This window comes from Streptomyces sp. NPDC042102 (assembly GCF_055582305.1).
The window spans coordinates 296,500-353,046 of the sequence record NZ_JBVJDL010000004.1; the positions used below are offsets into that span (position 1 = coordinate 296,500).

Sequence of the window (56,547 nt, forward strand, 5' to 3'; positions counted from 1 at the left end):
GACTTCTCCACCTGGCTGCGCGACGAGAGCAGCCGGCGGGGCTGAGCCGGACGTCCGCCTCGTCCGGGGTGGCCGAATCGGGCCGAACGCCGCCCAAGTGGCCCGTACACCCCTTAGGGTTCCCCTCGCACGTACGAGTGATCACCAGTGAAGTGGACCGTCGGCACGGGGGGCTCGACCAGCATGTACCTCGCGGACCGCTCCGCGCCCGGGGGCGCGCAGGCCGCACCGGACGGGGCGTCGGCACGGGCGCCCGCGGTCGCCTCGGCCGTCGTCGCCCTCGGCACGGTCAGCCTGATCACGGACGTCTCCTCGGAGATGGTCACCGCCGTCCTGCCGCTGTACCTGGTGGCCGGACTGGGCCTGAGCCCGCTCGGGTTCGGCGCCCTCGACGGGGTCTACAACGGCGTCAGCGCGCTCGTGCAGCTGACCGGCGGTCATCTCGCCGACCGGGTCCGCAACCACAAGCTGGTCGCGGGCCTCGGCTACGGCCTGTCGGCGCTGTGCAAGCCGTTGCTGCTGCTGGCGCACAGCCTCACCACCGTGGGCGTGGTCCTCGCCCTGGACCGCACGGGCAAGGGCCTGCGCACCGCCCCGCGCGACGCGCTCATCTCGCTCTCCACGCCCCTCGAGTTACAGGGGCGGGCCTTCGGCGTGCACCGGGCCATGGACACCACCGGGGCGCTGCTCGGACCGCTGGCCGCCTTCCTGATCCTGAACCTGACGGTCGACGGCTACGACGCGGTCTTCGGCGTCAGCGCGTGCGTGGCCGCGCTCGGCGTCGTGGTGCTGATGCTGTTCGTCCCCGCCGGGCCCGTCACCCCCGGACCCACACGCTCCGCCCCCGTCCCCGCCGGGCCCGTCACCCCCGGCGCGGAGCCCGGCGTATCCGGGACGCCGGAGCCCGGGCGGGAGCCGGCCGCCGCGAAGGCGGGCGGCGGGGTGAGCGTGCGGGAGGGGCTGGCGCTGCTGCGGCTGCCCCGGCTGCGCGCCCTGGCGGCCTGCGCCGCCCTGCTGGGCCTGACCACCGTCAGCGACGCGTTCCTCTACCTGCTGCTCCAGGAGCGGACCGGCATCGGCGAGCGGTGGTTCCCGCTGCTCCCGCTGGGCACCGCCGCCGTGTTCCTGCTGCTGGCGGTGCCGGCCGGCGCCCTCGCCGACCGGATCGGTCGCCGCACCGTCTTCCTCACCGGGCACGCGCTGCTGCTCGCCGGGTACGGGCTGCTGCTGTGGGCCCCCGGCTTCCCCGCCCTGCCCTATGTGGTCCTCGCCCTGCACGGCATGTTCTACGCCGCCACCGACGGCGTCCTGCCCGCCGCCGTCGCCGCGACCGTCCCCGCGAGGCTGCGGGCCACCGGCATCGCCGTCGTCGGCACCGGCCAGGCGCTGGCCCGCTTCGGCTGCTCGCTCGCCTTCGGCGGCGCGTGGACGCTGTGGGGTTCCGGCCCGGCGCTCGCGGCCGCCGCGGCCGGTCTGTGCTGCTGCGCGGCCGTCGCCGGCTTCGTCCTGCGCCCGTCCGCCCCGGACGGCGACGCCCCCGGCCCCCACGGCGACCGGGCCACCCCCGCACCCCGAGCCCCCGGAGGACCCCGATGACGCGTTCGCGCCGGCTGCTCGTCCTCACCCTGGCCGTGCTGGTCCTCGGCGGCATCGGCGCCACGCTGGTCCTGCGCTCCGCCGCCCGCGCCGAACGGACCCGGGAGGGCGATCCGACGGTCGCCCGGGGCCCGGTCGCACTCGACCGCAAGGACGGGCTGGCCTTCCTCAACGGCGCCCCGGGCCCGCACCGCGGCGCCGTGGTCTCCGTCCCGGACCGCGATCCCCGGGCCGACCGCAGCGCCTCGGCGCTGACCTGCCAGCGGTTCCACGCGGCCGCCGGCACCGGCGTGTGCCTGAACTCCTCGCCGGGCGCGCTCGCCCAGGACAACAAGGCCCTGATCGTGGACTCCGAACTGCGCACCGTGCGCAGCTTCCCGCTCGCGGGCACCCCCTCGAGGGCCCGGGTCTCCCCCAGCGGCCGATTCGCCGCCTGGACGGTCTTCGTGGCCGGGGAGTCGTACGGCACCGCGTTCTTCTCCACCCGTACCGCGATCGTGGACACCCGGACCTGGGCGCTGGAGCCGGACCTGGAGAAGTTCGCCGTCGTGCTGGACGGGCGGCCCTACAGCGCGGGGGACGTGAACTTCTGGGGCGTCACCTTCGCCGGGGACGACGACACCTTCTACGCCACGCTGGGCACCGCCGGCCAGACCTACCTGGTGAAGGGGTCGGTCGCGGGGCGCAGCGTCACCACGCTCGCCAGGAACGTCGAGTGTCCGTCCCTGTCGCCGGACGGGACCCGGATCGCGTACAAGAAGCGCGTCCAGCGCGGCGCGCAGCTGTGGCGCGAGCACGTCATGGACCTGGCGACCCTGCGGGAGCAGCCGCTGGCGGAGAAGCGCAGCGTCGACGACCAGGCGCTGTGGCTCGACGACCGCACCCTCGTCTACGCCCTGCCCGCCGAGGGTGCGGTGGACACCACCGACCTCTGGACGGTCCCGGCGGACGGCACGGGTACCCCCAGGGTCCTGACGCCGGGCGCCTCGTCCCCGACCCGGCTGGGCTGACGGCGAACGGCGAACGGCGAACGGCCCACCGTGCGGGGTGCGCACGGTGGGCCGGGCGGGGTGGCCGGGGTGGCCGGGGCGCTCGGTTACGGGGCCATCTCGTACGCGCCGGACAGCGCCTCGACGCGCTGCCAGACGCGCGCGGAACGGGCCTCGTCCACGACCGGGCGGCGGACCGCGCCCATCGCCCAGTCCTGCTGCTGCGCGGTGGCCGAGTCCTTGCCGTACAGCTCGACGGCGTGCGCGGAGAAGTCGCGGACGAGGACGGCGAACAGCTCGTCGAGCACGTCCTGGTCGAGGCCGGTCAGGCGGGCCTGCTCCAGGATCAGCTGGCCGTGGACGACGAGCGCGAAGAGCTGGCCGACGGCGAGGAGGAGGTCGAGGTCGCGGCTCTGCTCCTCGTCGGGCGCGGCGGTCGTGACGAACGCGCAGAGCGCATCGGCCTGTTCGCGGAAGCGGGCGACGTTGGCCACCTCGGCGTACGCGTCGAAGGCGGGGCGCCAGTCGTGGAAGCGGACGGCGCCCAGGCCCCGGGCCGGGCCCTGCCGGAAGAGGAACGCGTCGTCGGCCGCGTCGAGCCGGGTCGGGACGGCCTCGTAACCGGCCGGGTCCAGCAGGTGGTTGCGCATGAACTTGAGGATCAGCGCGAGGTTGACGTGGACCGTGCCCTCCAGCTTGGGCAGGCCGCGGATCTCGACGGCCGCCTGGGCGAAGTAGTTGTCCTTCTCGAAGCCCTTGGCGGCGATGACGTCCCACATGAGGTCGATGACCTTCTCGCCCTCCGTGGTCACCTTCATCTTCGTCATCGGGTTGAAGAGCAGGTAGCGGCGGTCGTCGGGGCCGGCGGTGCGGAAGTAGTCGACGGCGCGGTCGCTGAAGAGCTTCATGCCGACGAGGCGGACGTACGCGTCGGTCAGCTCGCGGCGGACGTGCGGGAAGGCGGTGACGGGGCGGCCGTAGAGGATGCGGTTGCTCGCGTGGGTGACGGCCTCGTACATCGCGTGCTCGCAGATGCCGATGGAGGCGGTGCAGAGGTTGAACTTGCCGACGTTGACGGTGTTGAGGGCGGCGTCGAAGGCGGCACGGCCGGTGTGCAGGACGTCCTCGGGGGCGACGGGGTAGCCCTCCAGGCGGAACTCGCTGACGTACTTGGAGGAGTCGACGACGTTCTTCACCAGGTGGTAGTCCGGGTGGCGGCTGTCGGCGGCGAAGAAGACGTACGCGTCCGGGCCCTCGATGTCGGTACGGCGGCCGAAGACGGAGACGAGGCCGGCGGCGTTGCCGTTGCCGATGTAGTACTTGGAACCGGTGGCCCGGAAGCCGCCGTTGCCGTCCGGCTCCAGCAGCATGTCGGTGGAGTAGATGTCCGCGCCGTGCGTCTTCTCGGACAGGCCGAAGGCGAACACCTCGCCCTGGGCGAGGAGTTCGGCGGCGCGGGCGCGGGCGGCGGCGTTGTCGCTCTGCCAGACCGGGCCGAGGCCGAGGATGGTCACCTGCCAGGCGTACCAGTAGTCGAGGCCGTAGAACCCGAAGATCTCGTTCAGGGCGGCGATCCGGGCGGTGTCCCAGCGCTTGTCCGCGTGCCCGTCGGCGGCGGCCGAGGGGGTCAGGAAGGTCGCGAACAGGCCTTCCTTGGCGGAGAAGGCGAGGAAGTCGCCCAGCCAGGCACGGGAGCGGTAGTCCTCGATCAGCTTGCGCTTGCCGCGCTCCTCGAACCAGTCGACGGTGGCGCGCAGCAGCCGGCGCGTCTCGGGGTCGAAGTGCGCGGGGTCGTAGGTGCGCGGGTTGAAGAGCAGGGAGTCGGCCATGGAGGTGTGCCTTCCGAGGGGTCGTGGGATGGGATGGGTCAGCTGAGGGGCGCGGAGCCGGAGGATCCGCCGATGCGGTGGAGCGTGGCGAGGACGTCGTCGAGCCAGGCGATCGTCATGCGCTCGTAGGCGATGCCGCCGCGCAGGACCACGTGCTGCAGTTCCTGGCCGGCGTCGAGCGGGGCGGGGGCCTCGGGCCCGGTGAAGTCGCGGTGCTCCCCGGCCAGGTAGTGGGCGAGGCGGTCGCCGTGCGCCCGACGGTGCCGTTCGACCTCGCGGACCAGGGCGGCCGGGTCGTCGAAGGCCGCCCCGCGGATCTTCACGGCGAGGTCGTGCCGCAGACTCTCGGGTTCGATCGGCTCGTGCAGCCACCGCGCGAGGGCGGCGCGGCCGGGGGCGGCGACGGAGTACTCCTTCTTGTCCGGCCGGCCCTGCTGCGCCACATCGCGGACGGCGAGCAGGCCGTCGCCCTCCATGCGCTTGAGGACGCGGTAGATCTGCTGGTGGGTGGCGGTCCAGAAGTAGCCGATGGACCGCTCGAAGCGCCGGGCCAGCTCATAGCCGGAGCCCGGCTTCTCCAGCAGCGAGACGAGGATCGCGTGTTCGAGCGCCATACCACCGAATCCTTCTATGCAACTCGTTGCATAGACAAGCGGCAGCGTCCGGGTGAGACGCGGCTCACCCGGTGGGACAATGAGCCGGGAGCACACCGCTCCCCACCGGGCCGGTCACGGAGGCCCCATGAGCGCAGGCGGCGCCTATCCCCCGATCGCGGACCACGGCCTGGTGGGCGATCTCCAGACGGCGGCACTGGTCTCCGGCGACGGGACCGTCGACTGGTGGTGCACGCCGCGGTTCGACTCGCCCAGCGTCTTCGGCTCCCTGCTGGACCACGCCCGGGGCGGCCACTGCCGCCTGACGGTCGACCGCGACCGGGTCACCGACGTGACCGTCAAGCAGCTCTACCTGGCGGACACGGCCCTGCTGGTGACCCGTTTCATGGCCCCGGACGGGGTCGGCGAGGTCGGGGACTTCATGATCCCCGAGGAGTCCGGCGAGCCCTCGGACCGGCACCGGCTGCACCGGACGGTACGGGTGGTGCGCGGCCGCCTGCCCTTCGTCCTGGAGTGCCGGCCGCGCTTCGACTACGGCCGGGCCCCGCACACGCTCACGCTGCTCGACGACCGGTCCGCCCTGCTGCGCGGCGGCGGGACGGACCTCTTCGTACGGGCGAGCGCCCCCCTCACCCTCGTCGCGGACGGGGCCGATGCCGTGGCGCGCTTCACGCTCTCGGCGGGCGAGATCGCCACCGTCGTCCTGACCTGCGACGCGAGCGGCGGCCCGGCCCCCGATCCGCCGAGCTGGGAGAGCGCCCGCGCCGCCTTCGACGACTGCCGGTCCTTCTGGGGCCGCTGGCTGCGCTCCTGCACCTACCGGGGCCGGTGGCAGCAGATGGTCAACCGCTCCGCGATCACGCTGAAGCTGCTGACGTACGCCCCCACCGGGGCGCCGGTCGCCGCGGCGACGGCGGGGCTGCCCGAGCTCGTCGGCGGGGAGCGCAACTGGGACTACCGCTACACCTGGATCAGGGACGCCTCCCTCTCGGTGCGCGCGCTGCTCACCCTCGGCTTCGTCCCCGAGGCGCTGGCGTTCCGCCACTGGGTCCGCGGCCGCTTCGAGGAGGGTGACTTCGCCTCCGGCCGGCCGCTGCAGATCATGTACCGGGTGGACGGCGACCCCCACCTGCCCGAGGAGATCCTCGGCCACTGGGAGGGCTACCGGGGGTCCGCGCCCGTCCGGATCGGCAACGCGGCAGCCGACCAGCTCCAGCTGGACATCTACGGCGAGGCGGTCTACGCCTTCGCCGCGGGCGGCGGCGGGGGCGCGCTGCGCGGCTGGCAGGCGTTCGCCGGCGTGCTGGACTGGTTCACCGAGCACTGGGACGAGCCGGACGAGGGGATCTGGGAGACCCGCGGCGGCCGCCAGGACTTCACCTTCAGCCGCCTGATGTCGTGGGTCGCCTTCGACCGGGGCATCCGGATGGCGCGGACCCACTCCCGCCCCGCCGACCTCGCGCGCTGGACGGCGGCCCGCGACGCGGTCTTCACGCAGATCGTGGAGCGCGGCTGGAGCCCGCGGCGCCAGGCCTTCGTCCAGCGCTACGGGTCCGACGTGCTGGACGCCTCGCTGCTGCTCATGCCGAAGGTGGGGTTCCTGGCGCCGACCGACCCGGCGTGGCTGTCCACGCTCGACGCGATGGACCGGGAACTGGTCAGCGACAGCCTCGTCCACCGCTACGACCCCGCGGCCTCGCCGGACGGCCTGCGAGGCCGCGAGGGCACCTTCAACCTGTGCAGCTTCCTGTACGTCGAGGCGCTGGCCCGCGCCGGGCGGCTGGAGCAGGCGCGCTACGCCTTCGACAAGATGCTGACGTACGCCAACCACGTCGGCCTCTTCGCCGAGGAGATCGGCCCCTCGGGCGAGCAGCTGGGCAATTTCCCGCAGGCGTTCACGCACCTGGCCCTCATCGACGCCGCCCTGGCCCTCGACGAGGAACTGGACCGCCGCCCCGGCTGAGCCGCCGCCGGGCAGGCAGCCGGGAACGGCGCGCTACCGGCAGGCCGGGCACAGCCCCCGGTAGGTGACCTCGGCCTTCGCCACCGTGAAGCCGAAGCGCTCCGCCGCCGGGAGGTCGGCCAGCGGGTCGCCGGCCGGGCGGACGTCCCGGATGGTGCCGCAGCCGGAGCAGACGAGGTGATGGTGCGGCCGGTGCCCGTTGGGGTCGTAGCGCTTGGCGCGGCCGTCGGTGGACAGCTCCACGACCTCGCCGAGCAGCACCAGCTCGCCCAGGGCGTTGTAGACGGTCGCCCGCGAGATCTCCGGCAGCCGCTGCGCGGCCCGGGCGTGCACCTCGTCGGCCGTGAGGTGCACGTGGTCGCCGTCGAGCACCTCCGCCACGACGCGCCGCTGGGAGGTCATACGCCAGCCACGCGCCCTCAGCCGCTCCAGCAGGTCACTCATATCGGTCCACCTAGTCTGGCGTTCTTCTTGACTTGGACTCTGTCCATCGTAGGATCGGTTCTGCTGGTAGCCAAGGACCAAGGAAGACTTCAGCCAGCGCGGTACCGCCGGAGCGGCGGCGCAGGAGGCTGAAGACGTGACGGACAGGACTCCCAATGTCTGAGAACCATGACGCACACGTCGTAGACGCGAAGGCGGAGGGTGGGGGCGGTTGCCCCGTCGCGCACGGGCGCGCCGCACACCCGACGCAGGGCGGCGGAAACCGCCAGTGGTGGCCGGAGCGGCTCAACCTCAAGATCCTCGCCAAGAACCCCGCCGTGGCCAATCCCCTCGGCGAGGAGTTCGACTACGCCGAGGCCTTCCAGGGCCTCGACCTCGCGGCGGTGAAGCGGGACATAGCCGAGGTGCTGACCACCTCGCAGGACTGGTGGCCGGCCGACTTCGGCAACTACGGCCCGCTGATGGTCCGCATGGCCTGGCACAGCGCCGGCACGTACCGCATCAGCGACGGCCGCGGTGGCGCGGGCGCCGGTCAGCAGCGCTTCGCCCCGCTGAACAGCTGGCCGGACAACGGCAACCTGGACAAGGCCCGCCGTCTGCTGTGGCCGGTCAAGAAGAAGTACGGCCAGGCGATCTCCTGGGCCGACCTCATGATCCTCACCGGCAACGTCGCCCTGGAGACGATGGGCTTCAAGACCTTCGGCTTCGCCGGCGGCCGCGCGGACGTCTGGGAGTCGGAGGAGGACGTCTACTGGGGCCCGGAGACCACCTGGCTCGGCGACGAGCGCTACACCGGCGAGCGCGAGCTGGAGAGCCCGCTCGGCGCGGTCCAGATGGGTCTGATCTACGTCAACCCGGAGGGCCCGAACGGCAACCCGGACCCGGTCGCCGCGGCCCGCGACATCCGCGAGACGTTCCGCCGGATGGCGATGAACGACGAGGAGACCGTCGCCCTGATCGCCGGCGGCCACACCTTCGGCAAGACCCACGGCGCCGGCCCGGCCGACCACGTGGGCGCCGACCCCGAGGCCGCCCCGATCGAGGCGCAGGGCCTGGGCTGGGCCAGCACGTACGGCAGCGGCAAGGGCGGGGACGCGATCACCAGCGGCCTCGAGGTCACCTGGACCAGCACCCCGACCGCCTGGGGCAACGAGTTCTTCAAGAACCTCTTCGCGTACGAGTACGAGCTCACGCGGAGCCCGGCCGGCGCCCACCAGTGGGTCGCGAAGAACGCCGAGGCGACCATCCCCGACGCGCACGACGCGTCGAAGAAGCACCTTCCGATGATGCTCACCACCGACCTGTCGCTGCGCTTCGACCCGGTCTACGAGCAGATCTCGCGCCGCTTCTACGAGAACCCCGACCAGTTCGCGGACGCCTTCGCCCGCGCCTGGTACAAGCTGACCCACCGCGACATGGGCCCGGTCGTGCGCTACCTCGGCGCCGAGGTCCCCTCCGAGGTGCTGCTGTGGCAGGACCCGCTGCCGGCGCGCGAGGGCGAGCTCCTCGACGCCGCGGACGTCGCCGCGCTCAAGGAGCGGGTGCTGGCCACCGACCTCACCGTCGCCCAGCTGGTCTCGGCGGCCTGGGCCTCGGCCTCGTCCTTCCGCGGCAGCGACAAGCGCGGTGGCGCCAACGGCGCCCGGGTCCGCCTGGAGCCGCAGCGCGGCTGGGAGGTCAACAACCCCGACCAGCTGGCGCAGGTGCTCCGTACGCTGGAGGGCGTCCAGGAGGCGTTCAACGCCCAGGGCGGCAAGCAGGTCTCGCTGGCCGACCTGATCGTGCTCGCGGGCGGCGCGGCCGTCGAGCAGGCCGCGAAGGACGGCGGCGTCGAGGTCGAGGTGCCGTTCACCCCGGGCCGCGTGGACGCCGCGCAGGACCAGACGGACGTCGAGTCCTTCGCCGCGCTGGAGCCGGCCGCGGACGGCTTCCGCAACTACGCCGGCAAGGGCAACCGCCTGCCGGCCGAGTACCTGCTGCTCGACAAGGCGAACCTGCTCACCCTGAGCGCCCCCGAGCTGACCGTGCTCGTCGGCGGCCTGCGCGTCCTGGGCGCCAACCACGGCCAGTCCAAGCACGGTGTCCTCACGGACCGTCCGGGCACGCTGACCAACGACTTCTTCGTCAACCTGCTCGACCTGGGCACGACCTGGAAGTCCACGTCCCCGGCGCAGGACGAGTTCGAGGCCCGCGACGACGCCACGGGCGCCGTGAAGTGGACCGGCACCCGTGCCGACCTGGTCTTCGGCTCGAACTCCGAGTTGCGCGCGCTCGCGGAGGTCTACGCGAGCGACGACGCCAAGGAGAAGTTCGTGACGGACTTCGTCGCCGCGTGGGCCAAGGTGATGGACCTGGACCGCTTCGACCTCGTCTGATCGCACCGCTCGCAGGTACCGCAGCCCGCCTCCACGAGGCGGGCTGCGGTGCGTCCAGGCCGCGAAGCGGCCCGGTCGCTCGCGGGACGCTCGAGCTTCGCCATGTCCACCTCATAAGTTTTGGCCAAGGATCGCGGGTGCCCCGGCGCCCCGGAGCCGCCCGCGACGGGCGCCGGGGGGCCTTCCGGCGCGGCCCCCTCCCGGCCCCGCGCCGTCCCCGCGGCGGGCCACCACGACCGCCGGAGCCGCCGTGAGCTGCACCGGGACCCGATCCCACGCCTGACGGCAGGCGGGACGAGCCCCGGCCCCGTTCCGGGCGGACGGGAGGGGCGGCGTTCACCCCCGTCACGGCCGCACCAGGGGCATGCCCTCCGCCGCGCGCCGAGTGCCGCGCGGCGCGCGACCGAAAGCCGCCCCTCGCGCCGGGAGCCCGTGAACCACGCTCAAGATCACTTCCGTGCCCCTCCACACACATCCGGTGCACATCCGGTGAACATCCGGTGATGGAGGAGGGGCGCGATGAGGAACGGAACGGCCCGGGCGGCACTGGGCCCGGCGGCGCTGATCCTGCTCGGCCTCACGGCCGGACCGGCCGCGGCGCACGGCGCGGCGTGGACCCCGGTCAGCCGCAGCGTCGCCTGCACGCCCGACAGCGGCCGCTACCTCGGCTCGCCGGCCTGTGACGCGGCGCTGGCCGCGAGCCCCGGCGGGGCACTGGCCGACTGGGACAACGTCCGGCTCAAGGACGTCGACGGCCGGGACCGGGACCGGGTTCCCGACGGCAAGCTGTGCAGCGCGGGCCTCGCCCAGTTCCGGGGGCTGGACCTGCCCCGGGACGACTGGCCGGTCACCCAGCTGACCGCCGGCGCCCCGTTCACCTTCCGGTACCGCTCCTCCATCCCGCACGCGGGCCGCTTCGAGCTGTACGTGACCAGGAGCGGCTACGACCCCGGGCAGCCGCTGAAATGGTCCGACCTCGAACCGCAGCCGTTCCTGACGGTCACCGACCCGCCCCTGGTGGAGAACACGTACACCTTCACCGGGCAGCTCCCCACCGGCCGGACCGGACGGCACCTGATCCTGACCGTCTGGCGCAACACCCGGCTGCCGGACACCTACTACTCCTGCGCCGACGTGCACTTCCCCGCGGACCCGGGCGCCGCACCCGCCCCACCGGCGGCCGAGGGGGCCCAGCCGGCGCGGGCGGCGCAGGCCGCCGCCGAGGCCGGCGCCGGAGCGGGCGCTCCGATCTCCCTGGCGTCCACCGCCCGCACCCCGGGCAGGGGCACGAACGGCGCGGCCGTCGCCGGAGCCTCGCTGGCGATCGTCTCGCTCACCTCGTTCCTGCTGCTGGTGTTCTGGGTCCGGCGGGTGAAGCGGTGCTGACACCCCCACCCCACCCCCCACCCCGGAAGGAGGACCGCGCGATGGCCGTTCCCCACCCCCAGCCCCCGCAGGATCCGGACAAGGCCTACGCCGAGCTGCTCCAGGAGGTGCGCGTCGCCCAGACGGGGGTGCAGATCCTGCTCGGATTCCTGATGACCTTCGCCTTCAGCCCCCGGTTCGCCTCGCTCACCTCGCTGCAGAGCAACCAGTACGTGCTGACGCTGGTCGTCGCGTTCGGCGCCGCCGCCTTCCTCACCGCACCGGCCCCCTTCCACCGGGTGGTCTTCCGGCGCGGGATGCGCGGCCGCCTGATCGTCGTCTCCAACCGGCTCGCCCTGATCGGGCTGGTCCTGCTGATGCTCGCGATGAGCAGCGCGCTGCTGCTCGTCGTGACCATGGTGCTGGGTCCCGGCAGTTCGGCGCTGATCGCCTCGTGCATCTTCAGCGGCATCGTGTGGCTGTGGTTCGGCATGCCCATGTGGCACCGGCTGCGCCACGACCGCGACCGCGACCGCACCTGACGGCACGTCGGACCGGGGTTGCGGGCCGGGCGGGGGTGAAGATGGCGGGGCCGGGCCGCGAGGCGGCGCAGCACGACGAGCCGAGGGATGCCCCGTGGACCTGTTCCCCGCGATTCCACTGACGCAGTGGCACGACACCAAGGAGACGCTGCACCGGTTCGTCCAGGTCGTCGGCAAGATCCGGCTGGCGAACAGCCCGCGCCGCAACCACTGGTGGAACGTGGCGTTCCATGTCACGGGGCGGGGGATCACGAGCCGCCCGATGGGCGGCACCGGCGGCCTGCCGGTCTTCACGGTGGACTTCGATTTCGTCGAGCACCGGCTGGTCGTCTCCGCGCTCGACGGCCGGACCACGTCCTTCCCGCTCGCCGGGCACAGCGTGGCGTCGTTCCACCGGGCGGCCCTCGACGCGCTGGCCAGGATCGGCGTGGCCGTGACCCTCTCGATTCCGCGCCCGTACGGCCTGCCCGACACGGACCGGCCGTTCGAGCGGGACACCGAGCACGCGGCGTACGACCCGTTCTGGGTCAACCGCCACTGGCAGGTGCTGAATCAGGTCGCCCTGGTACTGGAGGAGTTCTCCGCCGGATTCTCCGGGAAGATCAGCCCGGTGCACCTGTTCTGGCACTCCTACGACCTCGCCGTCACCCGATTCTCCGACCGCCGGGTCGAGCTCGGGGCGGAGGTCGACCCGGTGACCCGGGAGGCGTACGCGCGCGAGGTCGTCAGCTGCGGCTTCTGGTTCGGCGACGACGCCTTCCCCCGGCCCGCCTTCTACTCCTACGCCGCGCCGGAGCCCGAGGGCCTGGCCGGGCTGCCGCTGGACCACGAGGCGGCGCGCTGGATCTCCCGGGGCCCGGCCCGCCTGGCCGTGCTGGACTACGACGACGTCCGGGAGGGCCCGGACCCCCGCGCGGCCGTCCTCGGCTTCTACGCGTCGGTGTACCGGTCGGCGGCCGGCCTCATGGGCTGGGACGCCGAGCGCCTCGCCTCCCCCGGCGGCGTCACCGACCCCCTCCTGGCTTAAGCCGGCGGGCCGGTCAGTGGATCCAGTGGGCCCGCTGATCGGTCAGCTCGTACCGGGCGCCGACGACCGCGAGCGTGCCCGCCGTGATCCGGGCGGCGAAGGCCGGCTCCCCCGCCAGCCGGGAGCGCACCCGCCGTACGTGCGCGGTGGCCGTCGCGTCGTTGCGCGCGTCCCCCCGCAGCCGGTGGTCGATCGCGGGGCGGATCTGGTCGGTGAGGTAGCGCAGCGGGCCGGGCAGCGGATCCCCGCCCACCTCGGCCCGGACCGCCGCGGCGACGGCCCCGCAGGACTGGTGGCCCAGCACCACGACCAGCGGGATCCCCACCTCCAGCACCCCGTACGCGACGCTCCCCAGCACCGCCTGGTCCAGCACCTGGCCCGCCGAGCGCACCGTCATCAGGTCGCCGAGCCCCTGGTCGAAGACCAGCTCGGGCGGGACCCGGGAATCGATGCAGCCCAGGACCACGGCGAACGGGTGCTGACCGGTGAGCAGCTCCCGGCGGACGGTCAGCGTCTCGTCGGGATGCTTCTCGTGCAGGGTGCGCCAGCGCTGGTTGCCCCGCTCCAGCTCCCGCAGCGCCGCCCCGGGCGTGGCCGGGCGGGCCCGCCGGCCCGCGAGGGGGGCGGGAGGCGCGGCCCCGGAGGCGCCGAAGGCCAGGGCGGCGCCGAGGGCCGCCGCGCCCGTCAGGGCACCCCGGACCAGCCGGCGCCGCCCCGGGCCCGGTCCGCCCCGTCCCCCGCCCCGTCCCCCGTCACCGACCTGCGCATCGAGCGTCATGCGGCACCACGCTAGGTGCCCCGGCGCCGGGACGGCGCGTGCCGGACCGGCATGACCCGACCTTGGAACAATCTTGAAGAAACCACCGCAATCACCCTCCTGCACACCGCGCATTCCACGCCACACCCACCAGGCTTCAATCAGAAAATTCTTGATGACGCACTAGACTGGCGGGTTGTTTGGCGCTGGATCGGAACAACCCGGGCAGACCTGGGCTCCCTCCGGCGACCCGGAGCTTTCCGGGAACGAGACGCGAGGGCCGATGGCAGCCACACCTGAGCGCGGTGATCTGACCCTGCTCGACGACGGGGACACGCACACGGAGCCCGAAAGGTCCGCCACGTCCGAAAAGCCGGACGAGGCCGGGAAGTTCGCCCGGTTCTCCGCCGGCCCCGCCGCTCCGGCCCGCACCCTCGTCGACATCCTCGACGCCTCCGTACGGGCGTACCCCGACGAGCTCGCCCTCGACGACGGCTCCGCGCAGCTGACCTACCGGGCGCTGGCCGTCGAGGTCGAGCGCCGCCGGCGCGCCCTGGCGGCCGCCGGGGTCGGTCTCGGCGACCGGGTCGGCGTCCGCGTGGCCTCGGGCACCAACGAGCTGTACGTCGCCATCCTCGCCGTCCTGGCCGCCGGCGCGGCCTATGTGCCCGTCGACGCCGAGGACCCCGACGAGCGGGCCGAGCTGGTCTTCGGCGAGGCCGGGGTACGGGCGGTCGTCGGCGCCGGCGGGCGCATCGACGGCGCCGACCCCGCGGACACCGCCACCATGGCCAGCCCCGCCCGGCCCGGCCCCGAACACGACGCGTGGATCATCTTCACCTCCGGCTCCACCGGCAAGCCCAAGGGCGTCGCCGTCAGCCACCGCAGCGCCGCCGCGTTCGTGGACGCCGAGGCCGCGCTCTTCCTCACCGAGGAGCCCATCGGCCCCGGCGACCGGGTGATGGCGGGCCTGTCCGTCGCCTTCGACGCCTCCTGCGAGGAGATGTGGCTGGCCTGGCGCTACGGCGCCTGCCTGGTGCCCGTCCCCCGCTCCCAGGTGCGCAGCGGCGCCGACCTCGGCCCCTGGCTGGTGGAGCAGGAGATCACCGTGGTCTCCACGGTCCCGACCCTGGCCGCGCTGTGGGAGCCCGAGACCCTCAACGAGGTCCGGCTGCTGATCTTCGGTGGCGAGGCCTGCCCGCCCGAGCTGACCCAGCGCCTGGTCACCGAGGGCCGCGAGGTCTGGAACACGTACGGCCCCACCGAGGCCACCGTGGTCGCCTGCGCCTCCCTGCTGACCGGTGAGGAGCCGATCCGGATCGGCCTCCCGCTGAACGGCTGGGAGCTGGTCGTGGTCGACGAGTCCGGCGAGCCGGTGCCGATGGGCGGCAGCGGCCAGCTGGTGATCGGCGGCGTCGGCCTGGCCCGCTACCTCGACCCGGCGAAGGACGCCGAGAAGTACGCGCCGCTGGAGTCCCTCTGCTGGGAGCGCGCCTACCGCAGCGGCGACCTCGTCCGCGCGGAGCCGGAGGGCCTGGTCTTCCTCGGCCGCGGCGACGAGCAGATCAAGCTCGGCGGCCGCCGCATCGAGCTGGGCGAGGTCGACGCCGCCCTCCAGGCCCTGCCGGCCGTCGCCGGCGCGGCCGCGGCCGTCCGTACCGCCCGCAGCGGCAACCAGCTGCTCGTCGGCTACCTGGTCACCCAGGACGGCTGGGACCACGCGGCGGCCACCCGGCGGCTGCGCGCCGAGCTGCCCGCGGCCCTCGTCCCGCTGCTCGCGCCGGTCGAGGAGCTGCCGACCCGCACCTCCGGCAAGGTGGACCGGGACGCACTGCCCTGGCCGCTGCCCGAACTGGAGAGCACCGGGCCCGCCGAACAGCTCTACGGCACCGAGGCCTGGCTCGCCGAGCAGTGGAGCGAGACGCTCGGTGTCGCCGTCACCGGCGCCGCCGACGACTTCTTCGCCATCGGCGGCAACAGCCTGGCCGCCGCCCAGCTGACCACCCGCCTGCGCACCCGCTACCCGAGCGCGGCCGTCCTCGACATCTATCAGCAGCCGGTCCTGCGCAAGCTGGCCCGCCGCCTGGAGAAGTCCGTGCAGGACGACGACGCGGCCCGCGTCGTCGCGCCGGTCCCCACGCGCGCCAAGGTGGTGCAGTCGCTCCTGCTGCTGCCCCTGTTCACCCTGGTGGGCGTGCGCTGGGCCGTGGCGCTGCTGGCCCTGGGCAACGCCCTGCGCTGGTTCGGGGCGTACCCGTGGGCGCCGACCGCCTCCTGGTGGGTGGTGGCCCCCGCCGCGGCGCTGCTCTACAGCCCGCCGGGCCGGCTCGCGATCGCGGCGGGCGGCGCCCGTCTGCTGCTGCGCGGGGTGAAGGCCGGACGGTACCCGCGCGGCGGACGCGTCCACCTGAGGCTGTGGACGGCCGAGCGGCTGGCCGAGTACGCCGGCGCGACCTCCCTGACCGGTTCCTGGCTGGAGCGGTACGCGCGGGCGCTGGGCGCCAAGGTCGGCCCCGAGGTGGACCTGCACGCGATGCCGCCGGTGACGGGCATGCTCAAGCTCGGCCGCGGCTGCGCCGTGGAGTCCGAGGTGGACCTGTCCGGGTACTGGCTCGACGGGGACCGGCTGGAGATCGGCGCGGTCAAGGTCGGTGCGGGCGCGGTCGTCGGCACCCGCAGCATGCTCTTCCCCGGTGCCCGGGTCGGCAAGCGGGCCGAGGTGGCCCCCGGCTCCGCCGTGGTCGGCCAGATCCCCACCGGCCAGCGCTGGGGCGGCGCGCCCGCGGTCAAACTGGGCCGGGCCAAGCACAACTGGCCCAAGGAACGCCCGCCGCGCGGGCTGTTCTGGCGGGCCGCCTACGGGGCGGCCGGCTTCGGCCTCACCGCCCTGCCCGTGCTCGCCACCGCGCCCGCCCTGCTGGTGCTGAGCGCCTTCGTGCCCGCCGGTGCCGGACTCGGCGAGGCGCTGCGCGGAGCGCTGCTCGCCGTGGTGCCCGGGGCGCTCGCCTTCGGGTTCGCGTACGCGGCGCTGCTGCTGGTGTCCGTACGGCTGCTCAGCCTCGGCCTGCGCACGGGCACCCATCCCACGCACAGCAGGACCGGCTGGCAGGCCTGGACGGTCACCCAGCTGATGGACCTGTCCCGGGCGACCCTCTTCCCGCTGTACGCCGGGCTGATCACCCCGGTGTGGCTGCGGCTGCTCGGCATGAAGATCGGCCGGGGCGCGGAGGTGTCCACCGTGCTCGCGCTGCCGAGCCTGACCACGGTGGGCGAGGGTGCGTTCCTCGCCGACGACACCCTGACCGCGCCGTACGAGCTGGGCGGCGGCTGGATACGGATCGGGCACTCCGAGATCGGCCGCCGGGCGTTCCTCGGCAACTCCGGGATGACCGCGCCGGGCCGCAGCGTGCCGGACGACGGGCTGGTGGGCGTGCTGTCGGCGACCCCGAAGAAGGCCAAGAAGGGCAGCTCGTACCTGGGCCTGCCGCCGGTGAAGCTGCCGCGGTCGGCCGCGGCCGCCGACAGCAGCCGTACGTACGACCCGCCCGTGCGGCTGCTGTGGGCGCGCGGCCTGGTGGAGCTGTGCCGGCTGGTGCCGGTGTTCTGTTCGGCCGCGCTGGCCGTGCTGACCGTGGCGGCGCTGTGCGCGCTCGCCGCGACCGGTGTGGGGGTCTGGGGTGCGGCGCTGCTGTCCGGAGCGGTGCTGCTGGCCGCCGGGCTGGCCGCGTGCGCGGTGTCCGTGACCGCGAAGTGGCTGCTGGTGGGCCGGCACCGCACGGGCGAGCACCCGCTGTGGAGCGGCTTCGTATGGCGCAACGAGCTCGCCGACACGTTCGTGGAGGTGCTGGCCGTGCCGTGGCTGGCCGGATCCGTACCCGGTACGCCGCTGCTGAACCTGTGGCTGCGCGGGCTCGGCGCCCGGATCGGCCGGGGCGTGTGGTGCGAGAGCTACTGGCTGCCCGAGACGGACCTGGTGGTGCTGGGCGACGCGGTCAGCGTGAACCGCGGCTGCGTGTTGCAGACGCACCTCTTCCACGACCGGATCTTGAGGACGGATACTGTGGTCCTCCGTGAGGGCGCCACTCTGGGCCCGGGCGGAATCGTCCTGCCCGGTAGTACGGTCGGTGCCCACAGCACACTGGGTCCCGCCTCGCTCGTGATGGCCGGGGAATCCGTCCCCGCCGACACCCGTTGGCTGGGCAACCCGATCGAGGCGTGGCGGACCTGAGAGGGTCCGGGCAGAGCACTGTGCAGGGAGCGTAAGCGGCAATGAGCGGCCAGAGGACAGCGGTGTCGGACCCGTACTTTCCGGCCAACGGCGATCCCCGTTACCGCGTGCACCGGTACGAGCTCGCCCTCGACTACCGTCCCGGCCCCAACCGGCTGGCCGGGACGGCCCGGCTCAGCGCGATCGCCGGGCGGGCGCCGCTCACCGAGTTCCACCTGAACCTGGCCGAGTTCAAAATAGGCCGGGTCCTGGTGAACGGCCGTGCCCCGCGCTACTCCCACCGGGGCGGCAAGCTGCGCATCCAGCCGGTCAAGCCGCTGCCCGCGGGCGCCGCCTTCACGGTGGAGGTGCACTGGGCGGGCAATCCGAAGCCGGTGCGCAGCCCCTGGGGCGGCCTCGGCTGGGAGGAGCTGACCGACGGCGCGCTGGTGGCCAGCCAGCCGGTCGGCGCGCCCTCCTGGTACCCGTGCAACGACCGGCCCGCCGACAAGGCCTCGTACCAGATCTCGGTCAACACCCCGTCCACGTACACGGTGGTCGCCGGCGGCCGGCTGCTGACCCGGACGACGAAGGCCAGCACCACCACCTGGGTGTACGAGCAGCCCGCGCCGACCTCCAGCTATCTGGTGGGCCTGTCGATCGGCGTGCACCAGACGGTGCTGCTCGGCGATCCCGGGCTGGGCGGCGTACCCATGAGCGCGCACGTGCCGGCGCACCTGCTGCCGCAGTTCTCCCGCGACTTCGCCCGGCAGCCCGCCATGATGCAGCTGTTCGAGGACCTGTTCGGTCCCTACCCCTTCGGGGAGTACGCGGTGGTCGTCGCCGACGAGGAGCTGGACGTGCCGGTGGAGGCCCAGGGCCTGTCGCTGTTCGGCACCAACCACGTCGACGGCGCGCGCGGCTCCGAGCGCCTGGTCGCCCACGAACTCGCGCACCAGTGGTTCGGCAACAGCGTGACCATCGCCGACTGGCGGCACATCTGGCTGAACGAGGGCTTCGCGAAGTACGCGGAATGGCTCTGGTCGGAGCGGTCCGGTGGCCGCACCGCGCACGCGCTGGCGGCGGCCGCGCACCGGCTGCTGGCGTCGCTGCCGCAGGACCTGACCCTGGTCGACCCGGGCCGCAAGCTGATGTTCGACGACCGGCTCTACCAGCGCGGCGGGCTCGCCGTGCACGCGATCCGCTGCGCGCTGGGGGACCCGGCGTTCTTCCGCATGCTGCGCGACTGGACGACGGTGCACCGGCACGGGGTGGTGACCACGATGGCCTTCCTCAGCCATGTGGCGCGCTACGCGACCGAGCCGGTGGAGGAGCTGTTCTCGGCCTGGCTGTACGAGCCGGCCCTGCCGCCGCTGCCCGCCCCGCCGGTCCGCCCGGCCGAGCCGATGCCCCCGGCACGCCCCGCGTACCCGCCCACGAACGGCGGAGCGGCGGCCCGCGGCCGCCACTCGGCCTGACGCGCGCGTCCGGCGGCGGAGGTTTACGCCGGGGCGAAGTGGCCAGACGCACGGTGCACGAGGTTCTCCGGAAGCTGAGGAGTGATGACCGTGTCGGGCAAGGAGAAGACCAAGGCCAAGGCCGAGCAGGTCAGGGGCAAGGCCAAGGAGGCGGCCGGCCGGGTGGTCGGCAACGAGAGCCTGACGGCGAAGGGCCGCGCCGAGCAGATCAAGGGCGACGCACGCCAGGCCAAGGAGAAGACCAAGGACATGTTCAAGCACTGACACCGCGGCCCGTACGGCCGACAAGCGGCGGCCGGCGGGTGGCGAGGACCCCGCGAACGGGTCTTCGCCACCCGCCGGCCGTCCCGCGGTCACGGGGAGAGTCGGTCGACCAGGCCGGCCAGTGCCCGCGCCAGCGCCTCCAGGCCGGAGCCCGCCGGGCCGCCCGGCTCGCTCATGTAGAGGTCGCGCCGGATCTCCACCATCAGCGCGCCGACCCGGGCGTCCTTCCCGTAGTACCGCAGCGGTACGTACGTGCCGGCGAACGGGCTGTCCAGGGCCGTGCCGCCGAAGTCCGCGAACGCCTCGCGCGCCGCGTCGAGCAGCGCGGGCGGCGTGTGGAAGGCGTCCGTACCCAGGCAGATGGGCGGGCGCGGTCCGTCACCGTGGAGTTCGTAGGGCAGGGCCTTCGACGGGTAGGAGTGCACGTCGAGGATGACCGCCCGCCCGACGGCCGTCAGCCGCTCCTCCACCGCGTCGGTGATCGCCCGCGCGTACGGGTGGAACCAGCGCTCGATCAGCGGCCCGCCGTCGAAGCCGGCCGGGCGGAGCTCCGCGCGGTGCGTGGTGCGCGTGTAGACGGCTCCCATGCCGCGCGCCAGCATCTCCTCCCGCTCGTCGGGGAACCGCTCGGGGTCGACGACCAGGCGCGAGAGCCGGTTCTCGAAGCGCCAGGGGGTCAGGCGCGCCGCCGCGGCCGCCCCGGCCGCGATGCGCGCCGTGTGCGCGTCGGTGATGTGGTCCAGCTCCGCCTCCAGCGCCCGGTCGTCCAGGACGATCCCGGCCCGGACGTCGGCGGGTATGGCGCGGGAGGAGTGCGGAACGTGCAGGAGCACGGCGGAGTCGGGGGCTCCGGGGTGGAGCAGGGCGGCGGCGTCGCTCATCTGGTTCCTCGCTGCGGATCGCGGGCGGACGGGTACCACGCCATCATGTCGGGTCGTGATCATTCGTCCGGGAGGGCCTGGGCCGCGTACCCGCCGGGCCGGGTCGCCGGGGAGCCCGTTTTGTATCCGCCGGGTATCGGTCACCGCTTGGTTTCGCGTCGATCCGGTCCGCGGGCGCCCGGGGGCGTTCCGGCGCGGCCGGGCCGCCCGATGGCTGCCGTATGGTTCCTTTCGGCCGCCACGGCCGCCCGATCCGCCGGATCCATCCGATCCGTCCGATCCGTCCGCGTCCGAACAGGAGCCGTCCCCGTGTCCTCGTCCACCCCCGTGCGCGTGCTGCTCGTCGAGGACGACGAGCTGATGCGCCGGTCCTTCACCGTCGCCCTGGAGCGGTACGGGTACGCGATGACGGCCGCGGCCGACGGGCTGACCGGGCTGGAGCTCTTCCGCGACGGCGGCTTCGACCTGCTGGTCCTGGACGTGATGCTGCCCGGCCTGGACGGGATCGGGCTGTGCCGCAGGGTCCGGGAGACCAGCCTGGTGCCGGTCCTGATGATGTCCGCCCGCGGCGACGGGCTCGATGTCGTCGCCGGTCTGGAGGCCGGGGCGGACGACTATGTGGTCAAACCGGTGGACACCTACGTCCTCGTGGCCCGCATCCGCTCGCTGCTGCGGCGCGCCACGTACGCGCCCGTCCCGGCCCCCGGCGCCGCCCGCGCCGACACGCCGGGCCCGGCCGAGGGCGAGCGGCTGGTCTTCGGGGACCTGGCCGTCGACACCGGCGGCATGGAGGTCTTCGTCGCGGGCGAGCCGGTGGCGCTGACCCCGACCGAGCTGAAGCTGCTGCTGGAGTTCGCCGCCCATCCGGGCATCGTGCTGGAGCGGCACACGCTGCTGCGCAACGTCTGGGAGTACGGCTGGGACGGCGACAGCCGGGTCGTCGACCTGTGCGTACAGCGGCTGCGCCGCAAGCTCGGCCGGGACAGGATCGAGACGGTCCGCGGTTTCGGCTACAAGCTCAGGCGCTGAGGCGGGTGCACAGGACCCGGGGGGTGCACAGGCCCCTGCGCCCGCCGCGCTCCCTGCGCTGGAAGATCGCCGCGCTGGCCGCGGCCACCGCGTGCCTGGTCGCGGCGGCGGTGGGCGTACTGGTGCACGCCTGGACCGCGGACGACATCCGCGACCGGGCCCGGATGCGCGCGTTCAACGCCGTGTACTCGGCCATGGAGACCTACCGGCGCACCGGCACCCTGGCGGGCGGCGCCGAGCTCGATCCGCCGGGCCTGCCCACCGCCCTGCGCCGTCCGTCCGACGGCGAGCGGCACACGGCGTTCGACGGGCGCGTCCAGGGCAATGCCGGGCCGAGCGTCTGGGCCGCCCAGCGGACCGGCGGGCCGGGCAGCCCGGTGCTGGCCGTCGAGGTCAACATGGGCCCGGAGCTGTACGACCTGCGCCAGCTCGACATGAGCATGGCGGTGGCCTCGCTGGTCGCCCTGGCGGCGGCCGTTCCGCTGGCGGCGTACGGGGCCGGGCTGCTGGGCCGCCGGCTGCGCCGCGTGTCCGAGACCGCGGGCCGGATCTCCGCCGGGGACCTCGACGCCCGGACCGGTCCCGTGGGGGGCCGCGACGAGGTGGCCGACATCGCCGCCACCGTCGACCTCATGGCCGACAGCCTGGGCCGCCGGCTGCGCACCGAGCGCCAGTTCACCGCCGACGTGGCGCACGAGCTGCGCACCCCCGTGGGCGGTCTGCTGGCCGCCGCCGACCTGCTCCCGGCCGGGGAGACGGAGGATCTGCTCCGGGCCCGGGTACGGGACCTGCGCGGCCTCGTCGAGGACCTGCTGGAGATCTCCCGCCTGGACGCCGGGGCCGAACGCCCGGTGAGCGCGCGGGTGCCGCTCGGCGCGGTCGTCCGGGAGGCGGTGGAGCGCACCGGACTCGACGCGGAGATCACCGTCGCGGGCGCGACGGCCGCCGGTGGCGCGGACACCGTCGAGACGGACCCGCGCCGTCTCGAACGGATCGTCGGCAACCTCGTCGTCAACGCCCACCGGCACGGCGCCGCCCCGGTCGAGGTCGCCGTCGACGGCCGGACGGTCGTCGTACGCGACCACGGCCCGGGTTTCCCCGCGGACCTGCTGCGCGAGGGTCCGCGCCGCTTCCACACGGGCGCGTCGGAGCGCGGCTCCGGCCACGGGCTGGGCCTGACCATCGCGGTGGGCCAGGCCCGGGTGCTGGGCGCCGAGCTGCGCCTGGACAACGCCCCGGACGGCGGCGCGGTCGCCACCCTGCGCCTGCCGGGCTGACCGCCCGCCCCCGCCCCCTGCACGACCGATACGAAGCGGAGCCGCCGCCGATACACGGCGGACCGGGGACCCGATACATCCCCCCGACACCCTTCGAGTGCGCCCATCGGCACCCGAAGAGGAGTCCCCTGTGACCGCCGCACCCCATGCCCCCCTCGCACCGCACCCGAACACCGGGTACGCCGCCGTCACCACCGACCTGACGAAGGTCTACGGCAGCGGTGACACCCGTGTCGTCGCCCTGGACCGGGTGAGCATCGCCTTCCGGGAGGGTGAGTTCACCGCGATCATGGGCCCCTCCGGCTGCGGGAAGTCCACCCTGATGCACTGCGCCGCCGGACTCGACACGGCCGACTCCGGCTCCGTCCGCATCGGCACCACCGAGCTGGGCACCCTGAACGACCGGCAGCTGACCGAACTGCGCCGGGACCGGATCGGTTTCATCTTCCAGGCCTTCAACCTGCTGCCGACGCTGACCGCGCTGGAGAACATCACCCTGCCCATGGACATCGCGGGCCGCACGCCCGACCGGCCGTGGCTGGACACGGTGATCCGGATGGTGGGCCTGTCCGACCGGCTCGCGCACCGGCCCGCCCAGCTCTCCGGCGGGCAGCAGCAGCGCGTCGCCGTCGCCCGCGCGCTGGCGTCCCGGCCCTCGGTCGTCTTCGGCGACGAGCCCACCGGCAACCTCGACTCCCGGTCCGGGGCCGAGGTCCTCGGCTTCCTGCGGGACTCGGTGCGCGAGCTCGGGCAGACCGTGGTGATGGTGACGCACGACCCGGTCGCCGCCGGATACGCCGATCGCGTGGTCTTCCTCTCCGACGGCCGCCCGGTCGACGAGATGGTCCGTCCGACCCCGGAGCGGGTGCTGGACCGGATGAAGGCGTTCGACACCCGCGCCCGCACCAGCTGACCCGGCACCGCCCCTCCGTCTCCCCCTCCGCCTCCACTTCCCGAAAGCTCCCCATGCTGAGAACCGCTCTGCGCAACGTCCTGGCGTCCAAGGCCCGTATGGCGATGACCGTCCTCGCGGTCTGCCTGGGTGTCGCCTTCGTCTGCGGCACCCTCGTCTTCGCGGAATCCTCCGCCGCGGCCTACCGTGCCTCCGCGTCGAAGAACTTCGCGGGCATCGCGACCACCGTCACCCCCAAGGCCGTACCGCCCGGTGCCGGCGCGGACGGCGACGCCTCCGTGCTCGACGACGCGCTCGTACGGAAACTGGCCGAGGTGCCCGGCGCCGCCTCCGTGCGGCCGGCGGTCGACGGTTCGGCCGTCATGAACGCGGCGGACGGCAGGCCGCTGCGGGCCGGCAAGGCGTGGGCGAACCTGGCCGCCGGCTACGTACCGGGCAAGGACGGTACGGACAGCCGCCATCCCGTGCTGAAGGGCCGCGCCCCGCGCGGCGGCGACGAGCTCGCCGTCGACAGCGGCACCGCCGCCGCCGGGGGCTTGCGGATCGGTGACACGGTCACGCTGGCCACCGACGGCCCGGTCCTGAAGAAGCGGCTCGTGGGCATCGTCGGCACCCAGGACTCGCGGGTGACCGCCGGCGGCACCCTCGCCGTGTTCGACCGGGCGACCGCCCAGCAGCTGTTCGCCTCCCCGGGCCACTACACCTCGATCGACCTGTCCGCCGCGCCCGGTACCAGCCCGGCCACGCTCTCCGAGCGGGTCGCCGCCGCACTCCCCGCCGACCGGGCCGAGGCCGTCAGCGGCGCCGCCCAGGCCGCCCAGCAGGCCACCTACCTGGACACGCTGACGCGCGGTCACCAGAAGATGCCGATGGTCTTCGCCGGGGTCGCGCTGTTCATCGGATCCTTCCTCATCGTCAACACCTTCACCATGCTGGTCTCCCGGCGCACCCGGGAGATCGCGCTGCTGCGCGCGATCGGTGCCTCGCGCCGCCAGGTGGTCCGCTCCCTGCTCTGGGAGGCCGTCCTGGTCGGCCTCGTCGCGTCGGCGGCCGGGTTCGTCCTGGGCCTGGGCATCGCGTCCGTCCTGCCCGGCCTGCTGAGCACCGCCGAGGACGCCCTGCCCCGAGGGCCCCTGGTGATCGGTGCGCGCCCGGTCGTGGCGGCGTTCGCGGTGGGGGTGGGTGTCACGGTGCTCGCCGCGTGGCTGCCCTCGCGCAAGGCGGCCGGGGTCGCGCCGCTGGAGGCGCTGCGCGCCTGCGAGCAGCCGCCCGGCGCCCGCGCGTCCCGGGTGCGCGGCGCGGCGGGAGCGGTCCTGCTCGCCCTCGGCGCCGGGCTGCTGATCTCGCTCACGGGCGCGAAGGACGCCTCGGAGGCGAACCTTCAGCGGGCGATGGCCGGCTGCGCCCTGCTCGCGGTCGCGCTGATCGTGCTGGCTCCGCTGCTGGCCGTGCCCGTGATCCGGCTGACCGGCCGGCTGACCGGCCGCTTCGGGATCACCGGCCGGCTCGCCCGGGACAACGCGCTGCGGGATCCGCGGCGCACCGCGGCGACCGCCTCCGCCCTGATGATCAGCACCGCGCTGGTCGCCGGGCTCGCCGTGATCGGCGACTCCACGGGTGCGGCCCTCGACCGGCAGGCCGCGGCGGGCCTGGGCGCCGACTACGTGATCAGCAGCCGCACCCATACGACCGCCCTCGACCCGGCGGCCGAGAAGCGGGTGGCCGCCACCCCCGGGGTGAAGACCTCGTCCGCGGTCGCGGACTCCGTCGTGTTCCTCGCCGGCGGCGGCGTCCGGGAGATCGCCGGCGTCACGCCCGGCACCGTGCACGAGGTCATGAAGCTCGACTTCGTCAGCGGATCGCTGGACGACCTCGGTCCGGGCCGGGTCGCCGTCTCCGGCACGCTCGCCCGGGAACAGCACCTGAGCACGGGCAGCCGGGTCGGCGCCCGCATCGGCACCGACCGGGAGCTGAAGCAGTACACCGTCGTCGGCGTCTACCGGGACAACCCCACCGCCGGGACGGTGCTCGGCGACCGCTCCGAGGTGCAGGAGCACGGCTTCCTGCCCGGCTCCGTCCAGCGGATCCTGGTCCGCACCGACGGCGGCGCGGCTTCGAAGGCCACCGCGGACCGGCTGCGCGCCGCCGTGGGCGACAGCCCGCTGGTCCGCGTCAAGGACCGTGAGCAGCTCGTCCACGAGGCCGCGGGCGCGCTGGACGACCTGCTGACCCTGATGTACGGGCTGCTCGCCATCGGCGCCGTGATCTCCCTGCTCGGCATCGTCAACACGCTCGCCATGTCGGTCTCGGAGCGCACCCGCGAGATCGGGGTCCTGCGGGCCATCGGCCTGGACCGCGCCGGGGTCCGCCGGATGATCCGCCTGGAGTCGGTGACCGTCGCGGCCTTCGGCACCCTGCTGGGCCTGGCGGGCGGCCTGTTCGGCGCCTGGGCGGTGGGCGCCCTGGCCAACGGCGCGCTGGCGGAGTACTCCCTGGCCCTGCCCTGGGGCACCCTGCTCCTGCTGTGCCTGGCCTTCCTCGCGCTGGGCACCGTGGCGGCCGCCGCCCCGGCCCGCCGCGCGGCGGCCCTCGGCCCCCTGGAGGCCGTGGCGCAGGCCTGACCCGCCCTCAGCGGGCGGTCAGGGCGTCCACCTCGGCCGCGTAGAGCAGGGCGGGGTCCAGGCCCATACCGGTGAAGTGGCCCGCCAGTTCCAGGGACAGCACCCCGTGCAGACGGCTCCAGAAGGCCAGGGCCAGGCGCAGGGCCGCCGGCGGGGCGTCCGGGTGGCCCGCGGCCCACTCCCGGTGGCCGGCCAGGTGGCCTTCGAAAGCACTCTCCTGGCCGCCCGGGGCGGGGTCGGGCGCGGCGGCGGCGCAGGCGTCGAGCAGGACGGACATCATCTCGGCGGCGATCGCGGTGATGTCCTGCGGCGCGTGGTAGCCGGGGACGGGCGTGCCGTAGACGAGGAAGTAGCGGTGCGGGTCCTCCAGGGCCCAGCGGCGCAGCACCCGGGCCAGCCCGGCGGGGCCCGCGGCCCCGCCGGCGGCGCGGAAGGCGTCGGCGAGGCTGCGGTAGGCGTCCCGGACGAGTTCGGTGATCAGCTCGTCGCGGTTGGCGAAGTACCGGTAGAGCGCCGGTCCGCTCATGCCCATCTGCTTGGCGATCGCGTTGAGGGAGAGCGCGGAGGCGCCGGAGCCGGCGATCTGCCGCCAGGCCTTCTCCTTGACCTCCTCGCGCACCTGCTGCCGGTACCGCTCGCGGGGGGTCCTCGCGCCGCCGGTCGTCATGCCCGCCACCTCTCATCGCCGCTCACTGGGTGAGTTAGAAGCTATCACCATCGGCATAGGGATTCACAAGGACAGGGGCCGTCGTCTTGACAGCGGTACACCACCCGCCCATTCTGGTTACAGCTTCTAACGAACCGCAGAAGCTCTAACCAGACCCGGGAATCGGGACAGCCAGTGGAGGCCGTGATGAACACCGTCGAGCGCGTCGAGATCGTTCTGCCGGGCAAGGTCGAGCCCGAGGGCCTGGAGCTGCACCGCGGCCCGGTCCCGGTCCCCGCGGCCGGACAGGTGGTGATCGCGATGGAGGCGACGGGCGTGTCCTTCGCCGAGCAGCAGATGCGCCGCGGCCGGTACTACGACCAGCCGCCCTTCCCCTTCGTCCCCGGCTACGACCTGGTCGGCACCGTGACGGCCGTCGGCGAGGGCGTCGCCGACGCCCTGCTCGGCCGGCGGGTGGCCGCCATGACGAAGACCGGGGGCTGGGCGAGCCACGTCGCGCTCGACGCCGCCGACGTGGTGGCGGTCCCCGACGGCGTCGGCGCGGTGGACGCCGAGACGGCGGTCGTCAACGGCATCACCGCCTGGCAGATGCTCCACCGCAAGGCGAGGGTGCGGGCCGGCCGGACGGTGCTGGTGCACGGCGCCAACGGCGGGGTCGGCTCGATCCTGGTCCAGCTGGCGCTCGCCGTGGGCGCCCGGGTGATCGGCACCGCCTCCCCCCGCCACCACGACGCGCTGCGCGCCCTCGGGGTGACCCCCGTCGACTACCGCGGCGGCGATGTCGCCGCCCGCGTGCGGGCCCTCGCCCCCGGCGGGGTGGACGCGGTGTTCGACCACGTCGGCGGGGAGGGCGTCGTCGACTCGTGGCGGCTGCTGGCCCCCGGCGGCACGCTCGTCTCGTACGGCACCGCCGCCACCCGCGACGACCAGGGTTCCGGCGCGCTGCCGGTGCTCAAGCTGCTGGGCCGGGTGTGGCTGTGGAACGCGCTGCCCAACGGCCGCCGGGCGTACTTCTTCAACGTGTGGGCCGGGCGCGCCTACGCCAAGGACCGCTTCCGGGCCCGCCTGCGCGCCGACCTCACCGAGGTGTTCACGGCCCTGCAGCGCGGTGAGATCACGGCCAAGGTCGCCGCCGAGATCCCGCTGGCCCGCGCCGCCGAGGCGATGCGGCTGGCCGAGTCCGGCACGGTCGCCGGCAAGGTCGTCCTGGTCCCGTGACCGGAACCCGTTCTTACGGATCCATGACGGACGGCCCGGTATCCGGGCCGCGGGGACGGCTGCGGCATAGCGTCGGGCGCATGCGCGTACTTGTGACTGGAGGAGCGGGCTTCATCGGCTCGCACATCGTCGCCGAGCTGGCCGGCCGCGGCCACGAGCCGGTGGTCTTCGACCTGGCGGAGGACGGACGGGACGTCCGGGACCCCGCACAGGTGCGCCGGGCCCTCGCCGGCATCGACGCGGTCTGCCACCAGGCGGCCAAGGTCGGCCTCGGCAGGGACTTCGGGGACGCACCCGACTACGTCGCCGCCAACGACCTCGGTACGGCCGTCGTACTGGCCGCGATGGCCGAGACCGGCGTACGGCGGCTGCTGCTGGCCGGATCGATGGTCGTCTACGGCGAGGGCCGCTACGAGTGCCCCGCGCACGGCGTGGTCCGGCCGGGGCCGCGGGCCGAGGCGGACCTGCGCGCGTGCCGGTTCGAGCCGCGCTGCCCGGTCTGCGGCGCCGACCTGTCCCCCGGCCTGGTCACCGAGGACGCGCCGGTGGACCCGCGCAACGTCTACGCCACCACCAAGCTGACCCAGGAACACCTCGCCGCCTCCTGGGCGCGGGCCACCGGCGGGCGCGCGATCTCGCTGCGCTACCACAACGTCTACGGGCCGGGGATGCCCCGCGACACGCCGTACGCGGGGGTGGCCGCGCTGTTCCGTTCCTCGCTGGCCCGGGGCGAGGCGCCGCGCGTGTTCGAGGACGGCGGCCAGCGGCGGGACTTCGTCCACGTCCGGGACGTCGCTTCGGCCAACGCGGTGGCGCTGGAGGACCTGGGAGCCCTGGGGGCGCCGGGGTTCACCGCCTACAACGTGGGCAGCGGCGATCCGCGGACCGTCGGCGACATGGCCAAGGCCCTGGCCGCCGCCTGCGCGGGCCCCGATCCCGTCGTCACCGGCGAGTACCGGCTGGGCGACGTACGGCACATCACCGCCGACTCGGCGCGGCTGCGCCGGGAGCTGGGCTGGCGGCCGGTGGTGCCGTTCGCCGCCGGAATGGCCGAGCTGGCGGCCGGGACGGACACCGCCGCTCCCTAGCGGTCTGTCGAGCGGCAGGCCGCTCGGCCCCTCAGGCCGGGGCCGGAAGGGTCAGTTCGAAGCGGCAGCCGCCGGAGACGTTGCGGACGTCCGCGTGGCCCGCGTGGGCCTCCACGATGCCGCGGACGATCGCCAGGCCCAGGCCCGCACCCGCCGGAGGGGTGCGGGCCGGCGTACCGCGCCAGCCGGTGTCGAAGACGCGCGGGAGGTCCTCCTCGGGGATGCCCCCGCAGGCGTCGGTGACGGACAGCACCACCGCGCCCCCACGGCTCTCGGCGGCGATCGCGACCGTGCCGTCGGCCGGGGTGTGGCGGATGGCGTTCACGAGCAGGTTGGACAGCACACGGGTCATCTCCTTGCCGTCCACCTCCACCGGCAGCGGGGCGACGCCGTCGCCGACCAGCCGTACGCCGTGCTCGCGGGCGAGGGCGTCGACGCCGGTCATGACGTCGCCCACCAGGTCGTAGAGGGACATCCGGGTGGGGGTCAGGCTGAGCGCGCCCGCGTGGATGCGGGAGAGCTCGAAGAGGTCGCCGACCATGGAGTTGAGCCGGTCCACCTCGGTGCGCATCTGCCGGTGGTAGCGGGCGGGATCGGCGACGATGCCGTCCTCCAGCGCCTCCGACATGGCGCGCAGCCCGGCCAGCGGGGTGCGCAGGTCATGGGAGATCCAGGCGACCAGCTCCCGTCGGGAGGTCTCCAGGGCGCGTTCGCGTTCCCGGGAGGCGGTCAGCCGTTCGCCGGTACGGGCCAGTTCCGCGCTGAGCGCCGCGAGTTCCGCCGGGGCGGGGACCGCGGGCGCCCTGAAGGTGCCGTCCTCGCCGAAGGCGCGGGCGGCGTCGACGAGCTCCCGGCAGCGCAGCACGACCTGCCGGCCCAGCAGCAGCGCGGTGCCCAGCGACACGGCGGCGGCCATCGCGACGACGGTCGTGACCACGGTCAGGTCGTGGGAGGACAGGAACATCGCCCACGCCACGGCGAGGGTGCCGGCGAGCATCGCGGACACCGCGACGGCCGCGACGACCGCGAGGGAGACGGCCACGCTGCGCCGCCGCAGCATCCGCAGGGCCACGGCCCCCAGCAGCCCGACGGCGCCCGCGCCCAGCAGGGCGTACAGGGCGATCAGCAGCAGGTCACGGTCGTTCATGGCCGCCCACCGTACGGGGTGCCGTGCCGGATACCGCCGCCGGGGCGGACGGGGCGGACGGCGGCGGGTGGGCGTCGAAGCGGTAGCCGGCGCCCCAGACCGTCTGGATCAGCCGGGGGCTCGCCGCGTCGTCCTCGATCTTCCCCCGGAGCCTGCGGACGTGGACGGTGACCGTGGACAGGTCCCCGAAGTCCCAGCCCCACACCTCGCGCATCAGCAGCTCGCGGTCGCAGACCCGCCCGGGGTTGCGCAGGAAGTAGGCCAGGAGATCGAACTCCCGCAGGGTGAGCGAGAGTTCCACGCCGTCCTTGGTGACGCGGCGGCCGGCCGGGTCCAGGCTCAGACCGGCCGCGCCCAGCAGCGGCCCGGCGGCCGGGCCGGCGGGGGCGGCGGGAGCGGCCCGGCGCAGCACGGACTGCACGCGCAGGACGAGCTCGCGCGGGCTGAACGGCTTGGTGACGTAGTCGTCCGCGCCCACCTCCAGCCCGAGGATCCGGTCGTCCTCGTCACCGCGCGCGGTGAGCATGATGACCGGGACCGGCGGGCCACCGGCCTCCCGGGCACGCAGCCGGCGGCAGACCTCCAGCCCGTCCATGCCGGGCAGCATGAGGTCGAGGACCACCAGGTCCGGACGGCTCTCCTCGGCCGCCCGCAGCGCGGCCGGCCCGTCGGCGGCCAGCCGCACGGCGAACCCGGCCCGGGCCAGATACCCTGCCACCACCTCCGAGACGGTGGGGTCGTCGTCCACGACGAGGACCCCGCGCACGCCCTCGTCCCTGCTCTCCGTACCGCTGACCGCTGCCATGGCCCCAGCCTGACATCCGTCCCGGCCCGGGTGTGCCCCGGCCTCGCCCTCCGCGCCACGGCGTCCGCGTTTCGTAAGGACTCAAAGCCCCTTTCGTCCGCGCCCGCTTCCTACGGTGAGGCTCGTGACTGATTCCACTTGCGCACCGCCCCGGGCGGATCTCGTACTGCCCTGTCTCGACGAGGCGGAGGCGCTGCCCTGGGTGCTGGCCCGGGTGCCCGCCGGCTGGCGGGCCATCGTCGTCGACAACGGCTCCCGCGACGGCTCGGCGGACATCGCCCGCGCGCTCGGCGCCACGGTGGTGCACGAACCGCGCCGCGGCTTCGGCGCGGCCTGCCACGCCGGGCTGCTCGCGGCCCGCGCCGACCTGGTCTGCTTCTGCGACTGCGACGCCTCCCTCGATCCCGGGCTGCTCGCCCCCATGGCCGCGCGGGTCGCGGCCGGTGAGGCCGACCTGCTGCTCGGCCGCCGCCGGCCGCGGGGACGCGGTGCCTGGCCCGCGCACGCCCGCGCCGGGAACCTGGCGCTGGCCCGGATGCTGCGCCGCCGTACCGGGCTCCGGCTGCACGACCTCGGGCCGATGCGGGTCGCCCGCCGCGAGGCCCTGCTCGGCCTGGACCTCACCGACCGGCGCAGCGGCTATCCGCTCCAGATGGTGGTCCGGGCCGCCGACGCGGGCTGGCGGGTCGCCGAGACGGACGTGCCGTACCTGCCGCGCTCGGGGAAGTCCAAGGTCACCGGCACCTGGCGGGGCACCTGGCACGCCGTACGGGACATGCGCCGCGTGCTGGCCGAACCGCCCCGCGCCGACGGCACGCCGGCCGAGGGGGTCCGTCGTTGAGCACCCTCCTCGTCATCGCGAAGGCCCCGGTCGCGGGCCGCGTGAAGACCCGTCTGACACCGCACTTCACACCGGAGGAGGCGGCCGCCCTGGCCCGGGCATCGCTGGAGGACACCCTGGCGGCGGTCCTCGCCACCGACGTCCGCCGGCGCGTCCTGGTGCTCGACGGGCACCCGGGGCCCTGGCTGCCGGAGGGCATCGAGGTGGTCCCGCAGTGCGCGGGCGGACTGGACGTGCGGCTGGCGGCGGCCTTCGCCCTGCAGGACGGCCCCGCCCTGCTGATCGGCATGGACACCCCGCAGGTCACGCCGGAACTGCTGGCCCAGGGGCTCGACTTCACCGCCGCGGGCGCCTGGTTCGGTCCCGCGGACGACGGCGGGTTCTGGGCGCTGGGGCTCGCCGAGCCCGATCCGGCGCTGCTGCTCGGCGTCCCCATGTCCGTGGCGCACACCGGGCGGGAGCAGCGCGAGCGGCTGACCGGGTCCGGGCGGGCGGTGCGGGACCTGCCCACGCTGTGCGACGTGGACACCCCGGCCGACGCGGCCCGGGTCGCGGCCGCCGCCCCGGACACGCGGTTCGCCGCGCTGCACGCCTACCTGTGCGCGGTCACGCGGTGACGGCGCAGCTCTCGGAAGCGGTGTCGGAGCCCATACGCGCCTGGCGGGCCGACCCGTACGCCGACGCGCTGCGGGCCGGCCGCGGCCCCCTCTACCTGCGGCGCGCCGACGGCTGGCTGCTGCCGCTGGACGTGGCGCGCTGGTGCGCGGAACCCGACGAGGCCGACGCGACGGTACTGGCGCGCTGCCGGGGTCCGGTCCTCGACATCGGCTGCGGGCCGGGCCGGCTGGTCGCGGCCCTGGCCCGGCTGGGGCGGCCGGCGCTGGGCGTGGACGTCATGCCGGCGGCGGTGGAACGCACCGTACGGGCGGGCGGCAGCGCCCTGTGCCGGTCGGTGTTCGATCCGCTGCCGTGCGAGGGCCGTTGGGGCACGGTGCTGCTCATGGACGGCAACATCGGCATCGGCGGGGATCCCCTCGCCCTGCTGCGCCGCGCGGCCCGGCTGACCGCCCCGGACGGCTCGCTGCTGGTCGAGGTCGCCGCGGCGGACGTCGACGAGCGCGTCGAGGTCCGCCTCGACGACGGCAGCGGTACGGGTGCGCGCGGCACGCCGTTCCCGTGGGCGCGAGTGGGCACCCGCGCCCTGGGGATCCACGCCGCCGAGGCGGGCTGGACCCGGGCCGTCGCCTGGCGGACGGCGGACCGGCACTTCGTCGCCCTGACGCGCTGAACGCGCCCGGTCCGCCGGCCGCGCCGACGCCGCCGATCTCGGTCGACGCCGCCCGGCGGCACGGCCGCTCGGGCCGCCCTGCCGCCGGGCGGCGTCGGGTCATGGCGTGGACGGGCTGCCGCACCGGCGGCGGTGTCGGCGGCGCAGGAGTGCGCGGGTGCCCGCGTACGCCCCGGTGACCAGCGCGATCGCCGCCATCGACAGGAGCCAGTTGCGCGGGTAGTCCAGCGGCAGCACGGTCGGGTTGGCCGTACCGCCGGGGCGCAGGAGCGGCGGGAGCGCGATCGCCGTCAGGGAGCCGGCCACGATCAGGGCGGCGCGGACGGCCCCGCGCAGGCGCAGCCCGGCCGCCGCGGTGAGCGCGGCGACGGCGAGGACCAGGGGGGCGATCAGCCCGTCGTGCACGACGGCTCCCCCGGCCAGCCACAGCGCGATCCGCCAGGGCGCGGGCTCCTGGAGCAGCAGGGCGCCGCCGAAGCCCATCAGGGCGAGCCCGAGGCCGCCGCACACGTACCGGTACGTCATCACAGGACCTCCAGTCGGCCGACCCACTTGGTCTGGAGCACGCCGGGCCGGTTCGGGGCGATGATCCGGGCCGGATAGCCGTGGTCCAGGGAGAGCACCTCGCCGCCCAGGCGCAGGGCGAGCAGGGTGAGCGGGTCCTGGGTGTACGTACGGCCCATCTCCATCACCCGGTACGCGCCGGACGCCTCCAGCGAGACCACCCGCACCCGCGCGCCGGGGCCGGCTCCGGCACGCTCCAGCAGGTCCCGTACCCGGACCCCGGTCCAGCGGGCGGACTTGCTCCACCCCTCGACGCAGGCGATGGGCAGGGTGACCTCGTGCTGCGGCATCGCGCGCAGTTCGTCCAGGGTGAGGCTGTACGGGCGCGGCCCGTCCACGGTGAGCCGCCAGCCGGCCAGCGCGGCCTCGGTGACGGCCGCGGCGGCCGCCGTACGGTTGACCGGCAGCCCCTGCGGGCCGTGTTCCGGACTGCGCGGGGCGAACAGGTCGAAGGGGCCCAGGGCGGTGACGGACTGGCCGGCGGTCGTCAGCGTGACGGCTCCGACGCCGGCCGCGACGGCGCCCAGCAGCTGCCGGCGGTCGGGGCCGTCGGCCGCGGGAAGGGCGCGGGTTCCGGCGGAGCGCAGGCTCCAGTGGTCGCGGATCCGCGGCCACTGGACCGCCAGGTGCAGCAGCAGCGCACCCACCAGGACCCAGGCGACGGCGTAGTGCACGGCGACGAAGGGGAACGGCCAGGGGTACCACTGGAAGGTGTTCAGCAGCCCGGTGAACAGCTCGAAGATCCCGGCGGCGACGAGCACGGCCACCGACAGGCGCTCCAGCCCGTGCCGCAGCGAACGCACCGGCGGCCACGCGAAGAGCCGCGGGTAGACCGCCCACAGCTTGGCCAGCAGCAGCGGGATCGCGGCGATGCCGGAGATCACGTGCAGCCCCTGCGTGACCCGGTAGCCCCAGGAGGGGCGGCTGGGCAGCCGGTCGGCCAGCCAGTCCGGCGGGTGCTGGAGGTAGTGGCTGAGCACGCCGGTCGCGAAGCAGACGGCCATGGCCAGCCCGAGCCAGCGGCCGATGGCGGTCGCGGTCCGGGCGTCGTGCAGGCGCCCCTTGAAGGTGACGGGCGGCCTGCCGGGAGGGGGGAAGGTGAAAGGCATGCGCCCATCACACCTGCGACGCTGGCGTCTTGGGCCGGTCGGACACCTTACGAAACACGGACGTGCGGGGCGCCGGGCTCCGGTTGCGGGTCCGGCTCCTGCGAGGCTGCGGACGTGAACCCACGCACCACCCCCACCGCACCGGCCCGCCCGGCCCCCGCCCGCCGCGCCGCCGGAACGGCGGCGGCCTGCGCCCTGCTCGCCGCCCTCGCCACCGCGCTCGTCCTCACCATCCGCCACCACGGCTTCGTCGCCGGTCCCGTCGGGCTGTCCTGGTGGTACGCGGGCTGCTGGGCGCTGTTCGCGGGCGCGCTGCTGGCGCTGCGCCGGGTGCCGGCCGCCCGCGTCGTACCGCTGGTGCTGGCGGGTGCGGTGGTGGTGACGGCGACGGGGCTGGTGGCCCCGCCGCGGACCAGCACCGACGCGTACCGCTACGCCTGGGACGGCCGGGTGCAGTCGGCCGGGTTCTCCCCGTACGACCACGCTCCGCGGGACCCGGAGCTGGCGCGGCTGCGCGATGCGTGGCTGTTCCCCACGGGCGCGGCCTGCGCCGGCCCCGACCGGCCGCCGGTCCCGCACGCCCCGGGCACCCCGGGCACCCCGGGCACCCCGCCGCAGTGCACGCGGATCAACCGGCCCGCCGTGCACACCATCTACCCGCCGGTCGCGGAGGCGTACTTCCTGCTCGTGGACGTGCTCTCGCCCGAGGGCGCCCGGCACAAGCCGCTCCAGACCGGCGCCGCCCTGCTGTCCCTCGGGGTCACGGGCGCAGCTCTGCTGATCCTGCGCCGGCGGGGCACCGATCCGCGCCGGGCCGCGTACTGGGCGTGGTGCCCGGCGGTCCCCGTCGAGGCGGTGAACAACGCGCACATCGACGTGCTGGGGGTGCTGCTGGCCGTGGCCGGGCTCGGGCTGGTCGCCGCCCGCGGCACCGGGCGCCGGATGGCGGGCGGGCTGGTCCTGGGGGCGGCCGTGGCCACCAAGCTGATGCCGGCGATCGTGCTGCCGGGTGCGCTGTCGGGGGTGCGGCGGGTGCGCGACGCGGCCGCCGTGCTGCTGCCCGCCGCCGCCTTCACGGCGCTCGCCTACCTGCCGTACGTCCTGCTCTCGGACGGCTCCGTCCTCGGCTATCTCGGCGGCTACGTCGAGGAGGAGGGGTACGAGGATCCGTCCGCCGGCTCCCGGTACGCGCTGCTGCGCCTGGTGCTGCCGGACTCCTGGGCGCCGCCGGTGCTGCTCGCCGTGCTGGCCGGGGTCTGCCTGTACGTCCTGCGGCGCGGGGATCCGGGCCGGCCCTGGAGCGGGGCCCTGCTGGTGACGGGCTGGGCGTTCCTCCTGCTGACGCCGGGCTACTCGTGGTACGCGCTGCTGCTCGTCGCCCTGGTGGCGCTGGACGGCCGGTGGGAGTGGCTGGGCGTGGCGGTCGCGGGCGCGGCGGTGTACGTGACCGGCCAGGCCTTCGGCTCGCGCGCCGGCGTGAGCACAGTGGCGTACGGCGCGGCCGCCCTCCTGGTCCTGGCGGTCACCGCGGTCCGGCGGCGCCGCCGTACCGGCCGGGGCGGGGCGGCGCCGGCCGGGGCTACCGCTTCCGACCGGCCTCCGCGGTCTCGCTGACCGCCAGCGCGAAGGCCTCCGCCTGCGCGGAGGCGTGCGCGCGGTGGCGTACGAGGCCCAGTTCGGACGTCGGCAGCCCGTGCACCGGGACGAAGGCCAGCCAGTCGCGGCCCGCGTGGTGATCGGCCGTGGACCGGCACAGCAGCATGGCGCCGAGGCCGGCCGCCGCCAGGCTGAGGCCTTCCTGGAGGGTGTTGACGCGGGGCCCGGCCGGTACGGGGAGGCCGCCCGGGGTCAGGGCGGGGGCCTGGGCCCGCCGCCAGTACTCCGGGGCGTCGCCGCCGACGCCGATGAGCTCGCAGCCGGCGAGTTCCTCGGCGGACACCGACGCGCGGGCGGCGAAGGGGTGCTGGGCGGACACGGCGAGGGTCTGCGGCTGCCGGGAGAAGACCGGCCCGAGGACGAGATCGTCCTCGGCCACCGGCAGCAGGACCACCGCGCAGTCCACCTCCCGGCGGCGCAGCGGCCCGAACGGGTCGCCGAGCGGGATCTCGACGAGGCCGATCGCGCAGCCGGGATACCGGTCCCCGAACCGTGCGACCGCCCGGCCGAGGTGGCCGTCGACGGTGCCCTGGAAGCCGATGCGCAGCTCCCCGCCCGTCCCGCGCGCGGCGGCCCTGGCGCCGTCGACCGAGGCGCGCAGGGCGTCGTACGCGGGACGCAGGTCCGTCAGGAACCGCTCGCCCAGGGGCGTCAGGCGCACCCGGCGGCTGGTGCGTTCGACGAGCGGGGCGCCGATGCGGTGTTCCAGGGCGCGCAGCAGCTGGCTGACCCGGCTCTGCGAGACGTACAGCCGCTCGCCCGCCCTTCCGAAGTGCAACTCCTGGGCGAGCACGAGGAATGCCTCCAGCTCGCGTATCTCCACACCGCTCACGCCCGCCCCTCCCGATCGAGTAGTCCCGCTCATCGAAGGATGAGGGACCGGCCGTTGTTCCCGCGGGCCGGGGCGGGTTGGCTGGCGGGCATGGCACAGACCGAGGAAACGACGGACATCACGGCGACACCGGCACCGGCACCCGCACCCGCACCCGCACCCGCACGGGCCACGGCCCGCGGCCGGCTGGGCGTCGCGGCGGTCACGGGCGCGACGTTCACGGTGGTGACGTCCGAGATGCTGCCCGTGGGCCTGCTGACGCCGCTGGGGGACGAGCTGGGCGTGACGGAGGGCACCGCCGGGCTGACCCTGACCATCACCGGCCTGGTCGCCGCGGTGTCGGCGCCGCTGCTGACGCCCCTGCTGGGCCGGTCCGACCGGCGGACGGTGCTGTGCGCGCTCATGGCGGTCCTGACGGTGGGCGACCTGCTCGCCGCGTGGTCACCGGACTTCACGGTGATGGTGGCCGCCCGCGTCCTGGTCGGCATCGCGATGGGCGGGGTCTGGGCGGTCGCGGCGGGCCTGGCGGTGCGTCTGGTGCCCCCGGAGTCGGCCGGCGCCGCGACCTCGTGGGTGTTCAGCGGGATCGCGGTGGCGTCGGTGCTCGGCGTCCCGGCGGGGACGTACGTCGGGGAACTGGCCGGCTGGCGCACGGCGTTCGCGGTCGCGGGAACCCTGGCCCTGGTGGTGCTGGCCGCCCTGGCGGCCGCGCTGCCGCGGCTGCCCGCCGAGCGGGAGGTGCGGCTCGCCGGGGTGCTGCGGCTGTGCGGCGAGCCGCGGGTACGGACCGGCCTGGCCGTGGTGGCCCTGCTGGTCACCGGGCACTTCGCGGCGTACACGTACGTGCGCCCGGCCCTGGAGGAGGTCTCGGGGGCGGGAGCCGGAACCGTCGGCACCCTGCTGCTGGTGTACGGGGTCGCGGGCGTGGCGGGCAACTTCGCGGCGGGCGCGGGCGCCGCGCGCTCGCCCCGCTCCACCGTGCTCGTGATCGGCGCGGTGCTGGCGGCCACGCTCGCCGTGGTTCCGGTGCTCGGCGGGTCCGTGCCGGTCGCCGGTGTGCTGCTCGCCGTGTGGGGGCTGTCGTACGGCGGTGTGTCGGTCGCCGGCCAGACCTGGCTGCTGGCTTCGGCCCCCCACGCCCGCGAGGCCGTGTCCTCGCTGTTCGTCGGTGTCTTCAACGGGGCGATCGCCCTGGGCGCGCTGGCCGGGGGCCTGGCCGCGGACGGCGCGGGGGCCACCGCGGTGATGTGGCTGGGCGGCGCCCTCGCCGCGGCCGCCCTCACGGTCACCGCAGCCGCGGCGAGGGCGTCGGAACACCCGTGAGCCCGGGCGGCCCGGCGGGTGCCGTTTCTGGCAAGCTGCGTCGCATGACCGCGCCGCAGCCCGTCGATTTCGCGCAGCTCACCCGCCCCCGGGACCTGACCGCCCCGCTGCGGGCCCAGCTCGTCGACTGCTGGGTCCAGGTGATCAACACCGGCGGCGCCGTCATCCCCCGGGGGCTCCCCATGCCGCCGGTGCACGCCGGCCAGGCCGACCCGGTCCTGGGGCTGCTCGTCGACGAGCTCGATCCGTACCGTGCCCGGATGCTGGTCGCCACCGTCGGCGGGCGGCTCGCCGGGTGGCTGGTCGTGCGGCGCGACCCGCATCCCCTCGTCGCCCACTGCGGCGCCGTCAACCACGTGATGACCCACCCCGACTTCCGCGGCCGCGGGATCGGTGCGGCGCTGATGGAGCGGGTGCGTGAGCTCGCCCGGCGGGACATGGGGCTGGAACAACTGCACATCGCCGTCCGGGCCGGGCTGGGTCTCGAAGAGTTCTACGCCCGGCTGGGCTGGCGCGAGATCGGGCGCTGGCCCGGCGGGCTGCGGGTCGCGCCCGGCGACGACCGCGACGAGATCCTCATGCACGTCGCCCTCTGAACCCGCCGGACCGGCCGGACCGGCCGGACCGGCCGGGCCCGCCCCGCTCCCCCTGACGAGGCCGTTTTTCGGTCATCTCGCCGCGTCGCGCGTCCCCGCCGGGCGAGAAGGGCATAACCACGGCCGCGAGGGATATCGTCCGACGATCGGCGCGCGGGAGGAGCAGCTGGGATGGAGACCGGCCCCCTGTACCTGGAACCGCGGCTGGCACCACGGCTCGCCGCGCTGCTCGGCTCGGCCCCCTTCCTGCACATGCTCGTCGACGCGCTCGGCTCGCCCCTGAACGTCCTCGTGCCCGACCAGGTGGCCGAGAACGCCGAGGGCTTCCGGGAGGTCTACCGCCGCCACCGGCTCGCGGGGCAGGTCTTCTTCGCGCACAAGGCCAGCCGTTCCCGGTCCCTGCTGCGCCGGCTCACCGCGACGGACGCCGCCGTGGACGTGGCCTCCGTCGGCGAGCTCCAGCACGCCCTCGGGGCCGGGTTCACCGCGGACCGTGTCATGGCGACCGGCCCCAAGGATCCGGCGTTCCTGTGGCTCGCCGCGCGGTCGGGGGCGACCGTGAACGCCGACGGCCCCGGCGAGCTGGAGGCGCTGGCGGGCCTGGTGCGCCGTCACGGCCTGCCGCGCGCGCGGGTCCTGCTGCGCCTGTCCGAATTCGAGACGACGGGCCCGAAGGTGCTCTCCCGCAGGAGCCGCTTCGGTACGTCCGTCAAGGCCCTGGGCCCGCTGCTGGACCTCCTCGAACGCCACCGGGACCACCTCGATCCGGTCGGGGTCGCCTACCACCTCGACACCACCAGCGCCGACGAGAAGGCCGTCGCCCTCGAAGGCTGCCTGCGCGCCATGGACGATCTGCGGCTGCGGGGGTTCCAGCCGCGCGCCGTGGACATCGGCGGCGGCTTCGGCGTCAGCTACCTCGCCCACGCCGCCCAGTGGGACCGCTACACGAGCGAGCTCACCGCCGCGGTGATGGGCCGCCGCCCGGCCCTGACCTGGGGCGGTCACGGCTACGGTCTGCACGCCGAGGGCGGGACGCTGCGCGGCGCGCTCAGCCTGTACCCCGCCCACCGCCCGGTCGCCGGCGCCGGCTACCTCGACGCCCTGCTGTCCCGGCCCGCCCCGGCCCTGGGCCGGCCGCTGGGCACCCTGCTGCTGGAGAGCCTGTGCGACCTGTACACGGAACCGGGGCGGGCCCTGGCCGACGGCTGCGGGCTGTCGCTGGCCCGGGTGCTGGAGGTACGCCGTACGGACGCGGGTCCCGCCCTCGTACGCCTGGCCATGAACGCGAACGACGTCGGCCTGGAGGACCACGGGATCCTGATGGACCCCGTACTGCTGCCCCGGGCCGGCGAAGCCGCCGGCCCGCGGGAGCCGGTCGCCGTCCATCTCATGGGCAACCTCTGCCTGGAGGCCGACCTGATCACCCGCAGAACGGTGTTCCTGCCGCGGCCGCCGCGCCCGGGCGACCTGCTCGCCTTCGCCAACACCGCCGGCTACTGCATGGACTTCGGCGCCACCCACGCCCAACAGCAGCCGCTGGCCCGCAAGGTGGCGGTCCGCGGGGAGCCGGGCGCCTGGCGCTGGTGCCTGGACGAGGAGTACTGGCCGATCGGGGCGGACGCCCCCGTGGAGGAGGACGGGACGACTGACGGGCACGGGACGATCGAGGGGTATGCGAAGTTCGAGGGGTATGCGACGTTCGAGGGGTACGGGACGCTCACCGATTCGGGGGGACGGGCATGAGGTACGACAGCATCACCGAGGCCATCGGCAACACCCCGCTGGTCCGCATCGATCCGGCCGTCCACGGCCTGCGCCACATCGATCTGTACGCGAAGCTGGAGATGCTCAACCCGTTCGGATCCGTCAAGGACCGCGCCGCCTGGACCATGGCGCGCGACCGCCTGCCCGGCGCCCGGGAGCGCGGTGAGACGGTCGTCGAGCTGTCCAGCGGCAACACGGCCAAGGCGCTGGCCGTCATCGCCGGGATGCACGGGCTGCCGTTCAAGAGCGTCACCAACCGGATGCGCATCCCCGAGGTCAAGGACCTGCTCCTGCTGCTGGGCGCCGAGATCGAGGAACTGCCGGGCCGCGGCGAATGCCTGGACCCGACCGACACCGAGGACCCGCTGACCCTCTTCCACCAGCGGCTGAACCAGTCGGGCAGCGCCCACCTCCACACCGACCAGTACTTCAACGCGCTCAACACCGAGGCGCACGCGTCGGGCACCGGCCCGGAGATCGTGGCGGACCTGGACGGCCGGGTGCCGGACTGGTTCCTCGCCTGCGTGGGCACGGCCGGTTCCTCCAGCGGGGTGGCCCGGGCCCTGCGCGCCCACGATCCGGCCGTACGGGTGATCGGGCTGGTGGGCGAGAAGTCGGACTTCATTCCCGGCATCCGCACCATCGACGAGGTCCACGAGGTCGGCCTCTTCGACCCGGCCGCCTACGACACGATCGAGTCGGTCGGCTCCGACGACGCCATCGACGGCATGCTCACGCTGATCCGGCGCTGCGGGATCCTCGCCGGGCCCACCGGCGGCGCCGCGTACTGGGGAGCGGTGCGCCATCTGCGGCCGCTCGACGACGAGTCGACCGGGCCCGGGCGCAGGACGGCGGTCTTCATCGTGTGCGACCGGGTGGAGAGCTATCTCGGGTATGTCAAACAGCGCCGCCCGGAGCTGCTGGGCCGCCCGCCCGCGCGGAACTCCGTGGCGACGCTGACCGCCGCCGAGGTGCGTGCGGCGCAGGCGATCGACGTGGCCGACGCGCGCAAGTGGCTGGCGGCCGAGCACCCGCTGGTGATCGACCTGCGCAGTTCCTTCGCGTACGCCGCGCTGCACATCGACGGATCGGTGAACATCGTGGACGAGCTGTTCGACGAACTCCTGCGGGGCGGGCTGCCGTTCGGCAAGAGGCAGCCGGTGCTGCTGGCGTGCCCGGTCGGCGAGCAGTCGGCGCGCTACGCCGCCCTGCTGACCCGGATGGGGCATCCCGACGTACGCAGCCTCGCGGGCGGGATCATCGCGTGGCGGGACGCGGGCGCGCCGCTGGTGCGTGACTGACATGGCCGAGCCGCTGGAGGAGTTGCGTTCCTGGCAGCGTCCGCTGCGCGCCCAGTTCCCGATCATCGCGGCGGGTCCGGGGCCGGCCTACCTGGACAGCGCCGCGACCGCGCAGAAGCCGCGGGCCGTGCTGGACGCCGTCCAGCACTACCTCACCACCACGAACGCCAACGCGGGCCGCGGCTCGTACCCGTGGGCCAACGCGACGACGGCCGCGGTGGAGCGGGCGGGGACCCGCGTGAAGGAGTTCCTGGGCGACCCCGAACCGGACCGGTCGGCGGTGCACTTCACCAGCGGGGCCTCCCAGGGGCTGCGGACCGTCGCCCTGGACTGGCTGGCGGAGCTGCTCGGCGACGGGGACGAGATCGTGGTCCCGTTCGCCGACCACGAGGCGAACCTGGCGCCGTGGCTGGAGGTCCGGGAGCTGCTGGCCCGGCAGGGGGTGCGGATCGTGGTCCGGGAGCTGCCGTACCAGGACGGCTCCGGTGACTACGACCCGGTGGCGCTCGCCGCCGTGGTCGGCCCGCGCACCCGTTTCGTGGCGGCCACCCACGTGCACCACGTGTACGGCGCCGACATGAACGTGCACCGGGTCCGCGAGGTCGTCGGCCCGGACGTCCCGATCTGCCTCGACGCGGCCCAGAGCGTCGGCCATGTGCCGTTCTCGGTCGCCGGACTCGACGTGGACTTCGTGGTGTTCTCCGGGCACAAGGCACTGGCGCTGCCGGGGACGGGTGCGGTCTGGGAGCGGGGCCGGCGGGGGCCGCGGCTGCGGCCCGGCGGCTGGGCCGGTACGCCGAACACGGCCGGCATCGTCAGCCTTTCCGCCGCCCTCGACTGGCTCGACGCGGCCGGCACGGACCGGATCGAGGCGTGGACGGTGGCCCTGGCGGCCCGGCTGACGGACGGCCTGAGCCGGCTGGAGTCCTACGAGGTCCTGGGCTGCCGCTCCAGCCTCGCGGCCGGGTCCGCGGTGCAGCGGCGCCGGAGCATCGTGGCGTTCCGGCACCGCCGGATCGAGTCGCGCGATCTCGGGTTCATCCTCTACAGCCACGGCTTCATGGTCCGCTCCGACAGCCACTGCCAGGCGGGCGCCGGGGCGGCCGACGGGTCGGTGCGGGTGAGCGTGCACGTGTACAACACGGCCGAGGAGATAGAAGCGTTGCTCACCACCCTCGCCAGTCTGGAATGATTTTCATGTGGAGTTCAGGGCCGTGAGAACGGCAGAGGCACGAGCGGACAGAAACATGAACGTGCATACGGTGGCGGCCACGCGCTGGGTGGAGCGCTGGGAGCGGCAGCAGCAGCGCTACGCGATCGACCGCGAGGAGCGGTTCACGGTCATCTCGGACGTGGTCGAACGTGTGACGACGGGCCACCCGGCCCCGCTCCTCCTCGACCTGGGCTGCGGGCCGGGCTCGCTCGCCGCCCGCCTGGCGCAGCGGATGCCGGCGGCCGAGGTCGTGGGGGTCGACGCCGATCCGCTGCTGCTGGAGCTGGGGCGGGCGCACCACGGGTCGGCCCTGCGCCTGGCCGAGGCCTCGATCGGGGAGCCCGGCTGGCTCGACACGCTCGCCCTGGACCGCCCCGTGGACGCCGCCGTCTCGACGACGGCCCTGCACTACCTCGGCGAGGACGCCCTGCGGCGGACCTACCAGGAGCTGGCACAGCGCATCCGGCCCGGCGGGGTCCTGGTCAACGGCGACCACCTGGAGCCGGACTCCCCCAAGGTCCACGAACTCGCCGTCGACATCGGCCGCCGCCGCGCCGAGCGCCAGCGGGCCCTGGCGTACGAGGACTGGGAGAGCTGGTGGACGGGGGTCCGGGCCGACCCCGAGCTGACGCCGCTCCTGGCCGCCGGGGACCGCGGCGCCCACCCGCGCTGCGAGGGCAACGACCTGACCCTCACGGACCACCTGTCCCTGCTGCGCGAGGCGGGGTTCGAACACGTCGGCACGGTCTGGCAGTTCGGCAACAGCCACGTGGTGGTCGCGGTCCGCTGAGGCGACGGCCGGGCCTGACGTCCTCGGCCCCCTTGGCCCGGCCACCCGACCGCGCACCCCGGTCCGGGCACCTGCCGCGGCCACCCTGCGCCGGCCACCCGGCCCGGGGCCCGCTCCGGACGCCCCTGCCGGGGCCCTGTTCCGGGGGCCCCGGCCCGTCGGCCCGCGTCCGGTGCTCCGGGGTGTCACCCTGGATGGCGGCGGCGGGCCGCGGATCCGGCCCGGCGTGGCCCGGCGGTGGTGGCAGCGGCACGGAGCGTGAGCGATGGGGATGTCTACGAGCGAGGTCTTCGGCGCCCCGTGCTGGGTCAGCCTGATGGCCCGCGATCTTCAGGTGGCGCGGCGGTTCTACGGCGCCGTGCTCGGCTGGGACTTCCGGACCGATCCCCTGGACGAGGGATTCCTGGGCGCCGAGGTGGCGGGGGTGCCGGTCGCCGGGATGCGGGCGCTGGCCCCGGACCAGGCGGTTCCGGTGGCCTGGACCCCGTACTTCGCCGTCGACGACGCCGATGTCGCGGCCGACCGGATCCGGGAGCGCTGCGGCACCGTCGCGGTCGGGCCCGTCTCCTTCGCCTCCGGCGGCCGCGGCGCCCTGGCCGCCGACCGGGACGGCGCCGCCTTCGGCATCTGGGAGGGAACCGTCGAGGCCGACTGGCGCGTGGGCTCGGGGCACGCGCCGGCCTGGCTGGAGCTGCGGACCCGGGACGCCTTCGAAGCCGCGATCTTCTACGGCGAGGTGCTGGAGTGGGCCACCGGCCGGGCCGGCGCCTGCGAGGTCTCGTACGAGGACGACCAGGTCGTCCTGCGCCAGGACGGCGAGCCCGTGGCGCGGCTGAACGGCGGGGCCGAGGACGCCGCCGCGCCCGCGCCGCACGCCCGGCCCCGCTGGAACGTCCATTTCCGCGTCCCCGACCTGGACCGGGCCGTCGCGACCGCCGAAGCCCTCGGCGGCAGCGCGGTCTCGGCCGTCGCCTCGAACGACACCGAACGCTGGGTGACCCTGCGCGACCCCGAGCAGGCCCTGCTCACCCTGACCGCGCCGCGTCCGTAGGGTCCGCCCGCCCGGCGGGGGCCGGATCCGGACGGTGGGCCGTGGACGGTGGGCCGTGGAGCGTGGGGGGCCGTTAGGGTGAACCGGACGTCTTGATCATCTCCGACGAAAGGCCGCGCGGCCCACCGTGACCGATTCACCCACGCACGCCCTGTTCTCCTTCGGCACGCTGCGGGACGAGCGCGTCCAGACCGCGCTCTTCGGACGGGCGGTGCCCACGTCACCGGCGTCGCTGGCCGGCCACACCACCCGGCCCCTGACGATCACCGACCCGGACGTGATCGCCGCCAGCGGCCTCGACGTGCACCTGACCCTGGAGCGCGCGCTGGGCGGGGTCGTCGAGGGCGCGGTCCTGCGGCTCACGGACGAGGAACTCGCGGCGGCCGACGCGTACGAGGTCGACGACTACGCCCGCCGCCGGGTGGTCCTCGCCTCCGGGGAGAGCGCCTGGGCCTATCTGGACGCCAGGCCGCTGCGCTCCGCCCGGCGCATCGTGATCGTGGGCGACAGCATCGCGTACGGGCGCTGTGATCCGCGGGGCGGCTGGACGGCCCACCTGGCGGCGGCCCACATCGCGGGGAACGAGGCCGGACACCGGGTCTTCAACCTGGCCGTCCCCGGGAGCACCCTGACCGACGTCAGCGAGCAGACCCCGGCGCTGCTGGGCCCGCGCCTGCCCGACACCCTCCTGGTCGCCGCGGGGATCAACGACAGCGCCGTACCGCTCGACGCCCCGCCGTCCGGCGGCGGCGACGTGCCGGAGCACCTCACGGACCGGCTGGACGCACTGGCCGCCACGGCCGTACGGCACAACGCGCGACTCGTCCTCGTCGGACCCGCCTGGATCGACGAGGAGCGCACCGGTGACTACGAGGGCCTGCGCTTCACCCGGGCGCGCGCGCTGGCCCTGCGCGCGGCGCTGCGGAGCTGGTGCGAGGCGAACCACGTCGACCACCTCGACCTGTGGGAGCCGCTGCGCGACCGGGCCGACCTGCTCGTCGACGGCCTCCACCCCACGCCCGAGGGCCACCGGGCCCTGTACGAGCACCTCGACGCCCTCGCCCGCTGACCCGGACGCAGGACGCGGCCCCTGCGGCGCCGGGGCGCCGCGGGGCCGCGTCCTTTCACCGGCGAGCCGGCGGGCTCGCCGGGCGCGGCGGTGCCGCGGGCGGTGTCAGCTGCTGTCGCGCTCGTCGCGCAGGGAGTCCTGGATTCCGCGGGCTCGTTCCTCGGCCTCGCCGAGCGCTTGCTTCGTCTTGCCCTTGGCCTGGTCCGTCTTGCCCTCGGCCTTCATCCGTTCGTTTCCGGTGACCTTGCCGACCGCCTCCTTGGCCTTGCCCTTGGCCTGGTCCATCTTGCCCTTGTCCGCCATGGCGAACTCCTTCGGTGAGGGGAATACCGACGGGGACAAACTAGGCGAAGTCCGACACCCGCGCACGGCGGCGGCCGCCGGGCGCCCGCTAGGGTCCGCCCTCCTCCGGCTCCTCGACGAGGTGCATGGCGGCCTCCTCGGCCGAGGCGGCCCCCGCGTCGATCCCCACGTCGTGGGCGATCAGGGAGTTCCCCTGCGGCCATGCGGCGGCCGGGGCCAGCCGTCCGGCGCGGGGGCCGCCCGCCTGGTCGGCCACGGGCTCGCCGTCGCCGTCCGCCAGGTCCCCGATGCCGTCCCCGGCCGGCGGTTCCTGGTCGGGCAGCTCCCGCGCGAGGCGTTCGTCGAGGCTCTCGCCGCGCTGTTGCGCCACACCGGTGGTGTCGTCCCCCGGCCGCGTATGGGGCCGCTCGGGTGGTGACCAGCCCTGGTCGAGCAGGGCGTCCGTACCGGGCTCGCCGAGGCTGTCGTCCATGTCGGGCTGCCGCTCGGAGGGCTCGTCCTCCGGCTGGGGCTGGTAGACGTCGTCGCCGCGCGCACTGGTCTCGCTCATGATCCGCTCCTTTCGTCGCGGCGGTCGCCGGACGGCGCCGCACCGTCCCCCGGCGCCCCGTCCGTAGGGCTCCTGCCCGGCCTGGACGACGTCATTCAGCCACGGGTCCGGGCCGGCGGCCACCGGCGCGGCGTCCTACGGCTGCGCGAGGGCCCGTGGGTCCGCCGGGCGCGGGACGAAGACCGGGGAGTCCGACTGGTAGAAGAGGTCGATGTCGGCCTCCTCCCCGCCGACGATCAGGGTGTCCCAGGCGCCGCTCTCCCGCAGGGTGCGCAGGGTGGCGGGGGCGATCGGGGCCAGGTGCGCGCGGAGCTCGGCGTCCGTGGGCAGGCCGGGCAGCCGGGAGGCCAGACGTTCGCGGATCGCGGCCATCCGGTCCAGCAGCGCCTCGAGGTCGCCGCCGTCCGCGCCGTCGGCACCCTTGGCTGCACCCGCACCCGCACCCGCACCGGCGCCGCGGCCGGCCGCGGCGGCACCACGTGCCGCTTCCGTGCTGCGCGCGATGATGTCCTTGATGGCGCGGGTGACGCCCTGCTCGTCGGTGGTCACCATGGCGTTCCAGGCCCGGCTCTTGTGCCGGTACTGGAGCATGGACATCGCCGCTTCGTGCCGGATGAAGTCGGCGTCCCGCAGCGGCCTGCCCTGCCAGGACCGGCTGAGCGAGCGGGCCAGCGACGTGGCGGAGGCGAGGCCGCTGTTGAGGCCCCGGCCCGGCCAGAAGTGGATGGCGTTGGCCGCGTCGCCCAGCAGGAAGCCGTAGGTACCGGGGGTGGTCGCGGTCGGCCGGTGCAGCTGCGCGGTGAACCGCGGGCGCTGGACCATGTCCAGCCGGAACGAGGTGATCGCGGACAGGTCGTCCTCGGCCACCCCGAACAGGCCGAGGCCCTGCCGGATCTCCTTCCACAGCGGCGAACTGCGCAGCAGGGCGGGCAGGAAGAGGGTGCCGTGGGTGGGGCAGCGGAACTCGTTGTCCTCCTCCTGGCGGCTCATCAGGCACGGGCGGGCGGCGATGCACTCCTCGAAGACCTGGCGGACCGGGTCGATGCCGATGACGCTCTTGGCCTCCTCCCGGGTGAGCCGCATGTTCAGGAAGCCCTCGCCGCGCAGCGAGTTCAGGAGGAAACGGTTCTGCGACACGGTGAGCAGCACGCTCATCGGGTCCGGCAGCTTCGACTTGACCCGCAGGCCCAGGACGATGTCCTGGAGGTGCTCGCCGTCGAGGGAGTAGATCGAGGCGTCGGCGGCGCCGAAGCGGTCGGCGTAGTGCTCGCGGGTGCGGGAGCGGCCGCCCTCGCAGACGACCAGGACGTGTTCCTGGGTGAGCCGGCTCTGCTGGTCCGCCACGTCGAACCGGCGGGGGACGAGGCGGATCGCCGGCCGCCGGTTCGCCAGGTCGAGGAGCCGGTCCTCGATATGGGCGATCCGGATGTTGCGCGGCGGGCGGCCGTCGACCGAGTCCGGTCCGACCGGCCACATCTCGGAGTACGCCGCCTCGTCGCCGAACAGTGCGCCGAGCACCTCCTCGGACAGGGCGAGGTACTGCCTGCTCTGGACGGTCACCACCTGCTGGCGGCGGAAGTTGCCCTGGGTCTCGTCCTTCCAGACGACCGCGGCGCCCTTCCTGGTCCAGCGTCCGTCGTAGACGGTGACGGCGGTCCGGCCGGGCAGCAGCTCGTCGAGCGCCAGGGCGAAGGCCAGGCCCACCGGGCCGCCGCCCGTGACGGTGACGCGCAGCGTGCCGGGGTCCGCGGCGGGCGCCCGGGGGACGTCCAGGAGGGAGAGGTCCATGACCGTCTCCATGGCGTCCTGGCCCTCGTAGAGGAAGGTTTCATCACCGATGCGGATGCAGTCGTTCGGGCGGAGCACGTGCCGGGTGACGCGCTGCTCGTTGACGAACGTGCCGTTGCGGCTGTCCCGGTCGTAGAGGACGAACCCGGCGTCCTCCGCGAGGATCTCGGCGTGCAGCCGGGAGGCGCTGGGGCTGACGATGACGACGCCGTTGTCGCTCTTGCGCCCGAAACTGAGGGGCTCATCGCCCAGAATCACGCTCTGCCCGGTGAAGGGACCCGTGCGCCCCACGATGACCGACGACACTCGACACTCCTCGATTGCGATGCGGCTGACTGCCCGTACGAGAGCAACACGTCATCGCGAACGTGTTCGGTTCAACCTTTTCTTGGAATTCCGTGAGCACCGTTGAACCGGGTGTCCGGCCGGCACGTGATGTACGCGTCGGCCGACGATCCAGAGGAGAACCGCCCCCATGCACAACGAGGAATCCGAGACCGTGACGGAGGCCGCGCTCGCGGCCACCGGCGCGGCGACCGCACCGGGCACGGAGACGGCCGCCACCGTCGGGACGACCGCGGCCGCCACCGCGGCCACGCCGGGTGCGGCGGGCGGGGAGCGGCTGATCGCGGGCCGCTACCGGCTGCTGTCCCGGCTCGGCGAGGGCGGGATGGGTACCGTGTGGCGGGCGCGCGACGAGACCCTGCACCGGGAGGTCGCGGTCAAGGAGGTACGGGCCCCGGCCGGCCTGCGGGCCGACGACATCGCGCGGATGTACAGCCGGCTGGAGCGCGAGGCGTGGGCGGCGGCCCGGATACCCGACCGCAACGTGGTGACGGTCCACGACGTGGTCCTGGAGGAGGGCCGGCCCTGGATCGTGATGGAGCTGGTCCGCGGCCGGTCGCTGGCCGATCTGCTGCGCGCCGAGGGCCCGCTCACCCCGCGGCACGCGGCGCACATCGGCGCCGAGGTGCTGGGCGCGCTGCGCTCCGCCCACGCCGTCGGCGTGGAGCACCGGGACGTGAAGCCGGCGAACGTGCTGCTCGCCGAGGACGGGCGGGTGGTGCTCAGCGACTTCGGCATCGCGACGGTCGAGGGCAGCACGGCCCTGACCATGACCGGCGAGGTGGTCGGCTCCCCCGAGTACCTGCCGCCGGAGCGGGCGCTGGGCCGCCCCTCGGGCCCCGCGTCGGACCTGTGGTCCCTCGGCGTGATGCTGTACGCGGCCGTCGAGGGCATCTCCCCGTTCCGCCAGGACACCGCGCTGAGCACGCTGCGGGCCGTGGTGGACGAGGAACCGCCGGAACCGACCCGGGTCGGGCCGCTCGCCCCGGTCATCGCCGGGCTGCTCCGCAAGGAGCCCGCGCGGCGGACCCCCGCCGCCGAAGTCGCCGCGGCCCTGCGGGAGATCGCCCACGAGCCGGACGCCACCACCACCGCGGCCCGCGTCCTGCCGGAGCCCGCGCGGCTCGCGGAGCCCTCGCGGCCCGACACGGCGGCGACGCCCGCCACGGGACCGACGCCGGTGGCCGCGACGCCCACCCTGCCCGCGCCCGCCACCCCCACGGCGCCCGACGCACCCGCGACGGCTGACGCACCGGACACGCACACCGTGCACACCACGCAGGCCACGCACACCGCGCAGGCCGCCCCCACCGCGCCCGCCGGGGTCGCCGCGCCCGTCGCACCGCGCCGCAGGCGCCGTACGACGGCCCTCGTCGCCGCCGGCGCGGCCGCCTGCGTCCTGACCGCCGCCGCGGTGGTCCACGCCGTCACCCGCGACGGCGACGACCCCGGCCCCGGCCCGGGCGTACGGGTCTCGGTGGCCGGCGCGAACACGACCTACACCGGCACCTGCCCGACCCCCGAGGGGCGGGCGCCCGCGTTCACGGCGACGTTCACCGCGCCCGAGCCGACCCTGATCTCCTACCGCTGGGTGTCCGGTGACGGCTCGGTGGTGGACCCGCACTGGCGCACCATGTCGATCGGGGACAAGGCCAACCCCACGGGGCACGACACCGTGCGGCTGACGACCTGGGCGAAGACCGGCACCCTGACCACCGGAATGGCCGTGGAACTCCAGAGCCCCACCCGCACCACCTCCAACCCGGTCCCCTTCTCCATCACCTGCACCGGCTGATCCCTGACTAACGGAAGACGGCCATCGCCTCGACCTCCAGGACCCCGTCGTCCGGGTTCCATTCCTGCACCTTGCCCAGACAGCGGGCCGAGAAGGTGCCGCGGGGAACCTGGTTGCGCAGGCCCTCCGTGGCGCAGGTGATCCGGACCCGGGGCCCCTGGGTCGGGTCGGCCGGATCCCCGTACGGAGCGAGGAACACGGTGGAGGCGGCGCCCTCCTCACGGTCGCCCTCCTCACGGTCGCCGGCCGTACGGTCGCCGGCCGTACGGAACCGGCCCCGGATCAGGACGAAGCCGTCGACGTCGCGCAGCCGAACGGGGCCCGGCGCGCCGGCGGCCGTCCGCAGCAGGGCGGGGCCGCGGGTGACGGTCCGGCTCGGGAGGTCGACGTGCACGATGACGCGCTTCTCCTCCAGCACCTTCATGATCAGGCCGATCACCGAGATCGGCTCCGCGACCTCCATGTAGCGGCTGACGATCTCGGTGTTCTCCTTGCGGCCGCCGTCCGCGCCGACGCCGAAGACCTTCGCGCGGACGGTCCCGTCCTTGCTGTCGCTGGTGCGCTGTTCGACCTCCTTGCGCAGGGCGGCCGTGTACCCGCGCATCTGGTAGTGGTCCATGACCGTCTTGTCGTGCAGGTAGAAGCAGATGCCGTCCGTGAAGTCCCGGGCGGCCGCCCGCCGGGCGCGGACCAGCCACAGCACCGCCACCGCCAGGAGCGCCACGAGGCCCGCCCCGGTGACCAGCCACAGCAGCATCCAGGGCCACCACACGGCCCACCACGCTTCACTCACGACACCCACGGATCTCCTTGAAGGCGTTGGGAAGGGACTGTCCTGTGGCGTCGGCCATGTGCCCGCCGGTGGCCCGGGCGGCCCGGTCGAGCTCCCTCGGATCGGCCTCGCCGTACCGGACGGTGTACGTGCGGACCGCGCGGGCGGCCGCCGGCAGCGCCGCGTACCGGGCGAGGAACGTGTCCAGGCTCAGCCCCGCGTTGTTCTCACCGTCCGTCATGAGCACGATGGACACGCGCTGTCCGGGATCCGCGGCCACCGCGTCGGCCGCGATCCGGTAACCGTGGTCGAGGGCCGACCACACGGCGGTGCCCGCGTCGAAGGTGTCGTCGGCGAGCGTGCCGCGCAGCCGCTCCAGATCGGGCGCCCCCGTGTACGTCACGCTCCGCTCGTCCAGGACGCGGCCGCCGAAGCGCACCACCGTGAGGGTCTCGCCCTGGTGGAACCGGGTGAACTTGCCCGAGCGCGAGCCGTCGGTGCCGCCGAGCCCGTCCATGGTGGCGCGCAGGTTCGCGATCCGCTCGCCGCGCATGGACGTGGAGAAGTCGAGCAGGAAGATCACCCGCACCGGGCGGCCGGCGCGGGCGTCGGCGTAGTCGGCCAGCAGCCGGTCGACGACCGCCTGACGGTCCGGGAAGTACAGCGCGTTGCCGAGCGGGGCGCGCAGGCCGGGCACGCGGGCGAGTCCGGGGTCGACGGGGCGGCGCAGCGTGCGTTCCATGATCTTGCGCTGGACCGGCTCGCTCCGCAGCCAGGCCGTCAGGCGGTCGTACGCGGCACGCTTGGCCGGATCCAGCAGCATCAGCGGATAGTCGGACAGCACGATGCCGTCCTTCGGGTACACGACCTCCAGCGGAGTGCGCAGGGTGCCCGCGCGGCCGAGGGCCAGCAGCTCGGACTCGTACGTGATCAGCCCGTCGAGTCCGTCCTCGCCGCGTGCGTACGCGTCGACGAGGCGGCCGGAGGAGTCCTCGGTCAGCGCGTGCCCGGCGAAGAAGCCGCGCAGCCGGTCGCAGGAGACGTCCTCGGGGCGCAGCGCGCCGCCGGTCCCCGCGGCCGCGGTCGCCACGCCGACGAGCGCGGCGAGGCCGCTGTTGGCGCGGCGGGGGTCGGCCATGGCGTACTTCAGGGTGCCGGCCGCCGCGGCGTCCGCGAGGTCCGCCCACGACAGCTGCCCGTCGGGGGTCGCCCCGCGCAGCCGCTTCGCCACCTCGGGCTTCAGGCCGACGGCGACGGGCGAGCTCATGGTGCTCGTCGCCGGCGGTACGTCCGCCCGGCGTCCGCCCGCCTTCCACAGGAGCTGGAAGGGGCGGGAGGAGGAGAGCCAGGCGAGGTCGTGCCGGTAGTGGCCGGTGGCCAGGGAGGCGGTGGCCTCGACAGTGCCCTGGTACTCCATCGTCAGCGTGATGCCGGTCTCGCGCCGCAGATCGTCGAACAGGGGTTGCATGTCGGCGAGTTCGGAGGCGGCGAGCACCCGCAGGGTGACCGGTTCGGCGCGGGTCCCGGTGCAGCCGCCGAGCGTGGCCAGCACGCTCAGGCATGCCAGGGTGAGCGCGGCCAGCCTCCGGCGGCGGCGCCCGCGCGGCGTGCCGGGGGCCCTCATGGCGCCCCGTCGGGAAGCGGGGCGGGCGGGCAGTCGCCGACGATGGAGATCATCCGCTCCAGGTAGCGGATCCGGGGCATGGGCGAGCGGGTGTTGTCGCTCTCCAGGGCCGGCACCGGGACGTTCCGCTCCCTCAGGAACGTCGACAGCTGGTCGCCGGCGACCTCGCCGGCCGGATCCAGGATCCTGAAGCCCAGCTCCATGGCGCGCCGGCGCAGATCCGGGTCGTCGGCCATGAGCTCGCGCAGCCGCTCGCCCTTGTCGTTGAGGGCGATGAACTGGGGCTGTGTGACGAACTGGGTGGAGGGGTAGAGCAGCACCCGCTCCTCGTCGAGCCGGCCGGATTCGGCGCGGTGGCGGACCTGATGGGTGAGGTACTGGTGCTCGTACGCCACGACCACCGGGGCGATCCCCTTGCCCTCCGGGGAGACGTACGTCCTGAACACGTCGGCGGCCGGCAGGCCCTGCTCCATGAGGTGCTTGACGGACCGTGCCCGGCTGCTCGCCTCCTCGTCCGTGCCGGGCACGTCGGGACCGTTGCCGCGCCAGGTGAAGGAGACCAGTGCCAGATAGGTCCCGGCCGAGTTGGAGCCGCACACGTCGGGGCTCTGGGCGACGATCCGGTTGGCGTTGGCGATCCCGTGGCGCTGGATGCCGAGGTCGTTCCAGCGCCGCGCCCCGTCGATGGCGCCGAGGAACCTGCCCATGTCCAGCGAGTAGTAGAGCGGCCGGTCCGCGCCCGCCGAGGGCAGCGGGGTGGCGATGCCGGCGTCGCGCAGCGTCTCGGCGTACTCCCGGTACGTCGCGAGCACGATGGGGCTCACGAACGGGCGGTGCACCTTGGCGTACTGGCCGGACGCCGCGCGCACGCCGGTGATCAGATCGCCGGCCGGCTGGCCCGAGGGGAAGACGAAGTCGAAGGCGTCGAGGTCGCGCAGGGCGACCTCGCGCGAGCCCGAGCTGGTGATGTGGACCTGGATGCCGTGCCCCATCAGGATCCGCCGGACCTCCCCGTCCTCGAAGAAGTCCCGTTTGGAGGCCATCTTCCCCTCGAGGACGGTGACGCGTTCGAAGGGCAGCAGCAGATTGCCGGACACGGCCAGCGTGGTGAGCCCCGTCAGGACGGTGGCCAGTGCGGGCAGGAAGAACAGCAGCAGCCGCCGCGACCACGAGCCGGACGACCGGCTCCGCACGGTCAGCCGAGGCTCCTCGACGAACGGCCTCTCCCCCGAGGCTCTCTGCACGACAGTCACCCATGCCCCCCAGCACGCATCCGTCCCGCCCGGGCCGCAGCATCCATCGCCCGGTTGACCATCGACACACGCTCCGGCCAATTGCCCGTGAACAACTGGCCTTGAAACGTGAGGGGTTGAGGAAGACGGGACAGGCGGTCAGGCCTAGGCTCGCCGTACCGAGCCCTCGACCGGCGAGCCCGCGCGCAGTTCCAGCCCGGGGCCGGTGAAGGCGGAGCGGAAGCGGCGGTCGTGCGAGACGGCGACCACCGCACCCGTGAACGCGGCCAGCGCCTCCTCCAGTTCCTCGACCAGCGTCGGCGACACGTGGTTGGTCGGCTCGTCCAGGACCAGCAGGCCCGCCGGACGCGTCACGAGCCTGGCCAGCTCCAGCCGGCGGCGCTGGCCCGCCGACAGGGCGGCGACGGGCACGTGCAGGTCCTCCGCGCGGAACAGTCCGAGGGCGAGGAGTTCCTCCGCGTACTCCTCGGGGTCTCCGGGGCGCCCCGCCGCGAAGCCGTGCAGCAGCGGGTGCCGGGCGGGGTCGAAGGCGATCTCCTGCGGGAGGTAGCCCACGGAGGTGTGGCGCCGCACCGTTCCGCGGTCCGGCGTGATGTCGCCGGCCAGGACCCGCAACAGGGTCGACTTCCCGGCCCCGTTCGGGCCCGACACCAGCAGTCGCGCCCCCGGCCGGATCGCGAGTTCCGGCAGCGACAGCCGGCCGTCGACCGCGATCCCGGCCAGTTCGGCCACGTACGGCGTGTCCTCGGGCAGGGCGGCGGCGCCGTCCCCTTCGATCCGCGCGGCGAACCGCAGCGGCTCCGGTGGCGCGGGCACCGGTTCCCGCAGCAGGTGGTCCAGTTGCCGCCGGGCCGCCCTGACCTGCCCGGACAGCTTGGCGTCGTGCGAGCGCCGGTGCTTGCCGAAGCCCTGGTGCGGGTCCTTGCCGGTGCCGGCCAGCCGCTGCCCGGCGGCATCGACGAGGCGCCGGGTACGGTCGAGCGTGTCGAGGTACTCCTGGTGGCGCTGCTCCCGGCCCCGGCGGGCGGCGGCCCGGGCGGCGCGGTAGCCGGCCCAGCCGTCCCCGTACCGCTTGACGGTCCGCAGATCGCCGTCCACCTCCAGTACGGTCGTGGCCACGGCCTCCAGGAACGCCCGGTCGTGCGTGACCACGACCAGCGTGCCGCGGTGCGCGCGCAGCCGCTCGGCCAGCCAGGTCACGGCGGGCTCGTCGAGGTGGTTGGTCGGCTCGTCCAGCAGCAGGAGTTCCGGGGCCGCGCCCAGCACGCAGGCCAGGGCGAGCCGGGACTGCTCGCCGCCGGAGAGCGAGCCGAGGGTCCGCTCCATGCCGATGTGCCCGATACCGAGCGCGTGCCGGGCCGCTTCGGTGCGGGCGTCGGCCGTGTATCCCTCGCGGGCCTCGAACTCGCCGATCAGGTCGCCGTACGCGTCGAGCTCCGCGGGCCCGGCGCCGGCGAGCGCGGCCTCGGCGGCCCGGATGCGCGCCTCGAGGGCGCGCAGCTCGTGCAGTGCGGCGTCGACGGCGTCCCGGACCGTGCACCGCGGCCCGAGGTCGAGGGTCTGCGCGAGGTGGCCGACGCCGCCGGGGAAGGAGACGGTGACCTGCCCGTGGTCGGGCTGCTCG

The 56,547-nt window shown here is 74.6% G+C and carries 48 protein-coding genes (2 of these 48 cut by a window edge); 30 read left to right on the top strand and 18 right to left on the bottom strand.

Annotation, left to right across the window (positions count from 1 at the left end; genetic code table 11):
* The 3 genes from ACZ6KO_RS19465 to ACZ6KO_RS19475 form a co-directional block, all read left to right on the top strand.
* Window positions 1-45, top strand: the 3' portion of a protein-coding gene (locus tag ACZ6KO_RS19465) for a glycosyltransferase family 2 protein (protein ID WP_469305223.1). 849 nt of this gene lie to the left of the window's left edge; 45 of the gene's 894 nt are visible here — the last part of the coding sequence; its start codon lies off the left edge, out of view; its stop codon occupies window positions 43-45.
* 138 nt (window positions 46-183) lie between these two features.
* Window positions 184-1,596 carry an MFS transporter gene (locus ACZ6KO_RS19470; protein ID WP_469305706.1) on the top strand — a complete coding sequence of 471 codons (1,413 nt, stop codon included), beginning with the start codon at window positions 184-186 and terminating at the stop codon, window positions 1,594-1,596.
* On the top strand, window positions 1,593-2,606 hold the full coding sequence (locus ACZ6KO_RS19475) for a TolB family protein (protein ID WP_469305224.1): 1,014 nt from the start codon (window positions 1,593-1,595) through the stop codon (window positions 2,604-2,606). Before ACZ6KO_RS19470 ends, ACZ6KO_RS19475 begins: the two co-directional genes overlap by 4 nt.
* A gap of 86 nt (window positions 2,607-2,692) precedes the next feature.
* Here ACZ6KO_RS19475 and ACZ6KO_RS19480 read toward each other — a convergent pair whose 3' ends face one another.
* Together ACZ6KO_RS19480 and ACZ6KO_RS19485 are read right to left on the bottom strand one after the other, a co-directional pair.
* Window positions 2,693-4,414 carry an acyl-CoA dehydrogenase family protein gene (locus ACZ6KO_RS19480; RefSeq protein WP_469305225.1) on the bottom strand — a complete coding sequence of 574 codons (1,722 nt, stop codon included), beginning with the start codon at window positions 4,412-4,414 and terminating at the stop codon, window positions 2,693-2,695.
* A 38-nt stretch (window positions 4,415-4,452) separates the two neighbouring features.
* Window positions 4,453-5,028, bottom strand: a complete 576-nt coding sequence (locus tag ACZ6KO_RS19485) for a PadR family transcriptional regulator (protein WP_469305226.1) — start codon at window positions 5,026-5,028, stop codon at window positions 4,453-4,455.
* Window positions 5,029-5,155: 127 nt separating this feature from the next.
* Here ACZ6KO_RS19485 and ACZ6KO_RS19490 point away from each other — a divergent pair, with 127 nt between their 5' ends.
* Window positions 5,156-6,991: a glycoside hydrolase family 15 protein gene (locus tag ACZ6KO_RS19490; RefSeq protein ID WP_469305227.1), complete on the top strand. Its 1,836-nt coding sequence runs from the start codon at window positions 5,156-5,158 to the stop codon at window positions 6,989-6,991.
* 33 nt (window positions 6,992-7,024) lie between these two features.
* Here the strand turns inward: ACZ6KO_RS19490 and ACZ6KO_RS19495 are convergent, their stop codons facing one another.
* Window positions 7,025-7,435, bottom strand: coding sequence for a Fur family transcriptional regulator (locus ACZ6KO_RS19495; protein WP_469305228.1), 411 nt, complete (start codon window positions 7,433-7,435; stop codon window positions 7,025-7,027).
* A 155-nt stretch (window positions 7,436-7,590) separates the two neighbouring features.
* Between ACZ6KO_RS19495 and katG the strand changes: the two genes are divergently transcribed.
* The 4 genes from katG (at window position 7,591) to ACZ6KO_RS19515 (ending at window position 12,744) form a co-directional block, all read left to right on the top strand.
* Window positions 7,591-9,810, top strand: a complete 2,220-nt coding sequence (gene katG / locus ACZ6KO_RS19500) for a catalase/peroxidase HPI (RefSeq protein WP_469305229.1) — start codon at window positions 7,591-7,593, stop codon at window positions 9,808-9,810.
* Between the two features lie 519 nt (window positions 9,811-10,329).
* The gene (locus ACZ6KO_RS19505; RefSeq protein ID WP_469305230.1) at window positions 10,330-11,196 is read left to right on the top strand and encodes a lytic polysaccharide monooxygenase; all 867 of its coding nucleotides are present in this window, start codon (window positions 10,330-10,332) and stop codon (window positions 11,194-11,196) included.
* A 41-nt stretch (window positions 11,197-11,237) separates the two neighbouring features.
* Window positions 11,238-11,717 (top strand): DUF6328 family protein, encoded by a 480-nt coding sequence (locus tag ACZ6KO_RS19510; protein WP_469305231.1) that lies wholly within the window; start codon window positions 11,238-11,240, stop codon window positions 11,715-11,717.
* A 94-nt stretch (window positions 11,718-11,811) separates the two neighbouring features.
* Window positions 11,812-12,744: a DUF5996 family protein gene (locus ACZ6KO_RS19515; protein ID WP_469305232.1), complete on the top strand. Its 933-nt coding sequence runs from the start codon at window positions 11,812-11,814 to the stop codon at window positions 12,742-12,744.
* Between the two features lie 13 nt (window positions 12,745-12,757).
* On the opposite strand, the gene ACZ6KO_RS19520 is transcribed toward ACZ6KO_RS19515, so the two are convergent.
* Window positions 12,758-13,522, bottom strand: a complete 765-nt coding sequence (locus tag ACZ6KO_RS19520; RefSeq protein ID WP_469305233.1) for a carbonic anhydrase — start codon at window positions 13,520-13,522, stop codon at window positions 12,758-12,760.
* Window positions 13,523-13,784: 262 nt separating this feature from the next.
* On the opposite strand from ACZ6KO_RS19520, the gene ACZ6KO_RS19525 reads away from it, so the two are divergent.
* The 3 genes from ACZ6KO_RS19525 to ACZ6KO_RS19535 all read left to right on the top strand — a co-directional run bounded on the left by ACZ6KO_RS19525 (window position 13,785) and on the right by ACZ6KO_RS19535 (window position 19,450).
* Entirely contained in the window at window positions 13,785-17,729 is a 3,945-nt protein-coding gene (locus ACZ6KO_RS19525; RefSeq protein WP_469305234.1) for a Pls/PosA family non-ribosomal peptide synthetase, read from the top strand.
* A 41-nt stretch (window positions 17,730-17,770) separates the two neighbouring features.
* Window positions 17,771-19,186: a M1 family metallopeptidase gene (locus ACZ6KO_RS19530; protein WP_469305235.1), complete on the top strand. Its 1,416-nt coding sequence runs from the start codon at window positions 17,771-17,773 to the stop codon at window positions 19,184-19,186.
* Window positions 19,187-19,276: 90 nt separating this feature from the next.
* Window positions 19,277-19,450, top strand: a complete 174-nt coding sequence (locus ACZ6KO_RS19535) for a CsbD family protein (protein WP_469305236.1) — start codon at window positions 19,277-19,279, stop codon at window positions 19,448-19,450.
* Window positions 19,451-19,539: 89 nt separating this feature from the next.
* Here ACZ6KO_RS19535 and ACZ6KO_RS19540 read toward each other — a convergent pair whose 3' ends face one another.
* Window positions 19,540-20,331 carry an N-formylglutamate amidohydrolase gene (locus ACZ6KO_RS19540; RefSeq protein ID WP_469305237.1) on the bottom strand — a complete coding sequence of 264 codons (792 nt, stop codon included), beginning with the start codon at window positions 20,329-20,331 and terminating at the stop codon, window positions 19,540-19,542.
* 309 nt (window positions 20,332-20,640) lie between these two features.
* Between ACZ6KO_RS19540 and cseB the strand changes: the two genes are divergently transcribed.
* The 4 genes from cseB (at window position 20,641) to ACZ6KO_RS19560 (ending at window position 26,171) form a co-directional block, all read left to right on the top strand.
* Window positions 20,641-21,360, top strand: coding sequence for a two-component system response regulator CseB (gene cseB, locus ACZ6KO_RS19545; protein WP_469305238.1), 720 nt, complete (start codon window positions 20,641-20,643; stop codon window positions 21,358-21,360).
* Between the two features lie 23 nt (window positions 21,361-21,383).
* A complete protein-coding gene (locus ACZ6KO_RS19550) occupies window positions 21,384-22,637 on the top strand; it encodes a sensor histidine kinase (RefSeq protein ID WP_469305239.1) in 1,254 nt (417 codons plus the stop codon).
* A 130-nt stretch (window positions 22,638-22,767) separates the two neighbouring features.
* A complete protein-coding gene (locus ACZ6KO_RS19555; RefSeq protein ID WP_469305240.1) occupies window positions 22,768-23,550 on the top strand; it encodes an ABC transporter ATP-binding protein in 783 nt (260 codons plus the stop codon).
* 53 nt (window positions 23,551-23,603) lie between these two features.
* Window positions 23,604-26,171: an ABC transporter permease gene (locus tag ACZ6KO_RS19560; protein WP_469305241.1), complete on the top strand. Its 2,568-nt coding sequence runs from the start codon at window positions 23,604-23,606 to the stop codon at window positions 26,169-26,171.
* Between the two features lie 7 nt (window positions 26,172-26,178).
* On the opposite strand, the gene ACZ6KO_RS19565 is transcribed toward ACZ6KO_RS19560, so the two are convergent.
* Complete coding sequence (locus ACZ6KO_RS19565; RefSeq protein ID WP_469305242.1) at window positions 26,179-26,838, bottom strand: TetR/AcrR family transcriptional regulator; 660 nt, start codon at window positions 26,836-26,838, stop codon at window positions 26,179-26,181.
* 186 nt (window positions 26,839-27,024) lie between these two features.
* On the opposite strand from ACZ6KO_RS19565, the gene ACZ6KO_RS19570 reads away from it, so the two are divergent.
* Both ACZ6KO_RS19570 and ACZ6KO_RS19575 read left to right on the top strand, forming a co-directional pair.
* Complete coding sequence (locus ACZ6KO_RS19570) at window positions 27,025-28,056, top strand: medium chain dehydrogenase/reductase family protein (protein WP_469305243.1); 1,032 nt, start codon at window positions 27,025-27,027, stop codon at window positions 28,054-28,056.
* Between the two features lie 80 nt (window positions 28,057-28,136).
* Window positions 28,137-29,144 carry an NAD-dependent epimerase/dehydratase family protein gene (locus ACZ6KO_RS19575; protein WP_469305244.1) on the top strand — a complete coding sequence of 336 codons (1,008 nt, stop codon included), beginning with the start codon at window positions 28,137-28,139 and terminating at the stop codon, window positions 29,142-29,144.
* A 31-nt stretch (window positions 29,145-29,175) separates the two neighbouring features.
* Here the strand turns inward: ACZ6KO_RS19575 and ACZ6KO_RS19580 are convergent, their stop codons facing one another.
* Both ACZ6KO_RS19580 and ACZ6KO_RS19585 read right to left on the bottom strand, forming a co-directional pair.
* Window positions 29,176-30,291, bottom strand: coding sequence for a sensor histidine kinase (locus tag ACZ6KO_RS19580; RefSeq protein WP_469305245.1), 1,116 nt, complete (start codon window positions 30,289-30,291; stop codon window positions 29,176-29,178).
* Window positions 30,278-31,096: a response regulator transcription factor gene (locus ACZ6KO_RS19585; RefSeq protein WP_469305246.1), complete on the bottom strand. Its 819-nt coding sequence runs from the start codon at window positions 31,094-31,096 to the stop codon at window positions 30,278-30,280. The genes ACZ6KO_RS19580 and ACZ6KO_RS19585 overlap by 14 nt, the downstream gene beginning before the upstream one ends.
* Window positions 31,097-31,211: 115 nt before the next feature.
* Here ACZ6KO_RS19585 and ACZ6KO_RS19590 point away from each other — a divergent pair, with 115 nt between their 5' ends.
* From ACZ6KO_RS19590 to ACZ6KO_RS19600, 3 genes are read left to right on the top strand one after another with little or no spacing between them, the layout of a single operon-like run.
* Window positions 31,212-31,937, top strand: coding sequence for a glycosyltransferase family 2 protein (locus ACZ6KO_RS19590; protein WP_469305247.1), 726 nt, complete (start codon window positions 31,212-31,214; stop codon window positions 31,935-31,937).
* Window positions 31,934-32,554: a TIGR04282 family arsenosugar biosynthesis glycosyltransferase gene (locus ACZ6KO_RS19595; RefSeq protein ID WP_469305248.1), complete on the top strand. Its 621-nt coding sequence runs from the start codon at window positions 31,934-31,936 to the stop codon at window positions 32,552-32,554. The genes ACZ6KO_RS19590 and ACZ6KO_RS19595 overlap by 4 nt, the downstream gene beginning before the upstream one ends.
* The gene (locus tag ACZ6KO_RS19600) at window positions 32,551-33,225 is read left to right on the top strand and encodes a methyltransferase domain-containing protein (protein WP_469305249.1); all 675 of its coding nucleotides are present in this window, start codon (window positions 32,551-32,553) and stop codon (window positions 33,223-33,225) included. Before ACZ6KO_RS19595 ends, ACZ6KO_RS19600 begins: the two co-directional genes overlap by 4 nt.
* Window positions 33,226-33,324: 99 nt before the next feature.
* Here the strand turns inward: ACZ6KO_RS19600 and ACZ6KO_RS19605 are convergent, their stop codons facing one another.
* Together ACZ6KO_RS19605 and ACZ6KO_RS19610 are read right to left on the bottom strand one after the other, a co-directional pair.
* Complete coding sequence (locus ACZ6KO_RS19605) at window positions 33,325-33,750, bottom strand: hypothetical protein (RefSeq protein WP_469305250.1); 426 nt, start codon at window positions 33,748-33,750, stop codon at window positions 33,325-33,327.
* Window positions 33,750-34,898, bottom strand: a complete 1,149-nt coding sequence (locus ACZ6KO_RS19610; protein WP_469305251.1) for a molybdopterin-dependent oxidoreductase — start codon at window positions 34,896-34,898, stop codon at window positions 33,750-33,752. Before ACZ6KO_RS19610 ends, ACZ6KO_RS19605 begins: the two co-directional genes overlap by 1 nt.
* Before the next feature lie 114 nt (window positions 34,899-35,012).
* Here ACZ6KO_RS19610 and ACZ6KO_RS19615 point away from each other — a divergent pair, with 114 nt between their 5' ends.
* Complete coding sequence (locus ACZ6KO_RS19615) at window positions 35,013-36,512, top strand: glycosyltransferase 87 family protein (protein ID WP_469305252.1); 1,500 nt, start codon at window positions 35,013-35,015, stop codon at window positions 36,510-36,512.
* Here the strand turns inward: ACZ6KO_RS19615 and ACZ6KO_RS19620 are convergent.
* A complete protein-coding gene (locus tag ACZ6KO_RS19620) occupies window positions 36,478-37,386 on the bottom strand; it encodes a LysR family transcriptional regulator (protein WP_469305253.1) in 909 nt (302 codons plus the stop codon). The genes ACZ6KO_RS19615 and ACZ6KO_RS19620 overlap by 35 nt on opposite strands.
* Window positions 37,387-37,476: 90 nt before the next feature.
* Between ACZ6KO_RS19620 and ACZ6KO_RS19625 the strand changes: the two genes are divergently transcribed.
* The 8 genes from ACZ6KO_RS19625 to ACZ6KO_RS19660 all read left to right on the top strand — a co-directional run bounded on the left by ACZ6KO_RS19625 (window position 37,477) and on the right by ACZ6KO_RS19660 (window position 46,493).
* Window positions 37,477-38,709 (top strand): MFS transporter, encoded by a 1,233-nt coding sequence (locus ACZ6KO_RS19625; RefSeq protein WP_469305254.1) that lies wholly within the window; start codon window positions 37,477-37,479, stop codon window positions 38,707-38,709.
* Between the two features lie 44 nt (window positions 38,710-38,753).
* The gene (locus ACZ6KO_RS19630; protein ID WP_469305255.1) at window positions 38,754-39,305 is read left to right on the top strand and encodes a GNAT family N-acetyltransferase; all 552 of its coding nucleotides are present in this window, start codon (window positions 38,754-38,756) and stop codon (window positions 39,303-39,305) included.
* A gap of 171 nt (window positions 39,306-39,476) precedes the next feature.
* Window positions 39,477-41,048: a type III PLP-dependent enzyme domain-containing protein gene (locus ACZ6KO_RS19635; RefSeq protein ID WP_469305256.1), complete on the top strand. Its 1,572-nt coding sequence runs from the start codon at window positions 39,477-39,479 to the stop codon at window positions 41,046-41,048.
* Entirely contained in the window at window positions 41,045-42,370 is a 1,326-nt protein-coding gene (locus ACZ6KO_RS19640) for a pyridoxal-phosphate dependent enzyme (RefSeq protein WP_469305257.1), read from the top strand. Before ACZ6KO_RS19635 ends, ACZ6KO_RS19640 begins: the two co-directional genes overlap by 4 nt.
* Window position 42,371: 1 nt before the next feature.
* Entirely contained in the window at window positions 42,372-43,562 is a 1,191-nt protein-coding gene (locus ACZ6KO_RS19645) for an aminotransferase class V-fold PLP-dependent enzyme (protein WP_469305258.1), read from the top strand.
* A 55-nt stretch (window positions 43,563-43,617) separates the two neighbouring features.
* On the top strand, window positions 43,618-44,373 hold the full coding sequence (locus ACZ6KO_RS19650; protein ID WP_469305259.1) for a class I SAM-dependent methyltransferase: 756 nt from the start codon (window positions 43,618-43,620) through the stop codon (window positions 44,371-44,373).
* A gap of 265 nt (window positions 44,374-44,638) precedes the next feature.
* Window positions 44,639-45,424, top strand: a complete 786-nt coding sequence (locus tag ACZ6KO_RS19655; protein ID WP_469305260.1) for a VOC family protein — start codon at window positions 44,639-44,641, stop codon at window positions 45,422-45,424.
* 127 nt (window positions 45,425-45,551) lie between these two features.
* Window positions 45,552-46,493: a GDSL-type esterase/lipase family protein gene (locus ACZ6KO_RS19660; protein ID WP_469305261.1), complete on the top strand. Its 942-nt coding sequence runs from the start codon at window positions 45,552-45,554 to the stop codon at window positions 46,491-46,493.
* Window positions 46,494-46,598: 105 nt separating this feature from the next.
* On the opposite strand, the gene ACZ6KO_RS19665 is transcribed toward ACZ6KO_RS19660, so the two are convergent.
* The 3 genes from ACZ6KO_RS19665 to ACZ6KO_RS19675 all read right to left on the bottom strand — a co-directional run bounded on the left by ACZ6KO_RS19665 (window position 46,599) and on the right by ACZ6KO_RS19675 (window position 49,440).
* The gene (locus ACZ6KO_RS19665; protein WP_469305262.1) at window positions 46,599-46,796 is read right to left on the bottom strand and encodes a CsbD family protein; all 198 of its coding nucleotides are present in this window, start codon (window positions 46,794-46,796) and stop codon (window positions 46,599-46,601) included.
* Window positions 46,797-46,884: 88 nt separating this feature from the next.
* Window positions 46,885-47,346 (bottom strand): DUF5709 domain-containing protein, encoded by a 462-nt coding sequence (locus ACZ6KO_RS19670; protein ID WP_469305263.1) that lies wholly within the window; start codon window positions 47,344-47,346, stop codon window positions 46,885-46,887.
* A 135-nt stretch (window positions 47,347-47,481) separates the two neighbouring features.
* On the bottom strand, window positions 47,482-49,440 hold the full coding sequence (locus ACZ6KO_RS19675; protein ID WP_469305264.1) for an FHA domain-containing protein: 1,959 nt from the start codon (window positions 49,438-49,440) through the stop codon (window positions 47,482-47,484).
* A gap of 169 nt (window positions 49,441-49,609) precedes the next feature.
* Between ACZ6KO_RS19675 and ACZ6KO_RS19680 the strand changes: the two genes are divergently transcribed.
* Complete coding sequence (locus tag ACZ6KO_RS19680) at window positions 49,610-51,274, top strand: serine/threonine-protein kinase (RefSeq protein WP_469305265.1); 1,665 nt, start codon at window positions 49,610-49,612, stop codon at window positions 51,272-51,274.
* Window positions 51,275-51,281: 7 nt separating this feature from the next.
* Here the strand turns inward: ACZ6KO_RS19680 and ACZ6KO_RS19685 are convergent, their stop codons facing one another.
* The 4 genes from ACZ6KO_RS19685 to ACZ6KO_RS19700 form a co-directional block, all read right to left on the bottom strand.
* Window positions 51,282-52,067: a hypothetical protein gene (locus ACZ6KO_RS19685; RefSeq protein ID WP_469305266.1), complete on the bottom strand. Its 786-nt coding sequence runs from the start codon at window positions 52,065-52,067 to the stop codon at window positions 51,282-51,284.
* Window positions 52,060-53,670: a vWA domain-containing protein gene (locus tag ACZ6KO_RS19690; RefSeq protein ID WP_469305267.1), complete on the bottom strand. Its 1,611-nt coding sequence runs from the start codon at window positions 53,668-53,670 to the stop codon at window positions 52,060-52,062. The genes ACZ6KO_RS19685 and ACZ6KO_RS19690 overlap by 8 nt, the downstream gene beginning before the upstream one ends.
* Window positions 53,667-54,863, bottom strand: a complete 1,197-nt coding sequence (locus ACZ6KO_RS19695; RefSeq protein WP_469305268.1) for a hypothetical protein — start codon at window positions 54,861-54,863, stop codon at window positions 53,667-53,669. The genes ACZ6KO_RS19690 and ACZ6KO_RS19695 overlap by 4 nt, the downstream gene beginning before the upstream one ends.
* Before the next feature lie 204 nt (window positions 54,864-55,067).
* Window positions 55,068-56,547: the 3' portion of an ABC-F family ATP-binding cassette domain-containing protein gene (locus ACZ6KO_RS19700; RefSeq protein ID WP_469305269.1), read on the bottom strand. It continues 179 nt past the right edge of the window; 1,480 of the gene's 1,659 nt are visible here — the last part of the coding sequence; its start codon lies beyond the right edge, outside the window; it ends in the stop codon at window positions 55,068-55,070.

Bases quoted from the DNA above. Each gene is read 5' to 3' on its own strand.
- ACZ6KO_RS19570 (WP_469305243.1), top strand. From the start codon at position 27,025: ATGAACACCGTCGAGCGCGTCGAGATCGTTCTGCCGGGCAAGGTCGAG.
- ACZ6KO_RS19490 (WP_469305227.1), top strand. From the start codon at position 5,156: ATGAGCGCAGGCGGCGCCTATCCCCCGATCGCGGACCACGGCCTGGTG.
- ACZ6KO_RS19635 (WP_469305256.1), top strand. From the start codon at position 39,477: ATGGAGACCGGCCCCCTGTACCTGGAACCGCGGCTGGCACCACGGCTC.
- ACZ6KO_RS19485 (WP_469305226.1), bottom strand. From the start codon at position 5,028: ATGGCGCTCGAACACGCGATCCTCGTCTCGCTGCTGGAGAAGCCGGGC.
- ACZ6KO_RS19625 (WP_469305254.1), top strand. From the start codon at position 37,477: ATGGCACAGACCGAGGAAACGACGGACATCACGGCGACACCGGCACCG.
- ACZ6KO_RS19605 (WP_469305250.1), bottom strand. From the start codon at position 33,750: ATGACGTACCGGTACGTGTGCGGCGGCCTCGGGCTCGCCCTGATGGGC.
- ACZ6KO_RS19640 (WP_469305257.1), top strand. From the start codon at position 41,045: ATGAGGTACGACAGCATCACCGAGGCCATCGGCAACACCCCGCTGGTC.
- ACZ6KO_RS19540 (WP_469305237.1), bottom strand. From the start codon at position 20,331: ATGAGCGACGCCGCCGCCCTGCTCCACCCCGGAGCCCCCGACTCCGCC.
- ACZ6KO_RS19670 (WP_469305263.1), bottom strand. From the start codon at position 47,346: ATGAGCGAGACCAGTGCGCGCGGCGACGACGTCTACCAGCCCCAGCCG.
- ACZ6KO_RS19650 (WP_469305259.1), top strand. From the start codon at position 43,618: ATGAACGTGCATACGGTGGCGGCCACGCGCTGGGTGGAGCGCTGGGAG.
- ACZ6KO_RS19585 (WP_469305246.1), bottom strand. From the start codon at position 31,096: ATGGCAGCGGTCAGCGGTACGGAGAGCAGGGACGAGGGCGTGCGCGGG.
- ACZ6KO_RS19560 (WP_469305241.1), top strand. From the start codon at position 23,604: ATGCTGAGAACCGCTCTGCGCAACGTCCTGGCGTCCAAGGCCCGTATG.
- ACZ6KO_RS19655 (WP_469305260.1), top strand. From the start codon at position 44,639: ATGGGGATGTCTACGAGCGAGGTCTTCGGCGCCCCGTGCTGGGTCAGC.
- ACZ6KO_RS19630 (WP_469305255.1), top strand. From the start codon at position 38,754: ATGACCGCGCCGCAGCCCGTCGATTTCGCGCAGCTCACCCGCCCCCGG.
- ACZ6KO_RS19645 (WP_469305258.1), top strand. From the start codon at position 42,372: ATGGCCGAGCCGCTGGAGGAGTTGCGTTCCTGGCAGCGTCCGCTGCGC.
- ACZ6KO_RS19520 (WP_469305233.1), bottom strand. From the start codon at position 13,522: ATGACGCTCGATGCGCAGGTCGGTGACGGGGGACGGGGCGGGGGACGG.
- ACZ6KO_RS19565 (WP_469305242.1), bottom strand. From the start codon at position 26,838: ATGACGACCGGCGGCGCGAGGACCCCCCGCGAGCGGTACCGGCAGCAG.
- ACZ6KO_RS19480 (WP_469305225.1), bottom strand. From the start codon at position 4,414: ATGGCCGACTCCCTGCTCTTCAACCCGCGCACCTACGACCCCGCGCAC.
- katG (WP_469305229.1), top strand. From the start codon at position 7,591: ATGTCTGAGAACCATGACGCACACGTCGTAGACGCGAAGGCGGAGGGT.
- ACZ6KO_RS19680 (WP_469305265.1), top strand. From the start codon at position 49,610: ATGCACAACGAGGAATCCGAGACCGTGACGGAGGCCGCGCTCGCGGCC.
- ACZ6KO_RS19505 (WP_469305230.1), top strand. From the start codon at position 10,330: ATGAGGAACGGAACGGCCCGGGCGGCACTGGGCCCGGCGGCGCTGATC.
- ACZ6KO_RS19580 (WP_469305245.1), bottom strand. From the start codon at position 30,291: ATGAACGACCGTGACCTGCTGCTGATCGCCCTGTACGCCCTGCTGGGC.
- ACZ6KO_RS19530 (WP_469305235.1), top strand. From the start codon at position 17,771: ATGAGCGGCCAGAGGACAGCGGTGTCGGACCCGTACTTTCCGGCCAAC.
- ACZ6KO_RS19575 (WP_469305244.1), top strand. From the start codon at position 28,137: ATGCGCGTACTTGTGACTGGAGGAGCGGGCTTCATCGGCTCGCACATC.
- ACZ6KO_RS19690 (WP_469305267.1), bottom strand. From the start codon at position 53,670: ATGAGGGCCCCCGGCACGCCGCGCGGGCGCCGCCGCCGGAGGCTGGCC.
- ACZ6KO_RS19610 (WP_469305251.1), bottom strand. From the start codon at position 34,898: ATGCCTTTCACCTTCCCCCCTCCCGGCAGGCCGCCCGTCACCTTCAAG.
- ACZ6KO_RS19470 (WP_469305706.1), top strand. From the start codon at position 184: ATGTACCTCGCGGACCGCTCCGCGCCCGGGGGCGCGCAGGCCGCACCG.
- ACZ6KO_RS19665 (WP_469305262.1), bottom strand. From the start codon at position 46,796: ATGGCGGACAAGGGCAAGATGGACCAGGCCAAGGGCAAGGCCAAGGAG.
- ACZ6KO_RS19475 (WP_469305224.1), top strand. From the start codon at position 1,593: ATGACGCGTTCGCGCCGGCTGCTCGTCCTCACCCTGGCCGTGCTGGTC.
- ACZ6KO_RS19495 (WP_469305228.1), bottom strand. From the start codon at position 7,435: ATGAGTGACCTGCTGGAGCGGCTGAGGGCGCGTGGCTGGCGTATGACC.
- ACZ6KO_RS19525 (WP_469305234.1), top strand. From the start codon at position 13,785: ATGGCAGCCACACCTGAGCGCGGTGATCTGACCCTGCTCGACGACGGG.
- ACZ6KO_RS19510 (WP_469305231.1), top strand. From the start codon at position 11,238: ATGGCCGTTCCCCACCCCCAGCCCCCGCAGGATCCGGACAAGGCCTAC.